This is a genomic window from Microbacterium sp. sgz311019, assembly GCF_056135325.1.
In genome coordinates, this window is sequence record NZ_JBWAXO010000004.1 from 168,034 (window position 1) to 225,704 (window position 57,671).

The 57,671-nt window shown below is 70.4% G+C and carries 22 protein-coding genes (2 of these 22 only partly in view); 16 read left to right on the plus strand and 6 right to left on the minus strand.

What is annotated here, in order from left to right:
• Window positions 1–33: the 3' end of an acyl-CoA thioesterase gene (locus AC0NZN_RS08115; RefSeq protein WP_474591782.1), read on the plus strand. It extends 528 nt beyond the left edge of the window; only the last 33 of its 561 coding nucleotides appear in the window; its start codon lies beyond the left edge, outside the window; its stop codon occupies window positions 31–33.
• A gap of 118 nt (window positions 34–151) precedes the next feature.
• Complete coding sequence (locus tag AC0NZN_RS08120; protein ID WP_474591783.1) at window positions 152–616, plus strand: hypothetical protein; 465 nt, start codon at window positions 152–154, stop codon at window positions 614–616.
• Here AC0NZN_RS08120 and AC0NZN_RS08125 read toward each other — a convergent pair whose 3' ends face one another.
• Together AC0NZN_RS08125 and AC0NZN_RS08130 are read right to left on the minus strand one after the other, a co-directional pair.
• Window positions 617–1,711, minus strand: a complete 1,095-nt coding sequence (locus AC0NZN_RS08125; protein WP_474591784.1) for a polysaccharide deacetylase family protein — start codon at window positions 1,709–1,711, stop codon at window positions 617–619. It abuts the gene before it with no gap.
• Window positions 1,712–1,753: 42 nt separating this feature from the next.
• A complete protein-coding gene (locus tag AC0NZN_RS08130) occupies window positions 1,754–2,665 on the minus strand; it encodes a LysR family transcriptional regulator (protein ID WP_474591785.1) in 912 nt (303 codons plus the stop codon).
• Between the two features lie 122 nt (window positions 2,666–2,787).
• Between AC0NZN_RS08130 and AC0NZN_RS08135 the strand changes: the two genes are divergently transcribed.
• Window positions 2,788–6,528, plus strand: a complete 3,741-nt coding sequence (locus AC0NZN_RS08135) for a proline dehydrogenase family protein (protein WP_474591786.1) — start codon at window positions 2,788–2,790, stop codon at window positions 6,526–6,528.
• Window positions 6,529–6,546: 18 nt separating this feature from the next.
• On the opposite strand, the gene AC0NZN_RS08140 is transcribed toward AC0NZN_RS08135, so the two are convergent.
• Together AC0NZN_RS08140 and AC0NZN_RS08145 are read right to left on the minus strand one after the other, a co-directional pair.
• Window positions 6,547–6,675: a hypothetical protein gene (locus AC0NZN_RS08140; protein ID WP_474591787.1), complete on the minus strand. Its 129-nt coding sequence runs from the start codon at window positions 6,673–6,675 to the stop codon at window positions 6,547–6,549.
• Between the two features lie 30 nt (window positions 6,676–6,705).
• Entirely contained in the window at window positions 6,706–7,746 is a 1,041-nt protein-coding gene (locus tag AC0NZN_RS08145) for a LacI family DNA-binding transcriptional regulator (protein WP_474591788.1), read from the minus strand.
• 314 nt (window positions 7,747–8,060) lie between these two features.
• Here AC0NZN_RS08145 and AC0NZN_RS08150 point away from each other — a divergent pair, with 314 nt between their 5' ends.
• From AC0NZN_RS08150 to AC0NZN_RS08205, 12 genes are all read left to right on the plus strand, one after another.
• On the plus strand, window positions 8,061–9,431 hold the full coding sequence (locus AC0NZN_RS08150) for an ABC transporter substrate-binding protein (protein WP_474591789.1): 1,371 nt from the start codon (window positions 8,061–8,063) through the stop codon (window positions 9,429–9,431).
• 66 nt (window positions 9,432–9,497) lie between these two features.
• Window positions 9,498–10,448, plus strand: coding sequence for a carbohydrate ABC transporter permease (locus AC0NZN_RS08155; protein WP_474591790.1), 951 nt, complete (start codon window positions 9,498–9,500; stop codon window positions 10,446–10,448).
• Entirely contained in the window at window positions 10,445–11,332 is an 888-nt protein-coding gene (locus tag AC0NZN_RS08160) for a carbohydrate ABC transporter permease (protein WP_474591791.1), read from the plus strand. The genes AC0NZN_RS08155 and AC0NZN_RS08160 overlap by 4 nt, the downstream gene beginning before the upstream one ends.
• A gap of 46 nt (window positions 11,333–11,378) precedes the next feature.
• Window positions 11,379–12,890 (plus strand): arabinosylfuranosidase ArfA, encoded by a 1,512-nt coding sequence (gene arfA / locus AC0NZN_RS08165; RefSeq protein ID WP_474591792.1) that lies wholly within the window; start codon window positions 11,379–11,381, stop codon window positions 12,888–12,890.
• Window positions 12,891–12,953: 63 nt separating this feature from the next.
• Window positions 12,954–14,201 carry an FAD-binding protein gene (locus AC0NZN_RS08170; RefSeq protein WP_474591793.1) on the plus strand — a complete coding sequence of 416 codons (1,248 nt, stop codon included), beginning with the start codon at window positions 12,954–12,956 and terminating at the stop codon, window positions 14,199–14,201.
• Between the two features lie 127 nt (window positions 14,202–14,328).
• Window positions 14,329–14,760 carry a hypothetical protein gene (locus AC0NZN_RS08175; RefSeq protein ID WP_474591794.1) on the plus strand — a complete coding sequence of 144 codons (432 nt, stop codon included), beginning with the start codon at window positions 14,329–14,331 and terminating at the stop codon, window positions 14,758–14,760.
• Complete coding sequence (locus AC0NZN_RS08180) at window positions 14,760–14,975, plus strand: helix-turn-helix transcriptional regulator (RefSeq protein ID WP_474591795.1); 216 nt, start codon at window positions 14,760–14,762, stop codon at window positions 14,973–14,975. The genes AC0NZN_RS08175 and AC0NZN_RS08180 overlap by 1 nt, the downstream gene beginning before the upstream one ends.
• A gap of 1 nt (window position 14,976) precedes the next feature.
• Window positions 14,977–15,960 (plus strand): NAD(P)-dependent alcohol dehydrogenase, encoded by a 984-nt coding sequence (locus AC0NZN_RS08185; RefSeq protein WP_474591796.1) that lies wholly within the window; start codon window positions 14,977–14,979, stop codon window positions 15,958–15,960.
• Window positions 15,961–16,113: 153 nt separating this feature from the next.
• Window positions 16,114–17,004, plus strand: a complete 891-nt coding sequence (ddaH, locus tag AC0NZN_RS08190; protein ID WP_474591797.1) for a dimethylargininase — start codon at window positions 16,114–16,116, stop codon at window positions 17,002–17,004.
• The gene (gene rocD / locus AC0NZN_RS08195) at window positions 17,001–18,221 is read left to right on the plus strand and encodes an ornithine--oxo-acid transaminase (RefSeq protein ID WP_474591798.1); all 1,221 of its coding nucleotides are present in this window, start codon (window positions 17,001–17,003) and stop codon (window positions 18,219–18,221) included. The genes ddaH and rocD overlap by 4 nt, the downstream gene beginning before the upstream one ends.
• 222 nt (window positions 18,222–18,443) lie before the next feature.
• Window positions 18,444–51,299, plus strand: coding sequence for a Calx-beta domain-containing protein (locus AC0NZN_RS08200; protein ID WP_474591799.1), 32,856 nt, complete (start codon window positions 18,444–18,446; stop codon window positions 51,297–51,299).
• On the plus strand, window positions 51,296–53,554 hold the full coding sequence (locus AC0NZN_RS08205; protein WP_474591800.1) for a LuxR C-terminal-related transcriptional regulator: 2,259 nt from the start codon (window positions 51,296–51,298) through the stop codon (window positions 53,552–53,554). The genes AC0NZN_RS08200 and AC0NZN_RS08205 overlap by 4 nt, the downstream gene beginning before the upstream one ends.
• 9 nt (window positions 53,555–53,563) lie before the next feature.
• On the opposite strand, the gene AC0NZN_RS08210 is transcribed toward AC0NZN_RS08205, so the two are convergent.
• Together AC0NZN_RS08210 and AC0NZN_RS08215 are read right to left on the minus strand one after the other, a co-directional pair.
• Window positions 53,564–54,406 (minus strand): LLM class F420-dependent oxidoreductase, encoded by an 843-nt coding sequence (locus AC0NZN_RS08210; protein ID WP_474591801.1) that lies wholly within the window; start codon window positions 54,404–54,406, stop codon window positions 53,564–53,566.
• 46 nt (window positions 54,407–54,452) lie between these two features.
• The gene (locus AC0NZN_RS08215) at window positions 54,453–56,120 is read right to left on the minus strand and encodes a molybdopterin-dependent oxidoreductase (RefSeq protein WP_474591802.1); all 1,668 of its coding nucleotides are present in this window, start codon (window positions 56,118–56,120) and stop codon (window positions 54,453–54,455) included.
• A gap of 141 nt (window positions 56,121–56,261) precedes the next feature.
• Between AC0NZN_RS08215 and AC0NZN_RS08220 the strand changes: the two genes are divergently transcribed.
• Window positions 56,262–57,671 carry the 5' portion of a circularly permuted type 2 ATP-grasp protein gene (locus AC0NZN_RS08220; RefSeq protein WP_474591803.1) on the plus strand. The gene runs 282 nt beyond the window's last position, so 1,410 of the gene's 1,692 nt are visible here — the first part of the coding sequence; it begins with the start codon at window positions 56,262–56,264; the stop codon falls past the right edge of the window.

The following is a 57,671-nucleotide window of genomic DNA, read 5'->3' on the forward strand; positions in this document are numbered from 1 at the left end:
ACACGCCGACCGGCGCCGAGCGTGTGGCATTGATCGCGGGATAGCGCACCGCTCCGTCTCGGTCAACCCCGTTTGCGATGCTCGCGTCGTGGGGTTTCGTGGACCGTCGAGCGCTGGTGTCCCGATCGGCGCACGAAGGAAGGAGTGCGCCATGGATTCGAGCACCCTCATCTGGATCGTCGTCGGCATCATCGCCGTCCTGGTGATCGTCGGCGTCGTCATCGCCCTCATGGCAGCGAGCCGTGGGCGCCGTGAGCACCGCCTGGAGGTCCGGCACGACAAGGCCGAGGAGATGCGCGACGATGCGCGGGAGACCGCGATCAGGGCGCAGCAGCACGAGGCCGAGGCGGCTCGAGCCCGCGCCGACGCCGCTGCCGCCGCTGCCGCGGCCGAGGACGCCAAGGCGCGCGCCGCGCAGGCATCGGTCGACGCCCGGCGCCGCTCAGCCGCCATCGACGACCACCGGACCGAAGCCGAGAAGCTCCGCGAGCAGGAGGCCGAGACGCGTCGCAAGGCGGATCAGACCGACCCCTATGTGAACGACGACGGATCCCCGACGACGGCTGACCCCGCGCGCGTGTCGAACACCCCGCCGCCGGATCGCCGGCCGGCCTGATCAGCCGACCGCGTCGATGAACTGCTGCTGGGTCATGCCGTAGCTGATCCGCACGCGAGGCAGTTCGAGCTTGGTCGCCCCCGCATGCACGTATCCGTGCTCCGTGGTGACGGCCATCTCGAATCCCGCCTCGCGCAGACCCTCCTCGGCGGTCGCGTCGAAGTGCCCGAACGGATACGCGAGCACCTCACGCGCGCCGCCGAGGATCTGCACGGAGGTGTCGAGGTCGGCCACGATCTGCGGCACCGTGAAGTTCACCATCTTGCCCTTGCCGTTCGCGCCGGCCGAGTGCATGTCGTTCGTGTGTGAGCGCTGGAGCACATAGACCGACGGCGAGGGCGCCTGCCGGTATCTCGTGATGACGAAGGAGGTCGTCAGCACCTTGTACTTCGTCACGATCGGAACGCCCATGCTCTCCCATGTCGGGTCGGCATCGTCGTCGGTGACGATGACCGAGTGGTGCGGCAGATACAGCTTTCCGTCGATGAAGGCGTTCAGCTCGTCCCACGTCGGAAGGTAGAACCTCTTCTGGGCGAGATAGGCGATGTTCTGCTGAAACGCGCCGATGTCGTCGTAGTTCGCCTTGAGCCGGCCGTTGTTCCCCGCAGGGTTCTGGGTGAACTGGTGGTACATCAGGATCGGCACGCCGACCTTCTGGGCGGCGACGGCAGCCGACGTCATCCATCCGCCGTAGAGGGTCTCGGAGCCGGACGGGCAGGCGACGATCTGTGCGCCGTTGACCCGCGCCAGCTGGTGGACGGATGCCGCATCCGCCGCGGTGCGGTACCACCCCGTGAAGACCTCGCCGCTGCGCTCGGGGATCGGCAGCTGGTCGTACAGGGTGCCGATGAGCTGCGACTGGGCCGCCACGTGGATGTCCGGGCCCGCGAACTCGACGGTGCACTGGTCGGGCTCGGCCGCCGCGGCGCGCGGGACATGCGCGATCGCTGCCGCGGTGACGTGCGACGGCGCGGGGGATCGGCCGCCCATCGCAGCGGTGACGCCGGTGACGATGAGGGTGCCGACGACCAGGCAGGCGGCGCCGACGATCATCCAGGCGAGTGGGCCACCCGGGCGTCGCGAAGGGGAGGGCATCGGGCATGCTCCTGGCAGGGGAGAGATTCGGGTCGAGCGATGCTACGTCGGCAGAGTGGATGAGGGCTGTGAGCGACGCGCCGTGAATGCGTCGCGCAAGGCCTCCCGCATGGCGGAGACCGCCGGCTGAGCGGCCGCCGACGTGCGCGTGGCGGTGAAGATCTCGCGGCTCGGACGACCGGGCAGCTCCACGAGCCGGACGTTCGCCCGCTGATCGGTCCAGAGGAGATCCGGTAGCAACCCGACCGCATGCCCTGTCGCAATGAGCCGCGCGTGCGCGGTGAGATCGGCGATCTCGAAGCGGACGTCGGGCTCGAAGCCCGCGGCACGGCACTGCTGCACAGCCCACTGACGGGCTGCCGTGCCTTCGGGCTCCATGACCCAGGCGCGTCCCGAGAGCTCCGCGAGAGACCGCGCGTCGTCGCCGGGCGGGGTCGCGAGACGGATGGCGTCGCCGCCGATCGTCTCGCGAGTGAGACCGCTCACCCGCTCGCGGGTGTGGCCGGGGTACTGCTCGGCGACGACGAGGTCGACTCCCCGGGCGACGAGCTCGAACAGCCCCTCCTCGGGCGGCAGCTCGGCGACCTCGACGCGCAGGCGCGGGATGCGCAGGGCGAGCAGATCGAGGGCGGCGGGAAGGATGCCGTGCGCCGCGGTCTGGAAGGCCGCCACCCGCACACGGCCCGATCCGGGCTCCAGCGCGGCGAGCTCGCCGCGCACCCGTTCCTCGAGTTCCAGCGCCCGTGAGGCATGCGCCGCGAGGGCCGCACCGTACTCCGTGAGCCGCACCCGCCGACCGTCGGGCTCGAGCAGCGGGACGCCCGCATCCTTCTCCAGCTGCGCCAGCTGCTGCGACACCGTGGACGGGCTGTACGACAGGGCCTCGGCGACCGCGGCCAAAGTGCCGCGCAACGCGAGCTCGTGCAGCAGACGGAGGCGGCGCAGCTCGAACAACGCGGGCAGCTCCCTTCAGCTTATTCGATCGGTACTCATCGTAGACGGTCGCTTTTGTCGATGGGTCAAGCGAGGCAAGCTGGATGCATCCCCTCTGCCCTCTTGCAGCGAAGCAGGTCCTCATGTCAGTCCCCACGCCTTCTCCCCGAGCCGCGGGCTCGTCGCTCGGAGCCTCCGGGCACGCGGGCTCGCCCACGACGCCCTCCCCGCGGACCAGCGGGGACCTCGCCGACCGTGCGATCGCCCTCGCCGAGCGCTGGGTGCGCGAGGCCGCGGCGGCAGACGTCGACCCCTCCGCCGAGCGGCTCGCCGGCGTGCTGCGCGACGAGAACGGGCTGCCGTTCACCATCGGGTTCGTCGACGGTGTGATGCGGCCCGAGAGCCTCTCGGCCGCAGCATCCCACCTGCATCGCGTCGCCCCGCTCGTGCCGGGATTCCTGCCGTGGTACCTCCGCGCCGCGGTCCGCACCGGCGGCGCCGTGGCCCCGCTGCTGCCCACCCCCACCGTGCCGATCGCCCGCCGCGTGCTGCGCGAGATGGTCGGACACCTGATCGTGGACGCGCGCCCCGAGAAGCTCGGCGCGGCGCTCGATAAGATCCGCGCGGGCGGCCACCGGCTGAACCTCAACCTCCTGGGCGAGGCGGTGCTGGGCGAGACCGAGGCGCTGCGTCGGCTGGACGGCATCCATGAGCTGATCCGCCGTCCGGACGTCGACTACGTGTCCGTCAAGGTCTCGGCCGTCGCGAGCCACATCTCGATGTGGGCGTTCGACGAGGTCGTCGACAAGGTGGTCGAGCGACTGACGCCGCTGTATCTGACCGCCGCTCAGGACGCGACCTTCATCAACCTCGACATGGAGGAGTACCGCGACCTCGACCTGACGATCGCGGTGTTCACCCGCATCCTCTCCGACCCGCGCCTGAAGACGCTCGAGGCGGGGATCGTGCTGCAGGCCTACCTGCCCGACGCCCTCCCGGCGCTCGACCGCCTGACCGCGTGGGCGCAGGAGCACGTCGCAGACGGCGGCGCACCGATCAAGATCCGGCTCGTGAAGGGCGCGAACCTCGCCATGGAGCGGGTGGATGCCGCCATGCACGGATGGCCGCTCGCGACCTACGGGTCGAAGCTCGACTCCGACGCGAACTACATCCGGTGCCTCGGCGTCGCGCTGCACCGCGAGCGCGTGGATGCCGTGCGCATCGGCATCGCGGGGCACAACCTCTTCGACGTCGCCTACGCCTGGCTGCTCGCCGGAGAGCGCGGGGTGCGCGACCGGGTGGAGTTCGAGATGCTGCTCGGCATGGCCCAGGGGCAGGTCGCGGCCGTGACCCGCGAGGTCGGCGAGGTGCTGCTCTATGTGCCGGTCGTGCGGCCCGACGAGTTCGACGTCGCCATCAGCTACCTCGTGCGTCGGCTCGAGGAGAACGCGTCCGACGAGAACTTCCTCTCGGCCGCGTTCCATCTCGCCGACGAGCCGACGCTCTTCGAGCGCGAGCGCGACCGATTCGTCGCGTCGCTCGAACGGTCGATCGATCCGGCGCTGCCGACAGGACCGAACCGCCGGCAGGATCGCGCGGCCGAGCCGGCGCCCGGGGTGCGATCGCGGCTGCGCGACGCGGCTCGCGGGGACGACGACGCGCTGACCGAGGCCGTGCTCGGCATCGCCCGGGGCTCACGGACCGCGGAGCCCGCCGACACGCAGCCCCTCGAGCCGAGCGCCGAATCGCAGCGGTTCGGCAAGGACGACTACGTCGAGACCGCCGTCTACGCGGCCCGCGAGTCGGGCGCGGGGGCGGCCGGTGCCCCGGGCTTCCGCAACACGCCCGACTCCGACCCCGCGCTGCCCGCGAACCGTGCGTGGGCGCGCGACATCGTGTCGCGCATCGAGACGTCCACGCTGGGGGATTCGACGCTCGCCGACGCGCGCGTCACCGACGAGGGCACCCTCGAGCAGATCGTGGCGGGCGTGCGGGAGGCCGCCGCATCCTGGGGATCCCGTCCCGCCGCCGAGCGCTCGGCCGTGCTCCTGGCCGCGGCCCGCGCCCTCGAGGCGCGACGCGGGGACCTCATCGAGGTCGCCGCGTCCGAGACCGGCAAGGTCTTCGCCGAGGGCGATGTCGAGGTGAGCGAGGCCGTCGACTTCGCGAACTACTACGCGGCGACCGTGCGGGAGCTCGACCGGGTCAGCGGTGCGGTCTTCGTGCCGGCGCGACTCACCGTCGTCACGCCCCCGTGGAACTTCCCCGTCGCGATCCCCGCCGGCGGAGTGATCGCCGCGCTCGCCGCCGGATCGGGCGTGGTGTTCAAGCCCGCGCCGCAGGCGCGCCGGTGCGCCGCCGTGATCGCCGAGGCGCTGTGGGAGGCCGGCGTCCCGCGCGACGTCCTCGCACTCGTCGACATCGAGGAGGGCGCGCTCGGCAAGCAGCTGGTCGCGCACCCGGATGTCGATCGCGTCATCCTCACCGGGTCGTACGAGACGGCGGCGCTGTTCCGCTCGTGGCGGCCCGAGCTGCCGCTCCTCGCGGAGACCAGCGGCAAGAACGCCATGATCGTCATGCCGACGGCCGACCTCGACCTCGCCGCGTCCGATCTCGTCAAGAGCGCCTTCGGACACGCCGGACAGAAGTGCTCCGCCGCCTCGCTCGCGATCCTCGTCGGGCCGGTCGGGAGGTCTCGGCGGTTCGCGCGACAGCTGGTGGATGCCGCGACCTCGCTGCGCGTCGGGGCCCCGTCCGATCCGCTCGCCGAGGTCGGACCGGTGATCGAGGTGCCGCAAGGCAAGCTCGAGTGGGCGCTCACGACCCTCGATGAGGGCGAGGATTGGCTGCTTCAGCCTCGCACGGTGGATGCGGGACCCGAGCTCGAGGGCCGGCTGTGGTCTCCCGGCATCCGCGTCGGCGTGCGCCCGGGTTCGCGATTCCACAAGGAGGAGTTCTTCGGGCCGGTGCTCGGCGTCATGCACGCACCCACCCTGAGTGCTGCGATCGAGCTGCAGAACGCGGTCGCGTACGGCCTCACCGCCGGTCTCTACACGCAGAGCCCGGACGACCTTCGCCTGTGGCTCGACAACGTGCAGGCGGGCAACCTCTACGTCAACCGCGGCATCACAGGCGCCATCGTGCAGCGCCAGCCCTTCGGCGGCTGGAAGCGCTCGTCGGTCGGTGCCGGGGCGAAGGCCGGCGGCCCCAACTACCTGGTCGGGCTCGGGTCGTGGCGGGCGTCGTCGGGCGGAGGGTCATCGACGCTGCACCTGCGCGGCCTCGACTCCCGCATCACGTCGCTCATGGAGGCCGCCCAGCCGGCGCTCGACTACCCCGCGTTCGAATGGCTGCGCCGCGCCGCCCTGTCCGATGCCGTCGCATGGGATCGGGAGTTCGGACAGGTTCGCGACGTGTCGAGGCTCGAGGTGGAGCGCAACCTGTTCCGGTACCGCCCGATCGAGGTCTCGGTGCGCGCCGTTTCCGCGGCGTCGCTGCAGGAGGTGCTGCGCGTCGCGATCGCCGGCGTGCGTGCCGGAGGCCGGTTCGCCCTCTCGCTCGCCACGGGGCTCCCGGCCGGCGTCGGCCGAGTGCTGTCCGAAGCCGGCGTCGCCGTTCACGTCGAGACCGACGACGAGTGGATCGCGCGCATCGTCGCCTCCGACGCCTCCCGTGCCCGGCTCGTCGGGTCGCGGGAGGCCGTCGCAGACCTCCACCGCCGCGTCGCCGAGGCGACCGGAGGAAGCCCCGACCTGGCGGTCTACGACAACGAGGTGACGACGGCCGGCCGTCTCGAGCTGCTGCCGTTCGTGCACGAGCAGTCGGTCACGATCACCGCCCACCGCTTCGGCAACCCGGACGACTGGAGTGAGGCCGTCATCTGACCGCCGTGATGCGCTGTGTCAGGGGTGGACTTCGACCTCGATCAGCTCTGTTCCCGGTTCGATGGTGAAGGCCGCACTTCCCACGCGGGTCGTCACGGGGAGCGACACCTCGTTGTGGAAGCGGCGCGAGCGGTCGAGATCACACATGCAACCCCGCATCCTCCAGGGTGCACGCGATCATCGCGGACCCTCCGGCTCGTCCGGGAACCCCGTCGACTCGCGACGCACGACCTGGAACGCGGGCCGTATCGTCCGCGGTGGAATGCGCTCACCTTTCTCATTGATGCGCTCGATCAACAGGTCGACGGCGAGCCGGGCGATCTCCGTCCGGCCCGGGTCGATCGTCGACATCGACGGCACCGAGAACTGTGACTCCTCGACGTTGTCGAAGCCGATCACGGCGACATCGTCGGGCACGCGCGCCCCGGACTCGCCGAGAGCGCGGAGCACACCGAGACCGAGAGTGTCATTGAGGGCGAAGACGGCGTCGAAATCGATGCCCTCGGCCAGCAGGTCGCGCGTCGCGGTGGCTCCTGCCTGCCGCGTCCATCTCTCGGCGCGACGGACCAGGATGGGATCGAACGGGATGCCGGCGCGCTCCAGAGCCCGCCGGTATCCCTGCAGCCGAAGGTTGGCCGAGCTGGCGACATCGGGATGCTCACCCGTCTCGCCCACGACGGCGATCCGACGGCGGCCGACGCCGAGCAGATGCTCGACCGCCGCCTCCGCCGCAGAGACGTTGTGCATCGCGACGTGGTCGGTCGGCCCACCGAAGATCCGCTCGCCGAGCAGCACCAGCGGCAGGTCCGAGTTCAGCAGATCGACGTCGTCCTGACCCAGCGAAACGGGGCTGAACAGCAGTCCGTCGAGGAATCGCAGGCGGCCGCCCGTCACGGCTTGGATCTCGCTCTCACGAGCCTCGTTGGTCTGCTCGACGACCACCCCGAGTCCGCGCTTCTGCGCCGCCTCGATGACGGCATCCGCGAGCTCCGCGAAGTAGTTCTCGCGCAGCTTCGGCACGGTCAAGCCGATGATGCCGGTTCTGCCGGACCTCAGGCCACGAGCCGACAGGTTCGGGCGATAGTCGAGTTCGTCGATGGCGGCCAGGACCCGGGCTTTCGTCCGGGGGCGGACGTGCGGGTAGTCGTTGATGACGTTCGAAACGGTCTTGATGGAGACGCCGGCGACCCGGGCGACATCGTGCATGGTGGTCCCCATCGACCCTCCGTTCTTCCTGACTCTTCCTCTCGAAGCAAGATACCGCAACGCATTTCTAACGTTATTCCGGTGTCGCTCGCGGGCGATGCAACATGACGGATTCGTCCTTTCCGAACGCAGTGCGCCCGAACCGAACAGCCCTTGACACCGGCGCTCGCGGTAGTCATAGTCTGTACTACAACGTTGGAAATGCAACGTTGTAGATCGCGATTCGGCATCCTCCCGAGACCGACGCGAGGCCGATGCGGGCCGCGCGTTCTCGCCGCATTGCGGTGCACCGACAATGAGGTCCAGCATCCGAAAGGAATCGATCAGTGAAGAGGAACAGAGTCATCGCCCTCATGGCGAGCGTGATGCTGGCGGGCGTGCTCGCCGGCTGCTCGGGTGGTGGCGGGGGCGCGAGCACGGGCAATGCGAACGCCAACGGCAACACATCGAACTGCACGAACAAGATCGTCAAGAAGGACGCCCCGGTCGTCACCCTCTGGGCGTGGTATCCGAACACCGAGAAGGTCGTCGACAACTTCAACAACGCCCACAGCGACGTCCAGGTCTGCTGGACGAACGCGGGCGCCGGCGGCGCGGAGTACGACAAGTTCCAGACGGCGGTCTCCGCCGGCACCGGTGCTCCTGACGTCGTCATGCTCGAGGCGGACCGCATCCCGACGTTCCAGGTCCAGAACGCGCTCGTCGATCTGAAGAACCTCGGCTACAAGGACGTGAAGGACAACTTCAGCGAGGGCGCCTGGAAGGACGTCTCCGTCGGCAGCGGCGTCTACGGCGCTCCGATCGACGGCGGCCCGATGGGGATGATCTACCGGAAGGACATCTTCGACAAGTACGGCATCACGACGCCGCCCAAGACCTGGGACGAGTACGCGGCGGATGCCCAGAAGGTGAAGGATGCCGGCGGCCCGCTGTTCGGCGACTTCCCCGCCAACCAGCCCGCCTACGTCACCGCCCTGCTGTACAACAACGGCGCGAGCCCTTTCACCTACGACACCGCCAACAAGGGCACGATCGGCATCAAGCTGAACGACGCCGCGTCCAAGCAGGTGCTCGACTACTGGGCCGGGCTCGTCTCGAAGGGACTGGTCGGCAAGCAGGACCAGTTCACCCCGGAGTACATCTCGGGTGTGATCGGCGGCAAGTACGCGACCTACCTGTCGGCCGCGTGGGCGCCGGGCTACCTCCAGGGTGCCGGTGTGGGCAAGGGTGCTGACGCGAACGTGTGGGCGACCGCACCGCTGCCGCAGTGGGACCCGAACAACCCCATCTCGGTGAACTGGGGCGGATCGGCGTTCTCGGTCACGAAGCAGGCGAAGGACCCGAAACTGGCCGCCAAGGTCGCCTTCGGGGTCTACGCCGACGATGCATCGCTCAAGGACGGGTGGCAGAACCAGATCATCTTCCCGCTCAACGTCCACGTGCTGAAGGACCCGGACTTCATCAACGCCGAGGTCAAGTTCTTCAACGGGCAGCAGGCGAACAAGGAGGTCTACGTCCCCGCGGCCAACGCCTACCACGGGATGACGTACACGCCGATCGGGCAGTACTACTACTCCGCGTTCACCAAGCAGATCGCCGCCATCAATGACGGCTCCAAGACGGGGTCTCAGGCGGCGGATGCGCTGCAGGACGACGTCGTGAAGTACGCGAAGGAGCAAGGCTTCACCGTCAACTGACCTGACGCGGAGGGTCGGCCCGCGCCGGGCCGGCCCTTCGCCATACCTTCTCGACCCGGAGGAAACATGACCACAGCAACCGCACACCGCGCCGAGGCCGGTGAAGACACCGTCAGGCCACGAGGACGTCGCCGCACCACGAGCAACCGTCGGAACGCCATCGGATGGCTCTTCGTGGGGCCGTTCGGACTGATCTTCCTCGGCCTCCTGGTGCTCCCGATCGGCTACGCGCTCTACCTCAGCCTGTTCCAGAAGTCCCTCATCGGGGGGACGAGATTCGTCGGCCTCGGCAACTACCTCAAGGCGTTCACCGATCCCTCGTTCCTCAGCGGCATCTCATTCGTGATCCGCTTCTCTCTGGTCCTCATCCCGCTGCAGATGGCCGTGTCGCTGGCCGTCGCGCTCATGCTCGACATCGTCGTCAGCCGGTTCGCGCGGTTCTCACGGCTCATGATCTTCCTGCCGTATGCGATCCCCACGGTGATCGGCGCTCTCATGTGGGGCTTTCTCTACAGCGAGAACTTCGGGCCCCTGGCGGACATCTTCGGCGCGTTGGGGAAGCCGGCGCCCGACTTCCTGAGCTCGAGCCTCATCTTCTACGGCCTGCTCAACGTCGTGACGTGGCAATGGGCGGGGTACTACATGATCATTCTGTACGCCGCGCTCCAGGGCATCGATCCGACCCTGTACGAGGCGGCGCGCATCGATGGCGCGTCGCAGTGGCAGATCGTCTTCCGCATCAAGATCCCGCTGGTCGCGCCGGCTCTGGTGTTGATCCTCGTCTTCGCGCTCATCGGCACGCTGCAGTTCTTCAATGAGCCGAAGATCCTGCAGCCTCTGGCGGCCGGCGCCATTCCGAACGACTTCACGCCGAACATGTACGCCTATCAGCAGGCGTTCTCGCTGGCGAACTACAACTACGGTTCGGCGATCTCGTTCGCGCTGGGAGCCGTCGTCTTCGTGTGCGTCTACATCTTCATGTTCGCCACCCGCAAGAGAGGGAGCATCCTGTCATGACCGCCACGAACATCGAGCGCCGACGCACTCCTCGAACACCGGGCGGCGTGCCGATGCAGATCGTGCTCGGCATCCTCGTCATCTACTTCCTGATCCCCTTCTGGTGGGTGATCGTCAACAGCTCCAAGAGCACGGCCGAGCTCTTCGGCGGCGGGCCGGCCCTGTGGTTCGGCTCGGACATCGACTACATCGGCAACTTCGTCGCGCTGTTCACCTACGGCGGCGGCATCTACGGGCGCTGGCTGTTGAACTCGGCGCTCTACGCCTTCGTCGGGGGCATCGGCGCCACCGCTCTGTCCGTGCTCGCCGGCTACGGCTTCGCGAAGTATCGCTTCGCGGGACGGCGTGCGTCCTTCGCGATCCTCCTGGGGGCTGTGATGGTGCCGATGACCGCGCTGGTCATCCCGACCTTCATGCTGTTCTCGCTGGCGGGTCTGACCAACACCATCTGGGCGGTCATCATCCCGAGCCTGCTGAACCCGTTCGGGGTGTACCTGATGGCGGTCTACGCGCGCGAGGCGGTGCCCGATGAGCTGCTGGATGCTGCCCGTGTCGACGGCGCGGGGGAGTTCCGCGCCTTCTTCCGGGTCGCTCTGCCGCTCCTGCGACCCGCGATGGTGACCGTGCTGCTGCTGTCGGTGGTCGCCTGCTGGAACAACTACTTCCTCCCGCTCGCGATGCTCTCGGACAACCGGCTCTTCCCGGTCACGGTGGGAATCGGACTCTGGCAGTCCACGGCATCCACCTACGGCGCCGCCGGAGGACAGAGCCTGTGGAGCATCATCATCCTCGGATCGCTCGTGTCGGTGATTCCGCTGATCATCGCCTTCCTGACCCTGCAGCGCTACTGGCGAGGAGGGCTTGCCATCGGCAGTCTGAAATAGCCCGAACCGCCCGCACTCCGCCTTGATCTTCACCACTTGAGGAAACGTGATTCCCGCACACCTGACTATCGACCCGCACTTCGTGGTCGGTCCCATCAACCGCCGCCTCTTCGGCTCCTTCGTCGAGCACCTCGGCCGGTGCGTCTATGACGGCATCTACGAGCCCCGCCACCCTGATGCCGACGAGCACGGGTTCCGGAACGACGTCGCCGAGCTCGTTCGAGAACTCGGCGTGACGACGGTCCGCTACCCCGGCGGGAACTTCGTCTCGAGCTACCGATGGGAGGACGGCATCGGCCCAGTGGATCAGCGTCCTCGACGACTCGATCTCGCCTGGCACTCCACCGAGACCAACGAGGTCGGCCTCGACGAGTTCGTGCGATGGCTGCGCAAGGTCGACGGCGAGCTGATGTACGCCGTGAACCTCGGGACGCGCGGGATCGAGGACGCCCTCGATGTGCTCGAATACGTCAACCACCGCGGAGGCACCGCGCTGTCCGACCAGCGGATCGCCAACGGCGCCGTCGAACCCTATGACATCCGCATGTGGTGTCTGGGCAACGAGATGGACGGCCCGTGGCAGGTCGGTCACGGCACCCCCCACGAGTACGGGCAGCTCGCCGTGAAGACCGCACGGGCGATGCGGCAGGTGGACCCGACGCTCGAGCTCGTCGTCTGCGGAAGCTCGGGCGCCGGCATGCCCCTGTTCGGCACGTGGGAGCGCATCGTGCTCGAGGAGACCTACGACGAGATCGACTTCATCTCCTGCCACGCCTACTACGAGCCCGTGGCCGGCGACTACGAGAGCTTCCTCGCGTCCGCCGTGGACATGGACCGGTTCATCGACTCGGTCGTCGCGACCGCCGACCACGTCAAGGCCGTGCGGCGCAGCGAGAAGACCGTCAACATCTCGTTCGACGAGTGGAATGTCTGGTACCAGTCCCGGTACCAGGAGGTCGATCGGATCACGGATGCGCACGAGTGGCCCGTCGCACCGCGCCTTCTCGAAGACGTGTATTCGGTGGTGGATGCCGTGGTCTTCGGCAATCTCCTCATCTCGCTCATCCGTCATGCCGACCGTGTCACCGCGGCGAGCCTCGCCCAGCTCGTCAACGTGATCGCACCGATCATGACCGAGCCCGGCGGCGCTTCGTGGCGCCAGACGACCTTCTTCCCGTTCGCGGTCACGTCCCGCCTTGCGCGCGGCTGCACACTCGAACTGAAGCTGGAGTGCCCGACCTACCGGACCGAGCGCTACGGCGAGGTGCCCGTCGTGGATGCTGTCGCGACCCACGACGCGGCCACGGGTGAGACAGCGGTCTTCCTGGTCAATCGCAGCATGTCCGAGGCGGTCGAGATCGGCATCGACACCAGCATCCTCGGCGATGTGGCGGTCCAATCGATCGTGAGCCTCCACGACGACGACATCCACGCGGCGAACACGCGGACGCAGCCGGACCGCGTCGGTCTGAAGCCCAATGACAGCGCCCGTGTGGTCGACGACGAACTGCGCATCTCGCTGCCGCCGGTCTCGTGGACGGCGGTGCAGCTGCGGTGAGCGGTGTCGTCACGTGGCGGGCCGCCGACTCCGGCGGCCCGCGGAACCCGGAATGATGGCAGCATGAGCGCGCAGACGAACTGGGCCGGGACCCACACCTACGCCGGACGCATCGAGACTCCGCGGAGCATCGAGGAGATCCGCTCGATCGTGGGCTCGGCGCAGCGCGTGCGCGCACTCGGCACCCGTCACTCGTTCAACGATATCGCCGACAGCGAGGTGCTCGTCTCGCTTCGGGACATGCCGGCCGACATCGAGGTGGACGAGGATGCGTCGACCGTCCGCGTCGCCTCCCAGCTGCCGTTCGCACTGGTCGCCGGCGCGGTGGAAGAGCGCGGCCTTGCGCTCCACAACCTCGGATCGCTGCCGCACATCTCGGTCGGCGGTGCGACGGCCACGGCCACGCACGGCTCCGGACTGCGCCTCGGCAACCTCTCGACCGCGGTCGTCGGGCTCGAGTTCGTGACGGCGGATGCCGGCATCCTGCGCATCGACCGCGCGGACGAGCGCTTCGCCGGCTCGGTGGTGCACCTCGGCGCCCTCGGAGTCGTGACGCATCTCACGCTCGGCCTCGAACCCCGCTACGACGTGCGGCAGGACGTCTACCTCGGCGTCCCGTGGGACGAGGTGCTCAGTGACCCCGTCGGCGTCTTCGGCGCGGCGTACAGCGTGAGCGTGTTCACGCACTGGTCGGGAGAGCGCACGGATCAGGTCTGGCTCAAGACGCGCCTCGACCACGGCGGCCTGCCCGTCGTCGACGTATGGCGCGGCGGCACGCGCTCGGTGGGGCCGATCGGCCCCGTGGGCCCGGTGGACGAGGACGACAACACGACCGTGCAGGGCGTGCCCGGTCCGTGGCACGCGCGTCTGCCGCACTTCCGCTTCGACAGGCAGCCGTCCGCCCAGGGGGACGAGATCCAGACCGAGTACTTCGTCGGGCTCGAGGACGCGGCATCCGCCCTCTCCGCGCTCCGGGAGCTGGCCAACCGCATCGATCCGCTGCTGCTCATCACCGAGCTGCGGACGGTCGCGGCGGATGACCTGTGGCTGAGCACCGCCTACGCGCGCAACAGCCTCGCCATCCATTTCACCTGGCGCAGCATGCCGGCCGAGGTCACCGCGATCCTGCCCGAGATCGAGGCCGCGCTCGCGCCCTTCGCGCCCCGACCGCACTGGGGCAAGTGGTTCGCAGAAGCGCACGCGAATGCCCGCTATCCGCGGTTCGACGACGCGATCGAGCTCATGATCGACCTCGATCCGACGGGCGTGTTCCGCAACGCCTACACCGAGCGGGTGCTCGGTCTCGGCTGACGACCGCGGGGGATGACGGCGCTCGTGATCCCGCGCGGGGCGCCGTCCAGGATGTAAAAGATTCTTGACACGGCAGCCGCGCGCCCGTACGCTCAGTGTAAAGAATCTTTGACATCGGGAGGCCGCCATGGTCTACGTCGAGCGCAACGTCTGGTCGAGCCTCGTCGTCACCGTCATCGGGCTGATCGTCTACATCGTGGTCGTGCTGCAGGAGGCCGCGGGCGGACCGCTGACCGCCGTCGACTGGGCGCCGATCATGTTCTGGACGATCGGCGGATGCATCGTGGCATCCATCGTGGTCAGCATCGTGTGGGGCATGCTCGCGGGGGTGCGGGAGCCCGCCGGTGTGGGCAAGAGCGACCTGCGCGACCGCGACATCGCGCGCATGGGCACGCGTGTCGAGCAGGCGTTCATCGCGGTCGCGGGCCTCGGTGTGCTGCTGCTGTGCGCCATGAAGGCCGACTGGTTCTGGATCGCCAACACGATGTTCTTCGGCTTCGCCGTCGCCGCCGTCGTGGGCGGCATCGCGCGGGTCGTGGCCTACCGGCGCGGTCTCTGATGGTCAAGCCGACCAAGGTCACGAACTCGATCCGCGCGCTGCGGGAGGCCGGCGGACTCACACAGGCCGAGCTCGCCCTCCGCGTCGGGGTCACCCGCCAGACCCTGATCGCGATCGAGGCCGGGCGATACTCCCCGACCCTCGAGCTCGCCTTCCAGCTCGCCCGCGTCTTCGGGGTCGGCCTCGACGACGTCTTCCAATATCCGGAGGAGTGACATGGAACAGATGGATGCCTGGACCCAGACGCGCTACGGCGGCGTCGAGGAGGTCCGCCTGACGCGCATCGATGTGCCGCAGCCGAAGCCCGGCGAGGTGCTCCTGCGCATCCGGGCCACGGGCCTCAACGCCGCGGACCGTCACCTGATGACCGGCGAACCGCTGCTGCTGCGCGCCGCCTTCGGATGGTCGCACCCGCGGCAGCCCGTGCGCGGGATCGACGTGGCCGGAACGGTCGTCGGCCTCGGAGCGGACGTGCAGGCGGTGGCCGTCGGGGACGAGGTCGTCGGCGAGCTGGCTTTCGGCGGTGGTCTCGCAGAGTACGCCGTCGTCTCGGCGGACCGGCTCGTGCCGCGACCGGCCGCGGTCGAGGCGACCCTCGCGGCGGCGCTGCCGATCGCCGGCGGCACCGCGTGGCAGGCGCTCGATCGTGCCGAGGTGCAATCCGGCGATCGGGTGCTCGTCGTCGGGGCATCCGGGGGCGTCGGCACGTTCGCGGTCCAGCTCGCCGCACTCCGCGGAGCGGAGGTGCACGCCCTCTGCTCGGAGCCCAACCGGGCGCTCGTCGCCTCGATCGGCGCCGGCACGACCTACGACCGAGCGGCGACGCTACTCGCCGATCTGCCGGAGGGAGCCTTCGACGCCGTCGTCGACCTCGCGGGCGACAGCCCGCTCCGCACGGTGCGGCGGCTCGTCCGCGACGGGGGATCGGCCGTGCTCATCGCCGGCGAGGGAGGCCGTGTGGTGGGGCCGATGCCGCGGATCGGCCGCGCATCCCTCCTCTCCGTGCGCTCGCGACGGCCGCTGCATCCCCTCTCGGCCAAGGCGCGGCCGGACATCCTCCGTGAGCTGCTCGCCCTCGTCGCGGGCGGCCGCCTCGCGCCGGTCATCGAGCGGACCTGGCCGCTTGCCGAGGCGGACAAGGCGCTCGCGCACCTCACCGCCGGCCATACCGTCGGGAAGCTGGTCGTCACGCTGGGGTGAAGCGATGAATCGGCGGCGATCCGCGGGGCGCATGAGACAATGGATGCGGCGTGCCCGGGTCGTTCCCTTCCCCGCTGTCGCTCGAGCGCAGCGCGTCGAAGGGCCGTCGGGCCTCTGGACAGCGTCCGCCGATCCGCCTGTCAAGGAGCGAGAATGACGCAGACCCCCACGACCGCGAAGGCCACCGCATCCGACCTGTCCGCGACCGGTCGCATCCAGCAGCACCGCCGCTATCTCATGTGCCGGCCGGAATACTTCACGGTGAGCTACGAGATCAACCCGTGGATGCACAAGGCCGAGCCGACGGACACGTCGAAGGCGGTGCAGCAGTGGCAGTCGCTCTACGACACCTACATCGAGCTCGGCCACGAGATCGAGCTGATCGACCCGATCCCGGGCCTGCCCGACATGGTCTACACCGCCAACGGCGGCTTCATCATCGACGGCACGGCGCTCGGCGTGAAGTTCAGCGTCGATGAGCGCCGCGGTGAGGAGCGGCCGTTCATGGACCGCTTCGCCGAGCTCGGCTTCGAAGTCGTCGAGCCCATCGCGGCGCAGGAGGGCGAGGGCGACATCCTCCTCGTCGGCGACACGATCCTCGCCGGTTACGGCTTCCGCTCCTCGATCGAGAGCCACCGGGAGATCTCGCAGGTCTTCGACCGCGAGGTCGTCTCCCTGAAGCTCATCGACCCGCGGTTCTACCACCTCGACACCGCGATCTCGGTGCTCGACCCCGTCGAGGGTCCGGGCGGCGTCGAGAGGGCCAACATCGCCTACCTCGAGCACGCGTTCGACGAGCCGTCGCAGCGGATCCTCGCCGAGCTGTTCCCGGACGCGATCCGCGTCGCCGACGAGGACGGCGCCGTGTTCGGCCTGAACTCCGCGAGCGACGGCCTCAACGTCATCATCTCGCCGCGCGCGAAGGGCTTCGAGGCGCAGCTGCGCGAGCGCGGCTACAACCCGGTGCTGGTCGACCTCTCCGAGCTGCTGCTCGGCGGCGGCGGCATCAAGTGCTGCACGCTCGAGCTCCGGAGTGCGCGATGACGAACGTCGGGGTGTCGGCGGACTCGGCTGCCCTGATCGCGGCCGAGGACCAGCACGTCGCACACAACTACCACCCGCTGCCGGTCGTGGTCGCGGAGGCCGAGGGATCGTGGGTGACCGACGTCGAGGGCAAGCGGTACCTCGACCTGCTCTCCGCGTATTCGGCGCTGAACTTCGGGCACCGGCATCCCGCCCTCGTCACGGCCGCGACCGAGCAGCTCGGCCGCGTGACCCTGACGAGCCGCGCGTTCCACAACGATCAGCTCGGCTCCTTCGCCGCCGCGCTCGCCGCGCTCTGCGGCAAGGACCTCGTCCTCCCGATGAACACGGGTGCGGAGGCCGTCGAGACGGGCATCAAGGTGGCCCGCGCGTGGGCCTATCGCGTCAAGGGAGTGCCGGTGGATGCCGCCACCGTCGTCGTCGCGAGCGGCAACTTCCACGGCCGCACGACGACGATCGTCGGCTTCAGCGACGACCCGTCCGCGCGCGAGGGATTCGGGCCGTTCGCGCCCGGATTCATCTCCGTGGACTACGGGGATGCCGCGGCCATCGAGGCCGCGATCACCGAGAACACGGCGGCCGTGCTCATCGAGCCGATCCAGGGCGAGGCCGGCGTCGTGATCCCGCCGTCGGGCTACCTCGCGGCTGTCCGGGACATATGCACCCGGCGGAACGTGCTGTTCATCGCCGACGAGATCCAGTCGGGCCTCGGCCGCGTCGGTGAGACCTTCGCGTGCGATCGTGAGGGCGTCGTGCCCGACGTCTACCTGCTCGGAAAGGCGCTGGGCGGGGGCATCCTCCCCGTCTCAGCCGTCGTCGCCGATCGCGACGTCCTCGGCGTGATCCAGCCCGGCGAGCACGGGTCGACCTTCGGCGGCAACCCGCTCGCCGCGGCCGTCGGCCTGCGGGTCGTCGAGCTGCTCGCCACCGGAGAGTTCCAGCAGCGTGCACGGACCCTCGGCGCGCACCTCCAGGAGCTGCTCGAGAGCCTCGTCGGGCACGGCGTCACGGCCGTGCGGATCGCCGGCCTCTGGGCCGGCATCGACATCGATCCGGCGGTCGGAACCGGACGCGAGATCGCCGAGCGGATGCTCGCGCGCGGCGTCCTCGTGAAGGACACGCACGGTCAGACGATCCGCATCGCGCCGCCGCTCGTCATCCGCGGAACCGAGCTCGACTGGGCCGTCGAGCAGCTGCGGGTCGCACTGGGGACCTAGGTCCCCAGTTGGCCTCCACACGGGCACCCCGGGCAAACGCCCGATATACATCGAGTCGACTACGCGCCTAGCATGACTCTCGACTGACCCGCGGGTGGGGATCCGCGGGCCATGTGTTGGGGACCAAGCACAGGGCGGAGGCGTCACGTGGGTGTGCGACCGCGTGATTTGCGACTTCCTCGAGCGTCTGCTCGGGGGAGTCTGCGGCGCTGGGCCGCGCGCGTGCCCAACCTGATGGTCGCGGCCGTCATGGCCGTGGCGATGGTCGGCGGCTCCATGGCGCCGGCTGAGGCGGCCACGCGGACCGCAGCCGCCCCGAGCGCACCCCGGTACACGCTGACGGGCAATCCGTTCGCTCCGCTGTTCCAGACCGTGACGCGTTCGGCCGCACCGGTCGCGCGGCCCAAGGTCGTGACCATCCAGCAACCGGTCGCGACGGTTCCCGGCGCGAGGAAGATCCGCATCACGTCGCCCGTGCCGGTGATCGTCGTTCCCCCGCCGCCCGCGCCGGCACCATCCCCGAGCGCAAGCTCCAACAACTGCAACTTCGGCGCCGGCGTGGTCATCAACGCCAAGTCGGTCTCGTGCCCCGTCACCACCACGACCGGCGGTACGACGACGACCACCACCACGAGCAACGGCTCCACCACGACCACGACCTCCGGATCGACAGGCCAGACGGTCACGATCGGCACGCCGTCCTCCGGCACCGGCACGGGGACGGGCACGGGCACGGGGACGGGGACGGGAAGCGGCTCCGGAACGGGCACGGGTTCGACCACTCCGAGCACCGGAACGACCGACCCCGGCACGGGATCCACGACTCCGAGCACCGGCACGGCGGACCCCGGCACGGGCACAACGGACCCGGGCACGGGCACGACGGTGAACCCGCTCGACGAGGCGTCCGCTCCCGCGACACCGGTCGCTCAGGGCAACGAACTGACCGCCGCGCAGCTCGCGGCGGCCCTGGCACAGGCGGAGCAGGAGTGGCGCGGCGTCGACCCGTCGGCGGACTTCTCGACCGTCTCGGCGTCGGTGGGCACGCTGGCGGCTCCGCAGATCGGCTCCGAGAGCGGAGCGACGATCGTCATCGACGCGGATGCCGGCGGCTGGGGCTGGTCGGTCGACTACCCGTCGGACAGCCCGACGCAGCACCTCGACCTCCTGACCGCCGTCCGCCACGAACTCGGACACGTGCTCGGACTCGACCACACCGCCGGCACGGTGATGTCGCCGACGCTCGCGGCCGGCCAGACCTCCCCGGTCGACGGCTCGCTCATTCCGGCTCCGGCTCCGGTACCCGCGCCCGATCCGGCACCCGCGTCCACCGCTGCGCCCACGACGGATGCGCCGGCCCCGACGCCGACGGCGGACACCGCGGCAGCCCCGGCGCCGACCACGACCACCGACCCGGCACCCGCGCCCACGGACCCGGCCACGGCTCCCGCCGCGCCGACGGCGCCCGCGACGACGGACCCGACGCCGACCGCACCGACCGCTCCGGCCCCGACAGCACCGAGCGACGCGGCATCCACCTCGACGCCGGCACCCGCCACCGCCTGGTCTGTCTCCGGCACGACCGCGACCTACACGGCATCCGGCGCCATCACGGCTACCCTCCGCTACGACGCGACCACCGCCCAGCTGCAGATCATCACCGCCGCGGGCGCCGTGGACGGCATCGCCGTCTCGGGGCTGACGGCGGCGGCGGTCGTCGGCGGCAGCGCCTCCGACTCCCTGACTCTGGACGCGTCGCTCGCCGGCTCACCCCTGGTCGTGAGCGTGCGGAGCGCGGGCGGCACCCTCGCCGGGCCGAACGGCGCCACGGCGTGGACGCTGACCGGCGCGAACAGCGGCACGGTCAACGGCGTCGCCTACACCGGCTTCGCTCACCTCGTCGGCGCGACCGGAACGAGCGAGACCTTCACGGTCCGCAAGGGCGGTACAGTGACCTCCCTGGACGGCGGCGGCCTCGGCACGTTGGTCGTCGCCGGCGGACAGACGTTCGCCGATCTCGCGGTCGACCGGCACTCGGGAACCGTCATCCTCGACGGCGTCTCGATCCGCTACGACGGGCTCGCCCCGATCACGCTGACGAGCGTCGGCTCCGTGATCAACATCACCGGCACGTCCGGCAACGACGCCATCACCGTCAGCCAGAGCGGCAGCACGGTCACCGTGAGCGCGCCGACGATGGAGTCCGTCTCGTTCGACGTCACCCCGGGGACGAAGATCGTCCTCGACGGCGGCGCCGGACTGGACACGGTGAGCTTCAGCAGCAACGTGACCGTCACCGGCATGGAATTCGACATCAAGGCCGAATCCATCACGGTCAGCGGTGTGACGGTGAACACCGGGGCCGCGGCGATCGACTTCGAGGCGGTCGCCTCCGACGACAGCACGAGCGCGACACCCACGACCTCGATCACGATCAGCGGGGCGACCCTCATCGGCGGGAACGTCACGCTGGCCGCCACCTCGACGTCATCGCCGACGTCCTCGCTCCCGGTCAACGTCGTCTCGGTGAACTCGAGCGCCGTCGTCGCCGTCAGCAACGCGACGATCACCTCGTCCGGCGATGTGACCATCACAGCCACCTCGACGGTGAACGCCAGCGCGGTGGCGGCGGGGGTCTCGGGGACGCCGGCCGTCGACGGGGCTTTCTCGAAGGTGGATGTCACCACCACCGCGAAGGCCTACCTCACGGGCACCACGTCCTTCACCGCGACGGGCGACGTGTCGATCAACGCGAGCACCGCGGGCACGAACCTGACGACCTCCGGTAACGCACTGCTCGCCGGTGTCGGCGCGGGCGTGGCTCTCGCAACCCTGAACGAGACGACGCAGGCGTACATCGACGCGCATTCGACCGGCAACACCGCGAAGAGCCTGAGCATCAACGCCGACACGGGCAACACGGTCACGACGACGGCCGCGGCGAGCGACGGCGGAGCGACCGCTGACACCGATCAGAACGGCAACCAGATCACCCCGTCGCAGTTCCTCGGCGGAGCGATCACCGCGCTGAGCCCGCTCGACGCCGCAGGCGCCCTCGCGGTCACGAAGCTCACGACGAACACCGAGGCCTACCTCTCGCCGATCGGCGGCTCGTTCGGACTCGACGTCGGCACGGGTGATGTGACCATCCACGCGGCCGGCGACACCACGGCGCCGACGACCGCGGACGCCCACTCCGTGCTCCGCACCGCCACCGGCGTCGGCGTCGCCGTCGCCATCGACATCGCGAAGGTGACGACCTCTGCACACGTGGGCGGCACGGTCGCCCTCACCGCCCGCGGGGTGAAGATCGAGGCGCCGGAGTCGACCGAGACCTTCGACACCAAGGCCGAGGCGGGCGCCGGCACGGCGGCGAACATCCTCCTCATCGGGCCGCCCTCCACGCTCGGCAGCTTCCAGGGATCGTTCGCCATGAACATCCCGACCATCGTGCACTCGGCATCCATCGACCCCTCTGCCGGCCTCACGGTCAACGGCGCCGATGTCAGCCTCGAGAGCACGCACGTCACCGAGTCGACGACCAAGGCCGTCCCCGTCGGCAACTACTTCACCGGCGCCGCGGTCGCGAACAACGCGATCACGCTCTCGCTCCCGCTGCTGCACTCCAACGGATCGCTCGGCGGCCTGCCTGCGATGACCGGCGACAAGGTCGTCTACAACAACGGAGGCGGCACCTCCATCGGCGGCCTGGTCTCGCTCGGCACCTACTACCTGTACTGCGGAGGACCGCTCGGCACGCCGTGCCTTCCCGACGCCGCCGGACACGTCACCGTGCAGCTGATCTCCGGCAGCCTGCTGCTGCCGACCTGGACGGCGGGCGAGGTGCTTCCTCTCGACGGCACCGTGGCCGCAGGCGACTGGCACTTCCTCCAGCTGCTGCAGACGCCGATCGACCCGATGGGCTTCGGTGCGGGGGTGTCGATCACCGTCATGAACGACACCGGCTCCGCCACCGTCGGCAACGGCGCCGCGCTGTCGGGTGCGGGAAGCCTCGACCTGGCGGCGAGCACCGAGAACTCGATGACCCTGGAGTCGAAGGCCGGCTCCACGGGTACGGACTTCGCGCTCACCCCGGTCGTGTCCGTGGCGATCTCGAACGTCTCGACGAACGCCACGATCGGCACCGGCGCGCTGATGACCACCGCGGGCCGCATCACCGCAACCGCGACTCAGAGCGCAGATGTCGGCAGCGGCGCGAGCGGCGACACGACGGGCAATGCGGGAATCGGCATCTCGGTGGTCGTCAACGACGTCGACCACGAGGTGCACGCGACGACCGCACGCAGCCTGACGGCCGGTGCAGATGTCGCGTTCACGGCGATCGGCACATCCGCGACGGACGCCAACACGTGGGCCGGCACCGCAGGTGCACCGGACAGCAACACCTCGCCGCTCGGATCGGTGAAGAGCGCCGGCGACAACCTGCTCGGCATGGGGTCGACGCTCGCGGGCGGCAACGGCGCCAAGGGCGGCAAGGACTCCACGACACCGGATGCCAAGGCCCCCGGTGCCGACGGCACCGCGGCCCCCGTCAACATCGCGGCCGCCGTGTCGTTCAACATGGTGACCTCTGTGAGCGACACGAGCCTGCCGACAGGCCTGACGATCACCGTCACGGGAGGCTCTCTCACTCTCGCCTCGAGCGGCAACACCGACGTCACCGCCTACGACGACGGCGAGGCCGGGCCGAAGCAGGCGACGGCCGTCATCGGCGCCGGCGTCGCGGTCAACGCGATCACGATCACGAACACGGCGGATGTCGCGGGCGGCGCCCACATCACGGCGGAGGGCCTGACCCTCTCGGCGACGATGACACCGGTCGGCGGAGAGGACTGCGAGGCGGAGGGCGTCGACTGCGTCAACACCGCCGGCGCCGAGGCGGTCTCGGCATCCTCCGGCGGATCGTCGGCCACGATCAACGGGTCCGTCGCGGTCAACATCATCGTCTCGAGCACCACGAGCGCCCGCCTGCTGGCCGGCGCCACCACGGTCGACGCGGGCACCGGCGACATCACGCTGACGGCGAAGAACGACACGGATGCCGCCACCAGCGCGGTGCCGTTCCGGGACGCCTTCGACCCTCACAGCGAGGGCGTGATCATCGCGAAGCCGGGCAGCGCCGCCGGCGCACCGCTGACCACCATCGTGCTGGCGTACGAGCTCACCGACGGGAACCTCCAGACCGGGCAGGCCGTCGTCTACCACACCGGCGGCAAGGACCCCATCGGCATCGCGCACGACCCGCTGTGCCTGAGCGGCATCTGCCCGACGACGCTCGTGGACAACCGCATCTACTACGTGATCTCGGTGAAGCCCGGCTACTACCAGCTCGCCTCGACCTGCGTCGGCGCCTTCGCGGGCAAGGCCATCGAGCTCGACCCCACCGTCGCGACGGGCGACGCCCACTACCTGGTGGCGAAGACGCTGGACCCGGGCTCGATCTGCAGCCCCGGCAGTGACGAGCCGCCGAAGATGGGCATCGGCGCATCCTTCGCCCTCACCATCGACAACGTGACCACGGCCGCCGGCATCGGCAACGGAGTCTCGGTCACGGGCGGCCACAACCTCGAGATCGTCGCCGAGAGCGGCAATGGCGCCGACACCAAGGCAGTGAGCGGCGCCGCGGGCAGCACCGCGCTCTCGCCCTCTGTCGCACTGGTGATCGTGAACCTCTCGACCACTGCATCCGTCGGCACGGGGGCCGCGCTCGAGCTCTCCGGCGCCGCGAAGCTCGAGGCCACGCAGCACGCGAAGGCCGCGAGTGAGGGCAGTGGCGACGTCGACGGCGAGAAGACCGGCATCGCGCTGGCGATCGCGATCGCCGTCATCTCGAACGACGTCGAGGCGAGCCTCTCGCGCGACCTCTCTGCCGAGGGCGCCGTCGAGGTGGTCGCGACCGGCACATCCGCGACGGAGACCGCGACGGATGCCGCCGCCCCCGGCGCCACGACGACCTCCACCGACGGCATGAACGAGATGGCCGATCACATCCTGGGCTCGGGCAACCTCATGTCGACCGCGCTGAACGGCAAGCCCGGCGCGAAGAGCGAGACGCCGAAGGCCGGCGACAGCGACGGCACGTCCATCTCGATTACCGGAGCACTCTCGATCAACATCGTGCAGACGACCTCGAAGGCGTGGCTCGCCGGCGGACTGACGATCGAGAGCACGAACGGAGAGGTCGCCGTCAAGAGCAGCGCGAACACCGACGTCACGGCCGAGGGCAACGGCCAGACCGCCGCGGCGGTCACGGACGGCATCGGCGCCGGCGTCGCCGTCAACGACGTCACGATCGTGAACATCGCCACCACAGGCGCATCGTCGATCACGTCCAAGGGACTCGACGTCGAGGCCACGATGGCCGAGGTCGAGAGCGAGACCGGGGGAGCGCCCGACACCATCCACACCGTCGAGGCGATCGCGAAGGCCGGCCAGAGCAACGCCGACAAGCTCGGCATCGCCGGCGCCCTGGCGATCAACATCGTCTCCGCCGACACCGAAGCGACCGTCCCCACCGGGGCGAGCGTGGATGCCGGCGACGGCAGCGTGCGAGTGATCGCCGAGTTCGCCCAGGACGCGACGGCCGAGGCATCGGCACGCGCCGGATTCCGGACCTGCGCGAAGTTCCTCGGTCTGCCCTGCGATCTGTCCGACCCGATCACGGGCGACAACGGTGCCGGCGCGAAGACCGGAGTGGGCGCATCCGTCGCCATCCAGGTGCTCACCCCGACCACGACCCTCGCCGAGATCGCCGACGGCGTACCGGTGACCGCCGGCGAGTCGGTCGTCGTCGAGGCGGGTTCGGAGCGCGTCATCACGACCCTCGTGGAGGCGGGGACCAAGGGCGGCAACGCCGTCAGCCCGGCGGTCGCGCTCGTCGTCGACACGGGCGACACCGCATCCGCCATCCTCGGCTCGGCGCCGAGCCGAGTCGTCGTCACGGGCGAGGTCTCGGTGAGCGTCACCCACTCGGTCGACGCCTCGGCCACGGGAGCGAACGCCAACGTCATCGCCGACAGCGTGGGCATCGGGGCCGCGGTCGCGCTGCCGATCATCATCGGCTTCACCACCACCGCGCGGCTCGCGCGCGACGTCACGGCCGACGCGGTCACGGTCAGCGCAGCATCGACGCTGGATGCGCAGGCCATCGCCGACGCCAGCGCGGTCGGGTCGAAGGCGCTCGACGAAGAGGGCAAGACGGCCGACCAGACGGCGTCCGACTCGGTCTCCAAAGACCCGAACGCCGGCGGCAAGGGCGCCGACAGCGTTCCGAAGGCCGACGACGCCGCCAAGCAGGGCAACGACAAGGCCGGCGAGAAGGCGGGCAAGTCGGGCGGCGGGGTCGGGGTCGCTGCCGCGATCGCGGTCGTGTGGCTGCAGGCGCAGACGACCGCGACGGTGGCGGACGACGTCCACATCGACGCCGAGGGCGAGGTCGCCGTCACGGCACCCGTGCTCACCACGGTCGCCGCCCGCGCCATGGGCATCGCCATCTCGACCGAGGCCAAGACGAACATCGGCGCGGCGGTCGGCTTCAACTACGCGAACGTCGTCGACACGGCGAGCCTGGGCACCGGCGTGGAGGTGCGCGCGAAGTCGGTCGACGTGTCCGCGGGGACGCCGCTCGACGACCAGGGCCAGCACGAGCAGAACACGGCGATCGCCTGGGGCTTCGCGGCCGCGGGCGGCAAGTCCGACCCGCAGGTGTCGGCATCCATCGGTCTCAACGTCATCTCGTACACGGTCACCGCGTCCGTCGGGGCGGGGAGCGCCCTCACCGCGACGAACGGAGACATCGCCGTCGTCGCCGCCGACCCGATGGGCCTGCAGAACCTCGCGCTCGCCGGCGCGCTCTCGCAGGGCGGCGTCGCCGTCGGCGCTGCGATCGCGGTGAACGTTCTGACGCCGATCACGACGGTCGCGCGCATCGACTCGACCACGGCGGACCCGACGAGCCTCGACGCCAGCGGGGCCCTCATGGTGAGCGCGACCTCCGACCTGACGCCGCTCGGCATCGATGCGTCGCTGCTCGCCTCCATGCTGCTCACGAACCTCAGCACCATCCCCGGCGTCGCGCTCGTCCCCGTGCCCGACGCCGGCACCACGGTGCTCGCGCCGAGCGTGACCTCCCTCGCGGTGTCGGGGGCGGCAGGCACCGGGGATGCGGCGATCTCCGGCTCGTTCATCGTCGACGTGTGGCTGCGCACCACCGACGCCCACATCGGCGACGGCGCCCTCATCAACCAGGGCGAGGGCGCAGCGGGCGCAGCCGGGCAGACGCTCGACGTGGCGGCGAGCGACGACATCTCGCAGACCGACATCACCGGCGGACTCGGCGCGACGAGCGGCGACGCCGGCGTGGGTGCGGCGGTTGTGGTCAGCGTCACCGACCAGACGGTGACCGCGTACCTCGGCAGGAGCGTCACCGCCAGCGCCGGCGACGCGGCGACCATCAGCGCCGGGATGACCGACCCGGTGCTCGCGGTCGCGGCCTCCGCCGGCGCGGGCAATGAGGTCGGCGCAGCGGGCTCGTTCCTCGTCTTCATCGTCAACCAGGGCGGCGGCACCGGCGCGTACGCCTCGATCGGCGACGGCAGCAGCCTCGTGAGCGGCGGAGCGCTGACGGTCCGCGCGACCGGCAACTCCGCCGTCGACCCGATCGGCCTCTACGCGGGCAGCGTGGCCGTCGGCGGCACCGCCGGTGTCGGCGTCTCGGTGGTCGTGCTCGTGCGCAACAGCACCGTGCAGGCATCCATCGGCACCGGAGCGACCGCGACCGCGACGAGCGGCTCGGTCACCGTGGACGCGCACCAGGTCGGCGACCTCAAGCTCGTCTCCTTCGGCGGGGCGGCGGGCGGCGATGCCGGCATCGCCGGTTCGGTCGTCGTGGACGTCTTCACCGACAGCACGACCGCATCGGTCGGTGCCGGTGCGACGGTGACGGGCAGCCAGGACGCGTCGATCACCGCATCAGACCACACCACGATCCTGGGCGTCGCGGGGTCGGTCGCCATCGGCGGCACCGCGGGCGTCGGCGTCGGCGTCGACACCGAGGTCATCAACAAGGACACCGAGGCGACCGTCGCCTCGACGCAGGCCAAGCCGACGAAGCTCATCGCGACGAACGGAGATGTGAAGGTCACCGCCGACTCGTCCGAGGACATCACGTCGATCTCGGCCGGCGGCTCGGTGGGCGGCGACGTCGCGATCGCCCTCAACGCCGGCGTCTCGGTCATCAGCGTGACCACCAAGGCCACGGTCGGCGCGTACGCCACCGTGACGGCCGGCAACAACATCGTGATCGCGGCGAACGACGGACTGCACCTGTTCGTCATCGCAGGCAACATCGCCGTCAGCGGAACGGCATCCATCGGCGCAGCGGTCGCGGTGCCCGTCGTCACCAAGCACGTGCAGGCCGCCGTGGGCGACCACGACACGCTCACCGCGAACTGCCTGGGAGCAGCGACGACGGTGAACAACGGCGGCTTCCTGAGCAACGCGCCCGACCTGCGCTTCGACCCGCGCCGCGGGGGGAGCCTTCCCGGCGGCAACCTGATCGTCCTGCCCGAGGCTCTCGGCTCGTCCTATCACGAGGGCGGCCGGGTGCTCTACGACAACGGCGGCGGCGCCTCGATCCCCGGCCTCACCCAGGGGCAGGCGTACTACGTCCACTTCGTGACGAGTGGATGCAGCGTCGCATCCATCTGCATCCAGCTGCTGACGGCGCCGAACCCGCCCCCGGGCACCGGAATCGTCACCCTCGGAACCCTCGACAGCACCACCGCCTACGGCGAGTCGCAGCGACTCGTCCCCACCGACCAGCCCGGCGTCCCGCAGGACTCGTCCCCCCGCTTCACCCCCGCCTCGGACGTCAACGTCGCCGGCAACGTCATCACCCTCCCGTACAAGACCACGTTCGCCACCGGCGACGCCGTGGTCTACAGCTCCGGCGGCGGAACTCCGATCGGCGGTCTCGTCGACGGCCAGGTCTACTACGTCATCCTCGTCGGCCCGGGCCCCTACACGGGAACCCAGCAGATCAAGCTGGCCCTGACGAAGACCGCCGCGACCGCCGGCACCGCGATCGACCTCACGAGCGGTGCGACCGGCGCCTCGCACAGCATCGTCCTCCAGGGCGAGCGGCCGTCCGGCCCCGCCTCGGCGCAGAACCCGGCGAGCACCTCCGCCTCCACCTCCTCCTTCCGGGGCATCGCGATCACGGCGACGAGCGTCGACGACGTCTCCGCGATCGGCGTCTCCGCCTCCGTCGCCGGCACCGTGGCCATCGGCATCACCGGCACCGCGGGCGTCCTGAGCTCCACCGTCACCGCAACCGTCGGCTCGAGCACGACGATCACGTCGGCCGCCGACCTCGGCCTCGTCGCCGGCGAGGCCTTCCACCAGCTCGGCATCGACGCGAGCGTCGCGGCGAGCGGCACCGCCGCCGTCGCCGCCGCGGTCACCCTGCGCTTCGTCACCCTCGACACCGAGGCGACCGTCGGCAGCAGCAGCAAGCTGTACGCGAACAGCGGCGACCTCACGATCGCGGCCAACACCACCGACAACGTCGTCTCGGTCGCCGCAGGCGGGGCGGGCGGAGAGGTCGGCGTCGCCGCCGTGGCGGACGTCACTGTGCTGCACGACACGACGCACGCCGGCACCGCCGACCACGTCACCCTCTACGCGTACAACAACCTGTTCGTCGCGGCATCCGACCTCACGAGCCTGATCTCGGTTGCGGCGGCGGTCTCCGGCGGTTTCTACGCCGCGGTCGGCGCATCCGTCGGCATCGCGATCATCACCAAGGACACCGAGGCCTACCTCGGCACGTCCAACACCGCCGACGCCCTCGCGAAGGGCGCGGCCGTGCCGACGCCCATCGACGACGGCACGACGACCGACTCCGGATTCGGCACCACGGGCGCGTTCCACGGCATCGTCGTGCAGTCGACCTCCACCGAGAGCGTGTTCGGCCTCGCCGCTGCGCTCGGCGGCGCGATCGCCGGCATCGCGGGCGCGGTCGGGGTGCGCCTGTTCACCACGACCACGACGGCGACGGTGGGCGCGAACTCCACCCTCAACGCCGTCACCGGCGCGAACGCGACGCAGTCCGTCACGGTCGCAGCGACCGACGACTTCGAGGCGCTGACGATCGCGGGCGCCATCGGCGGCGGCATCGTCGGCGCCGCGGGCGGCGTGGACGTCGGCGTCGCGAACGCCACGGTCACCGCAGGCATCGGCGACCACGCGACCGTGAACGCCAAGGGCGACGTCAAGGTCGTCGCACTCTCGCGCCAGCACGTGATGGTCTTCGCGATCAGCGTCGGGGCGGGCGGGGTCGGCATCGCCGTCTCGGTCGCGGTGTGGACCCTCGGGACGGCGCCGTCGGCGATGTACTCCGGTGCCTCCGGTCCCGATCGCGGGGCCTACTCGGCTGCCACCCAGTACCAGGTGGGCGACCAGGTCACCTTCAACAACCTCCGCTGGAGCCTGAAGGACAACGTCACACAGGGCACCGCACCGGGCAGCAGCGCCAACTGGGTCGTGGTCAGCGGACTCGGTGCCTACCGCGGAGCCTGGAGCGCGAGCGCGACCTACGCGCGCGGCGACATGGTCGACGTAGGCGACTACCGCTACGCCGCCATCGCGAACGTCGGCCCCTCGGCATCCGACCCCTCGACGGACACCGCCCACTGGGTCGTGCAGCAGTCGCAGGACGCGCTGCGCTCCGGCGGCGGCGACACCGCGGGGCAGACCGACAACGTCGCCTCGTCGGGCCAGTACGGCAGCGCCCTCGACGGCAGCCACATCGTCGACCGCGGCGCCTGGTCGGGCGGCACGCAGTACCACGCCAACGATCTGGTCCAGGCCTCCGACGGCACCTACTGGGTCGCGAAGAAGGACACGATCGGCGAGGACCCGACTCTCACCTGCACCGACCCGACGGCATCGACCTGCCACTGGGGCCAGGTGGATGCGAGCGCCCGCGTCCTGAACGGCTACCAGTCCACGGGCACGACCGCCGCGCAGGCGGGGCTCGCCGACGCGACCCCCGCCGACGGCTCCGTCGCCGGCACCCTCGGATCGACCGCGGTTCCCGCAGGCACCTCCGCCTACATCGGCGGCACGGTCGTCGCGGGCGGCGACATCCTCGTCGTGGCGCACGATGCGGCATCGATCACCGCGGTCGCCGGAACGCTCTCGGGCGGTCTCGGGGCGGTGGGGGCCAGCATCCTGGTCCTGAACGTCCAGTCGCCCACCGACGCCGGCGTCGGCCAGTACGCCAGCCTCTCCGCGGGCGGCAAGATCACCGTCAGCGCGGGGATGGATGCCTCGACCCTCGGCATCGGCATCGCCGCCGCCGTGGGGGCCGTGACCCTCGGTGCTCTCGTCGTCGTCATCACCGACAGCTCGAGCCAGAACGCACACGTCGACGCCGGCGCCGCGTTCGTGAAGGCGGGGGGCGGCGCATCCGTCACCGCGCACTCGGGCCGCTCGTACGAGGCGCTGCAGATCAACGTCGGCATCGCGGGCGGCGCCATCGGCGCATCGGTCGGCGTCGTGGTCGTCAGCGGCGACACCACCGCGACGGTCGGCAACCCGACGACCCTCGGAACGTGCGGCTGCGTCTCGAGCACGAGCGACGTCAGCGGGCTGACCGTCAGCGCGGACGACACCATGCCGGTCGACGTGCAGGTCTACTCGGTGCAAGGCGGCGTCGGTCTCGGCGTCGGAGCCGCCGTGGGCGTGGCCATCCTCTCCGGAAAGACGCAGGCCTCTGCGGCGGTCTCCGGATCGCTCGGCAGCGGCGGGCTGACCGTCCGCGCCACCGGAACGCACACCGCCACCGTGAGCACCGTGAACGTGGCGATCGGCGGCTTGGCCGCCGTGGGCATCACGGTCGCGTACGCCGGATCGGGCCGCAGCACGATCGCCCAGGTGACCGCCGGCGCGGTGAACACGAACGGCGCGGTCGCCGTCACCGCGACGGCCGTCAACTCGGCGGATGCCGAAGCGCCCGGAGGGACAGGCGGCACCATCGCCGTCGCCGTCATGGTGCCGATCGCCCACGTCGACGGCGCGGTCACAGCGCTCTACGACGGCTCGCTCCCCGCATCCGGAACCCACGCCTCCTCGCTGACCGTCCAGGCGACCGGTGAGAACACCGCGACCGCCAAGGCCATCGTCGTGTCCGTCTCGCTCGCCGGGGGCGCGGGCGCATCGGCCGAGGCGTACATCGGATCCGGCGCGGACATCACGGCCAGCATCGGACCGGATGCCGCGGTCACCGTCGCGGGCGCGATCACCGTGGCAGCCCAGCAGGGCACGATCGACGGCAACGGGACGTTCACCGCCGGTCACAACGACGCGACCGCCGAGGCGGACGGCGGCTCCGGCGGCGTGATCGGGTCGGTCGCCGTGATGCTCGCCTACGCCGAGAACGCCGGCGGCACCGATGCCGAGGTCAACGGAACGATCTCCGCGGGTGACAGCCTGACGGTCTCGTCGACGGGCGACAACCGGGCCGGCGCGACGACGGATGTCGTATCCATCGGCACCTTCTCCGGTGCGGGCGCCGGGGCGACCGCGAAGATCACGTCGGCCTCCGTCGTCTCCGCCGGCGCCGGATCGAACTCCTCGATCGGCGTCACCGGCGCCATCATCTTCACCGCCACCGGGCACAACGCCGCGACGGCGGACTCGAACGCCGGCAGCGGCGGCGCGGTCGGCATCGGGGTCGCACTGCCCGAGGCCGATGTCGACGGATCGGTCTCCGTGCTTCTGGCGGGCAGCGTCACCGGCGGTGCGAGCCTCACCGTCACGGCGAACGGCACGAACGCCGCCACGGCCACCACCACCCCCGTCGCAGTCGGCATCTTCGCCGGCTCGGGTGCCAAGGCCCGCGCGTACATCGGCAGCGACGCCCTCGTGACCGCGAGCGTCGGCGGGGGGACCTACACGATCGCTGCCGCGGGTGCGGTCTCGATCACGGCGAACAGCGTCAACGCAGCGACCGCCACGACGAAGGGCGGCGCCGGCGGCGGCATCTCGATCTCGATCATGTTCCCCGAGGCGATCAGCGACGGCGGGGCCACGGCCTCCTTCGACGGCAGCCTCACGCGGGCGGCGAGCCTCGGCGTCACCGCCGGCGGCTCCGACACCGCCACGGCCACCGACGTCGTCGTCAGCATCGGCTTCGCCGGTGGCGCGGGAACGAACACGCAGGCCACGGCCGCGGGCAGCTTCACCGCATACCTCGGCTCGCACACGGACATCACCGGCGCGGCCGCGGTGTCGGTGGACACCACGGCGGTCCACGTCGTGAACTCGACGGCGACGGGCGGTGCCGGCGGCCTGCTCGCAGGTGTCGGCCTCGTCGCCCATGGCACGATCGGCGGCACCACCAGCGCGTACGTCGCCGCGGGCGCGAAGATCGGCCGTTCGACGGCACGCGCCGCCTCCCTCGAGGTCAAGGCGCAGGACACCTCGACCGCCACCGTCACCTCCATCTCCGGCGCCGGCGGCGCGATCGCCGTCGGGTACACCGAGGCGGACGTCGACGTCGAGCCGTTCGTCTACGCCGACATCACCGCCGCATCCGGCAGCCCGACGCCCATCTGGCTCTCCGGCGACCTGACGGTCAAGGCCCTCTCGACCGCGGCCGAGGGCGATGCAACCGCCAAGAGCTACGGCGGCGGCGGCGTTCAGGTGGGCGTGGCGTCGGCCTCGGCCACGACGAAGCCGACGGTGAAGGCATATCTGTCGGCCGGCGTCTCGGTCAACGCCCTCGGGTCTGCGACGGTGGATGCCGAGGAGACCAGCGCCTCCTCCGGCACCCAGTTCCTCGACAGCTACTCGGCGAGCGGCTCGCACACCGTCCCTGGCCCGAACGGCACGACGGTGAACGTGGCGAACGTCTCCAGCGGCAACGACACCCTCTACTTCCCCGGCCACGGCCTGCAGACGGGCGACAGCGTGCTGTACCTCGGCACGTCGATCAACGGGCTGACGTCCGGCCGCGTGTACACGGTGATCAACGTCGACAGCGACAACATCCGGTTCGGCGACGCGTTCCTCACCGGCCAGGTCGACGCCCTCGACATGACCGGCATCTCGGGCGTCGACCCCAACCGCGCGATGATCCGCTTCGCGACGGCGCACAACTTCGTCACCGGAGACAAGGTGCGCATCCCGGGCAGCGGGTCCATCGATGGACTCGCACGCGGCACCGACTACTTCGTCCGCGTGATCGACGCCTACACGATCGAGCTCTACACGAGCTTCACCGCTGCGGTCTCGCCCACCTCCGCGACGCTCGACTTCAATGCGGGCGGCACGGTCACGGGCGGCAACACGGTGAACGTCTCGAACACGTTCACGGCAGGAGACCGCCTCACCTACCTCGCTCCCGCGCCGATGCAGTTCACGGCGTCCGCGGTGAACGTCATCACGACATGCGCCGACAAGGACCACTGCTACACGTCGGACACGTCGCAGAACGACATCGTCATCGGACAGGTCACCGGGCAGCACGCGGACGGCACCCCGATCCAGAACGACTCCCACCTGTACACGGGCGAGGCCGTCGTCTACCACCACTCGGGTGGCTCCGCCGTCGGCGGCCTCGTGGAGGGGCACACCTACTACGTCATCCGGGTCAACGCCTACGTCATCCAGCTCGCCCTCAACGAGTACGACACCGTCTCGCACACCTACAACTGCGACTCGCACGGCAACAACTGCACGACCGACCCGGTGAAGCCCATCACGCTGACCGCGCCGACCGGCGGCATCCACGAGCTCGTGCCGGCGGCGATCGGCGGCCTGACGTCGGGGTACACCTATACCGTGCTGTCGGCCAACGGCTCCGGCTTCACCATCGATGACGGCACGGGTCACGCCCGCGCGCTCAGCACAACGGCCACCTCGACGGGCGGAGCCGGCACGACCCAGGTGACCGACGTCTTCTGGCAGCACCAGTTCTTCGCCGCCGGCGTGGCGCTCACGGCCTGCGCATCCAGCTGCGGGTCGGAGGACCTCGCGATCGACTTCGGCACGACGAGCGCCGGCAACTACTCGCTGTACACGCCGGACAGCCCCGTGGGCGGCCCCTGGACCTCGCTGCGCGAGCTCGCCCCGCCGCCGGGGGACGGCACGTCCTCGGCATCGGCCGCGGGCGGTGGTGGCGGTGCGATCTCGGTGACCGTGCCCACGGCGGGTCTCACCGACACGCAGGTCGTGCGCGCATGGGTCGCCGGCAGCATCACCGCCGGCGCGGATGTCTCGATCACGAGCACGGCCGTGACCAGCGACTCGGTCGCGACCGACAACGGCTCGGGCGGCGTGATCGCCGTGGGCGTCGTGAACTCCTCCCTGACCCAGAGCGTCGACAACATGGCGATCGTGGGGACGCCCCCGGCCTCGGCGATCAGCGGCGACGACACCTCGGGCGTGCAGATCGCCGGCTCCACCGCGTCGATCACCGCAGGCGGCAACGTCCTGATCCAGGCGTCCGGCAAGACCGGGTCGAGCGATCACGCGCACAGCTCGGGCGGCGGCCTCGTCGGCGCCTACACGTCCAACGCCGACACGGAGATCACCGAGAACACGGCGGCCGGCGTCGGCGCGAGCGGCACTGTCACCGGCGGCACCGTGCGCGTGCAGGCGACCTCCTCCGGCTCTCAGCACCTCAGCTCGCACGCCACGATGGGCGCCCTCTTCGGCGGCGCGACGGCCAACGGAACCGTGCACGTGTCGAGCAACGACACCGTGCTGCTCGACGGCACCTCCTCCGACACCGCGGCCATCACGGGACGCTACGGCGTCGACCTGCGCGCGTGGCACGGCAACGAGTTCATCGACGACTCCACGGACGGGACCTGCTACTGCATCGGCCCGTCGCACTCGAACGCCGACGACCAGGTGCACCCCCACAACATGGTCGCCGGACACGAGGGCGTCACGATCTACGCCGGTGCGCGGCTGGTGCCGGGCGTCAACGAGTCGGCGAACGCCCCGGCCTCGCCACTGGTGACCAACGGCGACGGCGCGCTCGTCCTGTACGTGCAGTCCGAGGATCCCGCGACGATCAACAACAGCAACGACGAGAAGCGTGACATCTCGTGGTTCTCCGATGTGGTCGTGAACGCCGGGCCCGACCCGTATCTGCTCGTGGACAAGGACGGCTATGTCGTCCACGCGGTGAACGTCACCGTCAACGGCGTCGCCAACCCGCTCATCGGCACGCACTACACGGCTCCCTTCACCGTCGGCGACATCCGCAACGGCGCCATGGGCGACATCTACATGACCGCCGACCACGGCGCGATCTCCGGCGGCGCGTGCGTCGGCTCGACGGGACACGCGTGCGTCGGCGGCCACTGGTGGGGCACGTTCCACTACAAGCAGAACTTCAGCCAGGTGACGCTCGTGAACGAGTCGTCGCAGGCGATGACCGTCCAGGACATCGATGTCATCTCGTCGACCAGCCAGCCGCGTGTGACGCTGGCCACGGCGAACGACTCGAGCATCTCGGTGCTGTTCGCGATCACGCAGGACGTCACGCCGACCCTCGTCGTGATCGACTCGGTCGCGGACGTGACGCTCGGCGGCACGATCGCCAACCCGATCGGCGAGACCGACGTCCTCGTCAGCGGCGGCGACCTGCTGGCCGGCACCGCGCGCAACGATGCGTGCGCGGCCGGAACGCACTGCACGCTGATCGTGACCAACATCCTGAACCTGGATGTCACGGCGGGCAGCATCGCGCAGCTGCCGATCGACATGATCCAGTACGCGGGTCACAATCTCTCGTTGAAGGTCTACGCGTCGCGCGACGCATCCCTCGACCTGCTCACGTGGCTGCGCGACCCGTCGATCGCCGATCCCGCGGTCACCGGCCTGCCGTACGTGATCTCGATCGGCCATCTCGTGGCGGGCGGCGACCTGAACGTGCTGCTGCGCCCGACGCTGTACGGCGTCGGCACGGGCGCCGTGCCCGGCGTGTACGTCGAGGACCAGAAGGACACGGGCCTGTCAACGACCTACTACCAGTTCTTCCACCCGGACTACTTCTGCACCGGCACGACGTACCCGTGCAACTTCTCGGTGGGCGCCTTCGGCTCCAGCCCCCACGCGGTCGCGAGCACCTACTCCTTCACCGAGCTGGATGCCGGCTCCCTGACCGCGAACGGGAGCATCGCGGTCCGCGCCGCCGAGGACACCGCGAGCGACACCGTCATCAACGTGCTCGGCCTCGTGCAGGTGCACCAGAACGGCAACGTCAGCGTCGACACCAACGGCTTCATCACACTGACCGAGAGCGTGACCGCCGGCACCGCCGACCACCTCGTGATCGACCCCGACGTCTCGCCCGATGCCACGACGTTCCTGGCCTACACCACGAGCTCGATCGCCGCCGGACCGAACCATGACCTCCGCGTCGGGACGATCATCTCCACCAACAGCGACGTGACGCTGTTCGCGCCGTACTCGATCGTCGACGCTCCGCGCGGCACGCCGATCCCGCCGGTGAACGGCACGTCGCAGTCGACGCCGACCGCCGAGATCTCCGCGGTGAACATCACCCTCACCGCCGGCCTGAGCGGCACGGGCACGATCGGCTCCGACACGAACTTCCTCGAGATCGACTCATCGACCGCTCGCAACGGAGTGCTCGATGCACGGGCTCCCGGCGTCATCCGCGTCACGGAGACGAGCGGCGACCTGCGTGTCGGCACCGTCACGACCTGCTGGGGCACGGCCGCGATCGCCTGCGCGGACGTCACCCTCACGACAGACGTCGGATCGATCCTGAACGGCCGCTCGATCGCATACCCGGTCGTCACGCCGGTCGCGCTCACCCCGGTCCCGGTCGGCGGCACCGTCTACCTGACCAACGCGCCGAGCTGGCTCGTCACGGGCATGCAGGTCGTGTACCGCACCAGCGGAGCGGTCATCCCGGGTCTCGTGAACGGCGGCGTCTACTACGCCATCGTGACGGCGAACGGCGTGCGGCTCGCGACGTCGCTGGCGGGCACGGGCGCCGCGGGCTACTGGTGCACGACGGCTGCGTGCTTCGCCAACCCGAACCCGATCACCCTCGGCGCTTCCGGCAGCGGCACCCTCGCCCCCGCGGCGAACGTCGTCGCGGACAACATCGACCTGCTCGCCGGCGGCGGGAGCATCGGCAAGTCCGACGGAAGCGCCGACCTGCTGATCGACTCGGCCGCGGGCAGCGGATGCTCGAGCACCTTCACCTTCGGGTACCAGGACCCGGGCTACCTCGACGCCACCGCCGCGGAGCGTGCGGTCACCGCGACCTGCCACGTCGCGGCGCAGGCCAACGGCTCGATCGACCTCACCGAGGTCAGCGGCCCCATGAACGTCGTGCTCGCCCACGCCGGCGAGCAGCTGCCCGGCGGTACGCCGGGGCGGGCGGGCAGCATCCGGCTCACCACCACCGAGACGGGCGTGCAGGGCAACGACCTGCTCGTGCTGCACAGCGGCTCGACCCTCGTCCGCGAGGCCGCGGCCGGTGTGTCCACCGCGAACCTCCAGTCGGTGCCGAACGGGCTCATCCAGGCCGAGAACGGCAACGTGCTGCTCCGCTCGGCCGACGACATCGTCACCGATCCGAGCACGCAGATCCTCGCGAGCACGGCGGCGGGCGACGCGGGCACGGGCGCGACCGACCCGAACCTGCCCACGGCCCTGACGGGCAACATCGACATCCACGGCGACTGCCACGACACCGCGGGCACCGTGTGCGACCCGACGGGCCTGGCCAATGCCGCAGGCAACGGCACGGCGGAGGCAGCCGGCGACGGAGCGGTCATCATCCTCCGCGGCACGGTGACCGCCGGGTCCACCGGCATCACGCGCATCTTCGGCAACGAGGACGCCGACCTCATCGTGCTCGACCAGACATCCCTCGGCAGCATCACGCGGGTCTACGGCTCCGTGGCCCCGGCGGTCGCGAAGCAGTACTCGCCAGCGGGTGATGGCGAGGACACGATGGTCGTCTACAAGCTCCAGTCGATGCCGACGGGCACCCGTCTCGTGCTCGACGGCCAAAGCGGCACCGACCACTACATCGTCTGGACGCACGGCACGCAGGGCGCCAGCACGAGCTACGTCATCGACGTGCTCGACAGCGGAGCGCCCGGCGACGGCCAGGACACGCTCGACATCTACGGCGCCGACGGCACGCTCAACGGTGTCGACGCCTCCGGCACGCCGTACAACACCGACGACCTGTTCCTGCTGCGCGGTGCGGCGTCGCTGCCCGGCGAGAGCTCGAGCCGTCCGTCGCTGTACAACCGCGACGCATCCGTCGCGCTCCTCCACCCGGTCGTGACCGCCCACCAGGACGTCGTGCAGGCCGCGTCCACCTCGGGCTACCTCGGCCTCATGGAGCTCATCAACTACGACAACGGCCTCATCGGACGCATGGGCGTGTTCGGCCTCGGCGGCAACGACTACTTCGCCGCCGACGACAACGCGGCGATCACCACCCTCGACGGCGGTCTGGGCAACGACACGTTCCAGATCGGCCAGCTGTACGGCATGCGCCGCGACCAGACCTACAGCGGCCTCTCGCCGCCGCAGTACTTCGCGACGATCGCCACGACGCGCGGCTACCTGTCCGTGGGCAACAGCGCCCCGCTGGTCGCCGAGGGCGGGTCGGGCGACGACAGCTTCGCCGTCTACTCCAACCACGCCCCCGTGCGCCTGGAGGGCGACGACGGCAACGACATCTTCCTCGTGCAGGCTTTCGCGCTGGCCAAGACGACCGCCGACGGCACGATCATCATGGGCCCGCTGTTCACCGGTGCGGTGCAGGTCACGGCCCCCGGAACCATCACCCGCATCGACGGCGGCAGCTTCCTGAGCGACGGCTTCGCGGTCGGCCAGACGCTCGTCCTCAAGGGCACCGGCACCGCCGACGACAACCGGGCGGCCACGGCGTACGTGATCGCCGGGGTGACGGCATCCACCCTCACACTCGACCTGAAGCAGACGACCACCGCTCCTCTCGCGGTCGGCGGCACCTTCACCGTCTCGCTCTCGTCCGGACCGCTGACCCGCGCAAGCCTCACGGTCAGCGGCAACACGATCACCCGCACCGACGGCGGCAGCTTCCTCACCGACGGCTTCCTCGTCGGCAACACCATCGCCCTCGCCGGCACCGCCACGTGCGACGACAACCTCACGACCCCGGTCGCCTGCAGCCTCGCTCTGCAGCCCGGCATCCCGTACGTGATCACCGCCGTGACGGCATCCACGATCACGGTCTCGGTCGCCCTGCCCGTGAGCGGCACCTTCGCGGGCGCGACGGTCAGCGGCGTCCTGCCGAGCCCGGTGCTCGTCTCGGGAGTCTCCACCGCAGCGCAGACCGATGTGCGCACCGGCGGCGGCAACAACCAGGTGATGTACAACATCAACGCGCCGGTGTCGGTCGACGGCGGCAGCGGCTTCAACAAGCTCGTCGTCCTCGGCACGGAGTTCGCCGACCACATCGTCATCACGACCGGCGGCATCTACGGGGCCGGCATCCAGGTCACGTACCGCAACATCCAGGTCATCGAGGTGGATGCCCTGCAGGGCGACGACACGATCGACGTGCTCTCCACGCCGCCGAACGTCGCGGTCCGGGTCCTCGGCGGCCTCGGCAGCGACATCGTCAACGTGGCGAGCGACGTCGTGGGCGACGTCTACGCGAAGGACATCGAGGGCACGAGCTCGACGATCAACCACCTCGTCTCGTCGGCTGACCCGAACTACCAGAACGTGGTGGCGCCCGGTGTCCCGGTCTCGGTCTCGCGGCCGTCGCAGGGCGCCGTCATCATCGCCGAGTCCGGCGGGTTCAGCGCGGTCAGCCGCAGCGACATCTCGACGAGCCTCATCGGCACCCTCGACAGCTACACCGTCGTCCTGAACACCAAGCCGACGAGCGACGTGTGGATCACGGTCAGCGCGTCGATGGCGCCGCAGGATCAGCGACCGGATGCCGCGGGCCTGAGCGCCGACACGGTGTACCTGTGCAGCGGCACGGCGGCCCAGTGCGGCTCCGCATCCGCGTTCTACCGCTCGCTGATGCTCGACGGCCAGGGTGCGTCGCTCGCGAACCGCTCGCTCGTGCTCCACTTCACGCCGGACGACTACGACACCCCGCAGACCGTGTGGATCGCGGCCGCGAACGACACCGAGCCGCAGGGCGACATCGTCGTCGCGGTCAGCCACAGTGTCGTCAGCGCCGACCCGACGTACGACTTCGCCGTCGTGCGCAACGTCGAGGTCACCGTCCACGACAACCTGACCCCGGGCCTCGACATCACGCAGCTCGACGGCAGCGGCGGCACCGACACGACGACGACCGTCATCAAGGGCTCGCCGACGACGCAGCTGACCGACAGCTTCTCGCTCACGCTGCCGAGCCGGCCCGCGGGTGACGTGACGTTCTCGATCACCCCGACCGACGCGCGCCTCATCCTGTCGTCGCTCGACTCACGGTTCAAGATCGGCCCCATCGTGGGCGGCGTCCAGACCTACACCGTGAAGTTCACGAACAGCCTCACCGATTGGAGCACGCCGCTCCTGATCACGGTGGCCGCCGTGAACGACTACCACCCCGAGGACCCGAGCTACACGACGCTGAACTTCGCGGTCGCATCCACGACCGACCCGAAGTACACCGGCCTGACGTCGGCGCTCGACGTGCTCGTCTACGACGACAACACCCCGGGCGTGTACGTGCACCAGTCCGGCGGGTCGACGCTCGTCCCGATCGGCGGCGGCACCGACACCTACACGGTCCGGCTGACGCAGGCGCCGACGGCACCGGTGAAGATCGCGATCGTCGGCGACGGCCAGGTGAGCATCGCGCTCTCCGACTGCTCCGGTGGAACGCTCGGCAAGGTGTGCCTGCTGCCGGTCGTCGGCGGCGCGAAGACCTTCACCGGCCCGGTGTCGCTCGCGGGTGGCGTGATCACCCGCACCGACGGCAAGAGCTGGCTGGATGACGGCTTCCTCGAGGGTCAGCTCGTCATGGTCGGCGGCAGCCTCTACAAGATCCAGGCGATCACCGGACCGACGCTCTCGCGCATGAGCTTCACGACGGCACCGTCGTTCTCGGCGGGCTCCATCACGATGACCGAGTACGCGCCGACGATCACGTTCGACGCGACGAACTGGTGGATGCCGGTCACCGTGACGGTGAGCGCCGACCCGGCCTTCACGATCCCGGCGGGCCGCGAGAACATCATCACGTTCCCGAAGCAGCCGCACGATCTCGGCCTCGCCATTCGCGGACCGCTCCAGGTCGAGGGCGGAACCAGCGGAGAGCACCACGAGCTCACCGGAGCGGTGCTCTACCCCGCCGAGTTCAACACGCCGCCGTTCGGCATCGCGCAGCAGCCGTCCGAGGCCCGTCAGATCGACGTCCTCAACATCTACGACGACGGCGCGCACGCCGACCAGACCGGCACGATGACCTCCACCGCCCTCACCGGGTTCGGGATGACGGGCGACCTGCACTTCGCCGGTGCGACGGCCTTCGGCGAGCCCGCCTCGTTCCCCGGCGGCATCAGCTACGGCACGATTGTCGTCGACCCGCAGACCGGGGCCTACAGCACGGATGCCTCCAAGAGCACGATCGAGGTGCTGAACGTCATGCTCGGCCAGGGCAACGACACCCTGACCGTCGCGAGCACGCTCATCGCGGGCCCCGATCAGCCGATCGACGACAAGCTGACGACCGGCATCCCGTCTCTCGCGGGCGTCCTCACCGTCGTACAGGGCGGCGGTGACCGCCTGCTGCAGGTGGTCGGCACCTTCACACTCACGGCCAACACCATCACCCGCAACGACGGGCGCACGTGGGCGGAGGAGGGCTTCGCCGTCGGCCAGCAGATCAACGTCCCGGGCTTCACGGCCGGACAGTTCACGATCACGGCGATCAGCGGCGCGACGCTCACAGTCTCGGGCGGCACGCTCGCAGCGGGCCAACTCGGCACCGACGACCACCGCGTGGCCGTGTCGATCTACGACACGCTGCAGGCGAACACCGGCTACGCCCGCATCGGCGGCGACCACATCACGGTGCTGAACGGCGGCGGCCAGGGCGCCGGATCGCCCGGACCGTCCTCACCGCTCGTCGTCTACGGCGACACGAGCCAGGACGGCATCTGGTACTCCGGTGGCCTCAGCACGCAGTCCGGCCACGACTTCGGCCCGAAGCCGACGATCGAGCCGGTCGGCAACGCGCCCGACTTCGTCTTCCCGGTGGCCCAGTCGTTCACGTATGCCGGCAACGACGTCATCGACGCGAGCGCCCTGGATGCCGGTCTCCCGAGCTCGAACCTCCCGACCATCGGCATCGTCGCCTACGGCGGCGCGGGCAACGACACGATCATCGGCAGCCAGACCGGCGACATCCTCGCGGGCGGCTCCGGCAACGACACGATCCTCGGCGAGCGCGGCCAGGACCTCATCTACGGCGACTCCGGCGTCAACGTCGACGTGCTGACTCGGGTCCTCACGGTTCCGACGGCGAACACCAGCACGACGCCGGATGCGGACAGCCTCCTGGCCGGACACGACACGATCTGGGGCGAGGGCGCGGGCTCTGCACCGAGCACCGCCGTGGCCAATGCCGACAACCAGGACGTCATCTTCGGCGACCACGGCGTCGTCACGCAGGATGTGCAGGACGCGCGTCAGTGGCTGCTCGATCAGTCCACGCAGACCTACATCGAGCAGAACCTGCGGCTGCAGCGCATCCAGACCACCGGTCAGCTCATGCACCTCGCCACCGTGGAGCAGGCCAACGGCGTCGGCGACACCATCAACGGCAACCTCGGCAACGACATCGTGCTCGGCGGCGGCGGTGGCGACACCATCGCGGGCAACGAGGGCAACGACCTCGTGTTCGGCGACTTCGGCCGTGTCGACTGCACGCAGCCGTCCGCGCACGCGGCTCCCGGCGACCCGGCTCTCGACAACCCGTACTGCCGCATCGACGCGTCCCGGCTGCCGTTCAACGTCGCACTCAACGACCACACGTTCAGCTGGACCTCGATCGACACGCAGAGCACCGCCAACTGGGGCAACGACCTCATCAGCGGCGGCACCGGCGACGACATCCTTATCGGCGGCGCCGGCTCCGACCGCATCTCGGGCGACAGCGGCGACGACGACATCGTCGGCGGCAACACCGGTGCCCCGATCCTCGGTGTCGCGAACTCGGGCGGCGCGGGCGGCTACAACGGCGGCGTCGATTTCAGCTCGGGCCACGTGGCGTACGGCGACGTGTTCGACGGCACCGGCGGCTATGACGGCGGCCACAGCGCCTGCGTCACCTCGAGCTCGTGCGTCTACGGCGATTACCTCGACGGCGGCGCCGGCAATGACGTGATCGCCGGCGACAACGCGACGATCCTGCGGACCGGCAGCACGTACAGCCCGCGGTTCCGTGTGCTCACGGGCACCGACATCTTCAACACGACGACGGGCGCGGCGAACATCCTCGGGTCGAACCTCAGTGGCTCGTCGATGCCGTGCCAGTGGATCGACGCGAACGGCTTCACGGCGGCGGGATGCACCGACTACGGCTACCAGGCCGACCCGAACGGCGTATACGTCCGCTCGATCAGCCTGTACGACCAGAGCTTCACTCCGCCGGCCGGCACGTCGTCGGACTCCGACATCGCGGGCGGCGCCGGCAACGACGTGATCTTCGGCCAGGGCGGCAACGACTGGGTGCAGGGCGACGGATCGGTGATCGACGACTCCGGCCGCATCACGATCGACGTGCAGACGCGCGACACCGTCATCGACCCGCGCCGGTCCGTCGAGGACTACGCCGGCCCGGGCACCGACGGCCGCGATTACATCGAGGGCAACGCCGGCAATGACGTGCTGTACGGCGGTCTCGGCCAGGACGACCTCGTCGGGGGAAGCTCGTCGATGTTCGGGCTCACGGCCCGCGACCAGCGTCCGGACGGCAGCGACACGATCTACGGCGGTGCCGGAACCCGCACGGGCATCAACGACCCCGGCGATCTGTCGGCACAGGGACACGCCCACGACGCCGACGTGATCATGGCCGACAACGGCAACATCTACCAGCTCGTCGGTGCGAAGGGCTCGGCGACGACCGACGCCAACGGCAAGCCCAAGACGCAGCTGTCGTTCCTGACCTTCAACTACGACACGTACTCGACGCTCGAGACGATCATCCCGCGCGCCTACACCTATCTCGACTACACGATCGGCATTCAGGGCGCGTCCGACATCGGCGCCGCAGACCTGGTGCACGGCGAAGCCGGGGACGACGTGATCCTCGGTGAGACCGGCAGCGACGTGCTCGCCGGCGACGGCCAGGACGACACGATCATCGGCGGCACCGGCAACGACCGCATCTACGGCGGCACCGGGGATGACCGCATCCTGGGCGACGACGGCTACTTCAACGTCAGCCGCAACGGGCTCACCGAGCCGCTGTGGGACCTCACCGCGCCGAACGCCACGAACGTGCTGCAGTCGATCCCCGGCCCGTACACCCAGGCGCTGACGTTCCAGACGGGCGACCTGTTCAACGAGGCGCGACTGCTCGGGTACAACGCGTCCGACCCGACAGCCTCGGGCTATGCCGACATCGTCTACGGCGGGCTCGGCAACGACTGGATCCACGGCGAGGGCGGCGACGACGCCATCTCTGGCGCCGAGGCGCTGCCGTTCTACTACTCCGACATCCCGCAGGCGCAGATCCTCAGCGCATGGGGCATCGACCCGACGAACCCGCTTCTGTACAACCCGGCCACCACGAAGTTCGCCGACTACAACGCCGATGACCCGTGGTCCAAGATCTACGACTGCACGAGCGGTGTCAAGGAGGTCGGCGTGGACGGCACGTGCGCCTCGGGCCAGAAGGTCGACTTCTTCCTCAACTTCACGCCGTATGTCCTGGACGCCAACGGCGCTCCGATGCTGGACGCCGCCGGCCACCCGATCAAGAGCAACGACGGCTGCGACATCATCTACGGCGACAACGGCAACGACTGGCTCGTCGGCGGCACCGACACCAACTGGCTGTTCGGCGGCTTCGGCGACGACCTGCTGCAGTCCTCGCAGAACCTCGAGACGGATGGCGAGCACAACCGCGTGCCCGAGGACGCGCTGTGGTCCGACCCGACGTTCGCCTACGGCGGCGCGGGGCGCGACGTGCTCATCGCCGACACGGGCCGGGCCCGCATGTACGACTGGACCGGCGAGTTCAACAGCTTCATCGTTCCGTTCAGCCCGTTCGGCGCCCCGGTCGTCAACCGCAGCTTCAGCCCGTGGATCCGCGACTTCCTCCGCGCGCTCGCGGTCGCCGGCGGCGAGGACATGACCTTCGTGCCGAACTCGCCGCTCGACGAGCTCGCGCTGTCGACCCCGCAGGACTCGTACTGGAACGCGCAGCACGGCGGGCCGCGCGACCCGCAGCCCGGCAACGTCCCCGGCGTGCAGATCGACTACCGCGGTCTCGTCGACCTCGGCGTCGGCTGCCCGTGCAACCCGGGTGTCGTCATCGCGGTCACGAAGGCGATCGACGCGGTCGACCCGCTGCACCCGACGCAGGTCGAGCAGGCGCAGGTGGCGCCGGGCGTCATCCTCACCGTCGGCGGCCGGCTGGTGTTCACCTACCTCGTGACCGCCCCGGGCACCAGGGCCCTGCGGATCGTGTCGATCACGGACGACAACGGCACCCCGAACGATCCGACGGACGACTTCCATCCCGTCTACGTCTCAGGAGACGCCAACGGCAACGGCCTGGTCGACCCGGGTGAGACGTGGCTGTTCACGTCGGCCGGGGTGGCCGGCGCGCCGACGGCAGCTCTCGCGGGCACCCACGAGAACACCGTGACGGTCACCGCGCTCGAGCCCGTGACGAGCGTGCTCGTCGGCGCCGCCGCGCAGTCCAACTACACGGCATCGCCGACGCTGCTGCAGCTCGGCAAGGACATCAACGCCGTCAACCCGCTGACCCCGACCCTCATCGAGCGGGCGGACACCCAGGCCACGGCGCCGCGAGTCGCAGTCGGCGCCCCCATCGTCTTCACCTACCGCATCACGACCGTGTCGGCCACCGGCCTGACGATCGTCTCGATCACCGACGACAACGGCACCAACGCCGACACCAGTGATGACTGGACGCCGCTGGCGATGCTCGTCAGCTACCTCGGCCACCAGTACAACGTCGGCGATGTGAACTACAACGGCCTGCTGGATGCCGGCGAGACCTGGCTGTACACCTCGCGCGGCGCCGTCGGCGCACCCACCACCGCGGCAGCGGGCTGGAACGAGAACACCGCCACCGCCGTGGCGACCGACGGCACGGGCACCTTCTACGCCTTCGACGCGGCATGGTACTTCGGCACCACCGGGCTCACGCTCATCAAGGCCGTCAACGCCGTCGACCCGACGCATCCCACGGTCCCCGAGGACGCCAATGCAGCACCTGGGCCGACCGTCGCCCAGGGGTCGACCCTCAGCTTCACCTACCTGGTCGTCAACTCCAGCGCGGCGCCGATGCTGATCCAGAGCATCGTCGACGACAACGGGACGCCGGGGAACACGGCGGATGACGTCTCCCTCGCAAGCGGCGGCATCGTCCCGGTGACGAAGTCCTGCAACGGCGGGACGTACAACGTCGGCGATGTCAACTGCAACGGCTCGTTCGACGCGGGCGAGCAGTGGCTGTACCGCTACACGACGACCGCTCTTCTCGGCACGCACACGAACACCGCGATCGTGACGACGCTGACGGCCGCGGGTCGCATCCTCACCGCCACCGACACCGCGAGCTACACCGGCGCCGGCGCGCACGTCACCCTCCACACCGCCGTGAACGCCCTGCACCCGCAGACCCCGACGGTCTCCGAGGACGCGAACGCCGCACCCGGCCCGTACCTGACCATCGGCAGCGCCGTCGTCTACACGTACCTCGTTGTCAACGACGGATTCCTGTCGCTCACCAACGTCGTGGTGACCGACGTCACCAACGGGTTCAGCCCCAAGGCGGTTCTCGGCGCCGACGGCGTGCACAACATCGGCGACAAGAACAACGACGGCATCCTCGACCCGGGTGAGACCTGGCTCTACACCTCGTCGGGCGTCAAGCTGCTGACCGCGCTGTCCGGCCCCCAGCTCGACAACTCGAGCGTCACGGCCACGCCGACCCTCGCCGGCGCTCCCGGCGTGTCGTCGACCGACCCGACCTACTACACGGGCACTAAGGCGGGCATCGTCATCCACAAGGCGGTCAACGCGGCCAAGCCGACCGCGCCGACGGCGGCCGAGGATGCCAACGACCCGGCCAACCCGCTGTACGTGCGCGCCGGAGCGTCGGTGGTCTTCACCTACCTCGTCTCCACGGTGAACAACGCGACCTTCACGATGGCGTCGCTCACGATCACCGACGACAACGGCACCCCGGGCAACCCGGCCGACGACTTCCACCCCGTCTACGTGTCGGGCGACAACAACGGCAACGGCATCCTGGACAAGAACGAGGTGTGGCTGTTCACCTCGTCGACCGGCACCGCGCAGGCCGGGCTGAACTGCAACACCGTCACCATCTCGGCGGTATCGGGCGGCACCCCCTACGCGTCGCAGGACCTCGCGTGCTATGACGGCACCGTGGTCTCCCTGGTCGTCAAGAAGGCGACGAATGCGGCCGACCCGCTGAACCCGACCGCTGCCGAAGAGGCCGACACGACGAACCCGGAGCAGTACCTGCCGGTCGGCACCGCGCTCACCTGGACGTACCGCGTCACGAACCGCGGCAACACGCCGCTCAAGGTCGGGACGATCACCGACGACAACGCAACACCCGGCAACCCGGCAGACGACTTCACCCCGCGCTACGTCTCGGGCGACGCGAACGGCAACGGCCTGCTCGACCCGGGCGAGGTCTGGCTGTACACCTCCGCCGGAGTCGTCAGCCGCAGCGTCGTCGCGGGGCAGTTCGGCAACACCGTCACGGTGACCGCGACCGAGCCGCACCTCGGCACGACCACCACCGCGACCGACCAGAGCCACTGGTTCGGGGCCATCGACAAGATCGCCATCACCAAGGCGGTCAACGCGAAGGACCCGCTGCACCCGACCGCGTACGAGGACGCGAACTACGCCCCGGGCGTCATCCTGCAGGTGGGCAGCACCGTGACGTGGACCTACCTCGTGACGAACCTGGGCAGCACGCCGCTCGACGTGTGGGAGGTCTCCGACGACAACGGCGGCGGCGTTCCGTTCGACGCCTCCCCGGTGATGTCCCCGGACGGCTTCGTGGTCGGCGACGCCAACCAGAACGGTGTGCTCGACCCGGGTGAGACGTGGCTGTACTCCGCGTCCGGCATCGTCGCGCGCGGCCCCTACACGAACACCGCGACGGTCTTCGCCTCGGTGCTGGGCGAGCCGCACCCGTCATCGACCTGCACCTCGAACCCCGCCGCGAACCTCTGCGCGAGCGACGTGGCCAATCTCTACGGCACGGATGCCGGCATCCAGGTCGTGAAGCTCCTCAACGGCCGGCCGTCGCGCGATCCGGGCACGCCGGTTCTCATCGCCCGCGGCGCGACCGGGACGTACACCTATCAGGTCAGCACGACCACGGCCACGCCGCTCACGAACATCACGATCATCGATGACAACGGCACGCCGGGGAACACGGCCGACGACTTCGCGCCGACCCCGGTCCTCTCGGGCGGCTTCAACGTCGGCGACGCCAACCACGACAACGTGCTCGACCCGGGCGAGGTCTGGATCTACACGGCCTCGCAAACGGCGGCGTACGGCCCGTTCGTCAACGTGGTCCGCGTGAGCGGCACCTCGTCCGGCGGGACCGTGTGGGACGACGACCTGAACTACTCGCTCGGGGTCGTGCCCGCCGTGAAGATCATCAAGGCGGTCGACGCGCTCGACCCGTGGCACCCGACCTCCATCGAGGATGCGAACACCCAGCCGGCCCGCGCGCTGCTGGTGGGGACCACGGCGGTGTGGACGTACCTCGTGACCAACACCGGCAACGCCCCGGTGCACATCGACAGCGTGACCGACGACAACGGCACGCCGGGCAACACGGCGGACGACTTCATCGCCCAGCCGGTGACGGATGCCGCGCACCCGTGCGACGTCGGCGACACGAACGGCAACTGCCTGCTCGACATCGGCGAGACGTGGCTGTTCCGTGCGACGACGACGGTGCAGGCGGGCCCGTACCTCAACACGGGCACGGTGCGCGCGACGCAGCCGACCACCGGGCAGACCGCATCCGGCACCGACGTCGCCGGCTACTACGGCCTCACGGGAGCGGGTCAGGGCCTCACCCCCGGCTACTGGAAGAACCACCCGACCCTGTGGCCGACCGACAGCAGCGGCCGACCGATCTTCACCAACGACCAGCTCGTGTCGTCGATCTTCGGACCGATGCCCGCGGCGGAGGCGAACGAGACGCTCCTCGAGGCGCTCGGCAACGGCGGCGGCGGGGTCGACGCCCTGATGCGTGCCGCGGTCGCCGCGCTCCTGAACACCACGAGCGCCCTGATCGACTACCCGTGGACCGCGAGCACTCTCGTCGCGGCCGTGGACGCCGCGCTCGCGAGCGGGGACGCCACCACGATCAACAACCTGCAGATCGCCCTGAACGCCTGGAACAACCTCGGCGCCACTCTCACGTCGCCCGGCACCGTCGCTCCGGCGGCGAGCATCGGCAACGCGACCGTCACGCGGCCGACCTCCGGCCAGACGGCGGTGACGCTCACAGTCACTCTGTCCGGACCGGTCGCCGACGGCTCGACGATCGCCTGGTCCACGGTGGCGGGGACCGCGACACCAGGCCTCGACTACGAGGTCGGCTCCGGCGTGCTGACCTTCAGCGCCGGCCAGACCACCGCGACCCTGACCGTGTACGTCGACGGTCGCACCGGGGTCTCGGGGAACCTGACCTTCAGCGTCGTGCTGTCGAGCCCAGTCGGCATGTCGATCGGAACGGGCACGGGCGTCGTCACCATCGCGGCCCCCGTCGCACCGACCGTCACGATCACGGCCGCCGGCGGCTCGATCGCCGTGCCGACGAAGAAGAACGGCGCGGTGACCGTCACGGTGAAGCTGGCGGCCGTGTCGGCGACCCCGGTGACCGTGACCCTCACGACCGTCGACGGCACCGCCCAGGCGGGCACCGATTACCAGAAGCTGACGACGACTCTCACCTTCGCTCCGGGGACGACGAGCCAGTCGGTCAGCATCACGATCCTCGCCCACGCCGCAGGATCGCTCAGCAAGTACTTCACCCTCCAGCTCTCGAACCCGACTCCGTCCGGCGCCACCCTCGTCAACGGAACGGTGACGATCTCCGGCACGAGCCTGCTGGCCGTGTCAGTGGCCGCGTCGCCGACGACCCGGACCTTGGACGCGGGTGCCGCCGCTGTCGTGCTCCGCGAGGCGCGGGCGGCCTGGGTCGCCGCGGGCGCCGCCGGCGAGACCCTGGCGCGGGTGCGGCTGGTGGTGACCGATCTTCCGGGTGCGGAGCTCGCGGACACCGTGGGCGACACGATCTACGTGGATGCGACGGCAGCCGGATGGGGCTGGTCCATAGGCGCCGCGGTCCAGGCTGGGCGCATGGACCTCCTCAGCGTCCTCCAGCATGAGCTCGGCCACGTGCTCGGCCTCGAGCACGGTGCATCCGCCCGCTACGGCGACGTGATGCTGCCGACGCTCGCGCCGGGCGTCCGCCGTGTGCTGCCTCTGGTGGTCGCCGGCGCGGCACCGGCGTCGGCTCACTCGAGTGTCGCCGCCGCCGTCGCCGTCGTCCCGAGGTCGGCGGCCGTGGTGCTGCCGCTTCACGCCGCTGATGTCGCTCTCCCGCAGATGAGCAACCTCGGTGCATCCGCGCCCGCCGCGAACGTGGGCGCGCCGGTCGGAGGGCCCCTCGCGGTCGCGGCCGGCGCCTGCGCGCTGCTGCTCCTCGCGTCCGCACGGCGTCGCCGTGCGCGCCTGGAGATGCCTTCGTGAGTTCCCTGATCGGCCGTGACGGCGACGTCGCGCGCGTGGAGCACCTGCTCTTCGGGCCGTCGCCGGTGCCGATCCTGACGATCATCGGACCGTCCGGCATCGGCAAGACCCGGTTCGTCCGGGAGGTCGTGGACCGGGCCGCCATCGCTCGGGAGCACATCGCGGTGCGCGACGCCGGCGATGACCGGGCGCCCGAGGGGGCGCTCCTCGTCGTGGATGAGCCCGATCTCAGCGTGTCGCGCGCGCGGCAGCTGACCAGCTGCACGCTGCAGCGCCGGCCGGGAGCCCAGGTCATCGTGACGTCGCTGGCGCCGCTGCGCATGCCGGGCGAGCGGGCTTACCGCTTGGAGCGCCTCGCACCCGAGCCTGACTCCGTCGCGCTGTTCATGGAGGCGGTCGCAGCCCGACGACGCAGCGAGCTCGACCCTGCCCAGGTCGCGGCGCTGTGCGTGGAGCTCAGCGGACTCCCTCTGGCCGTCCAGGCGGCGGCCGCGCTGTCGGAGGCTGTGCCGCCGGAGCATCTGCTGCGCCGGCTGGGCGAGGCCCGACTGCTCGACGTGCTCGGCGACGTGGTGCTGCCCGATGACCGCACGCTGCGGGGGGCGATCACGCGCACGTATGACGAGCTGCCGGACACGGATCAGGTCCTGCTGGCGAGCCTGTCGGCGCTGCCCGCGGATTTCACGGTGTCTGCCGCCGTCGCCGTGCTCGGCCGCAGCGAAGGGGCCGTGCTGACGGGGCTCGCGCACCTGATGACCGCGGGTGTGCTGGTCCGCTCGACGCCCGGGGCGGGCGATCCGCGCTTCGCGGTGCCGCGTGCCCTGCGCGAGATCTCGCGTGAGGCGACGACCACACCCCGCGCCGCGCGCATGGCCGTCGTCCGGCATTACCGGTCGGTGGCGATCGACGCCGCCCGCCTCTCCGTGGCGGGCGAGGACGAGCGGGCCCTGGCCCGTCTCTCCGGTGATGCGGAGGCGCTGCGCGACTCCGCGGAACAGTTGGCTGCGGTCGGCGACGAGGTCGGAGCCCTCGAGCTCGAGACGGGCATCGCTGTCGCGGCGTTGTCGCTGCAGTGGGATGGGACTGCCGCCGCGCGACTGGACCGGCGCCGCGACGCGGCAGGCACCGCGGCCTCGCCTGCGCTGCGGTTGCAGGCGCAGCTGCGCGCGGCGCGCCTGTCCACCGAGCACGCGGTCGATCTTCCGACGTCACACGGTCCGCTCATCGGCCGTGCACTGGCGGGCGTCGCCGAGGCGCATGCCCAAAGCGATCCGGCCCTCACCGCCTTGGCTGTGGGATACGCCGTCGAGGGACTCGTGGATGCCGGCGAGCCCGCCGCGGCGGAGCGTCTCATCGTTCCGGCACTGACGCTCGAGGCGGATCCCTCGGTGCGCGCGCCCCTGCACGCGTGGGAGGCGGTGCTGCAGGCCCGGCGCGGGCGCACCGATGCCGCTCTCGAGACCATGGAGCAGGCTCGCGAGCTGCTGCGCAGCCCCGGCTCGTCGCGCGGAGTGCTCGCGGCCGAGGTGCGCCTGGCGGCCCAGGTCGCCGATGCATCCGGTCCCCTCGGCCTGCCCCGCCTGCTCGCCGATGCGCGCCGGCTCGGCGACCGGCACCTCGAAGCGCGGATCCTCACGCAGCTCGCCGCCTCGCGCCTCGACCGCGGAGAGACCGCGGAAGCCCTGCGCGCGGCTGCGGAGGTCCTGCGCCTCGTCGAGTCCCGCGGCGGCTCGGAGGCCGCCGCGGCGACGGTCGGCGCCCTCGCGGTGATCGCCGCCGGGGCCGCCGCGGGCGATGAGGTCTTCGCGGCTGTTCGGCTCCAGGAGGCCCTGCGCGGGACCTCCCCGCGGGCGGCCGCGATCGCGCTCGGAGCCGCGGGCGACCGCATCGACCGCGGGCGTGAGGCGCTGACCGCGCGTGACGTGGAGCGAGCCGTTCAGGAGGCGTCCGCGTGGACGCTCGGCGATGCCGTCATGGCCGGCCGTGCGTTGGCCGAGGAGCTCTCTCGCACGGTCGACGTGGTCCGTGACGGCGCCCCTCCGACGGGGAGCAGCACGCTGACGCCCCGCGAGCGGGACGTCCTCGTCGAGCTGGCGCGCGGTGCCAGCAACAAGGCGATCGGCGACGCCCTCGGGCTGACACCGAAGACCGTGATGCACCACTCGCAGGCGATCTACCGCAAGCTCGGCGTGCACACCCGTGCCGAGGCCGCCGTCGTCGCCGTGCGGCAGGGTCTCGTCGGCACCCACGACTGACCGGACGGGTCAGGCGAGGCGGAGCTCCGCGGCGATCGCGCGCAGGGCGGGCAGGGCGTCGTCGCGGGCGGGGACGACCTGCACCGATACGTGGTCTGCACCCGCATCCAGGTGCTGACGGATGCGGGCGGCGAGGGCCGCCGCATCCCCCTGCGACACGATCTCGTCCACGAGCCGGTCGCTGCCCGGCGACGCGACGTCCTGATCGGTGAATCCACCGCGGCGCATGGTGTTCGCGTAGTTGGACATGCCGAGGTAGCGCATGAGGAAGGTGCGCGCGGACTGGCGGGCCCTCTCCCGGTCGGTGTCGAGAACCACGGTCTGCTCGGGGGCGACGAGCACGCCGTCACCGAGGGCCGCGCGCTGCTCGCCGCTCTGCGCCGGGATGGTGAGGTAGGGATGGGTCCCGGCGCTGCGCTGGGCGGCGAGCTGCAGCATCCGCGGACCGAGCGCCGAGATCACCCGCCGCTGCGCGGGCACGTCATGCGCGTCGAGCACGTCGAGGTAGCGGTTCATCGCGTCCAGCGGGCGCACCCGCTCCGGCGTCGCCTCGCGGTGTCCCGACCCGATGCCGAGGAGGAACCGCCCGGGATGCTTCGCCTCGATGCGGTGGAAGGATGCGGCGACCTCCGCCGCATCCGCCTTCCAGATGTTCACGACGCCCGTCGCGAGGTGCAGCCGCTCGGTGGCGTCGAGCATCCGCTCCACGGCCTCGAGATCGGCGCCGGGCGAGTAGCCGAGCCACAGCGCGCCGTAGCCGAGGCTCTCGATCTCGGAGGCGAAGGCCGCATCCACCTGTGTGAATCCGCGCCACACGCCCACGGTCCCGACGGTGTCGCTCCAAGCCGTCATCGCATTCCTTCCGTCGTCGTCGGGGAGAAGCGCGGTGGGGGCGCGATCACACCACCGTCACCGCGACCTGATGCCATCCTGACGCACCGTCGGGAGCCGGGGGCGCCTGTGTGCTGGTCTGCTGCTCACCGGCCGCGCTCGTCGCCCGGCAGCGGACGGTGTGCGAGCCGGACGTCGCCGTCCACGGCAGCCGCCACTGCACCCACGTGTCGTCGGAGATCGCGGTGGCGAGCTCGGCCTTCTGCCACGGGCCGTCGTCGATCTGGACCTCGACGCCGCTGACACCCACGTGCTGCTGCCACGCGACGCCCGCGAGCATCACGTTCCCCGCGGTGACCGACGCGCCGTTGCGCGGCACGTCGATGCGGGACTCGAGCTTGATCGGCCCGCGCTCCGACCAGCCGCGCTGCGTCCAGTAGGCGGACGCATCCGCGAAGCGCGTGACCTCGAGGTCGGTCACCCACTTCGTCGCCGACACGTAGCCGTAGAGACCGGGCACGACCATCCGCACCGGGAAGCCGTGCTCGGCGGGCAGCGGCTGGCCGTTCATCCCGACGGCGAGGATCGCGTCGCGCCCGTCGGTGAGCGCTTCGAGCGGAGTGGATGCCGTGAACCCGTCGATCGACGTCGACAGCACCATGTCGGCGCTCGACTTCACGCCGGCACGGCTCAGCAGCTCGCGGATCGGGTAGCCCAGCCACACCGCATTCGAGATGAGGCTGCCGCCGACGTCGTTCGACACGCACGTGAGTGTCGTCGTGCTCTCCTGCAGCGGCAGAGCGATCAGCTCATCCCACGTGAGCGTGATCTCCTTGTCGACGAGACCGTGGATGCGCAGCTTCCAGGTCGCCGGGTCGACCTGCGGGACGATCAGCGCCGTGTCGATGCGGTAGAAGTCGGCGTTCGGCGTGATGACGGGGGCGAGACCGGGGATGCGGAAGTCCGCGCTCGCCGGGATCGGCGCCGCCGTCTTCGCCGGTGCGGGCAGCTTCAGGGCGTTGCGGACGGCGGCGACGGAGCGCGACCCGCCGCGCAGGACCGTGCCGCCGACGGCGGCGAGGATGCCGAGTGCGGCCGCGCCGCCGGTCCAGATGAGGAACGTGCGACGGGAGGTGCCGTCGTCGGGCGGTGTCGGCGCACTCGGACGCGTGGCCGAGGGCGGGGCCGTCGGCGGTGGAGTGGTCGGGAGGGATGCCGAGTCGACCGAGGCGTGCGCGCCGATGGGTTGGGCGACGGTGCGGGTCGGCTCGCCCGACGACCGGCCGGCCAGGGGGATGCGCCGCAGACGCACCATCAGCATGCCCAGCGCGCCGGCGGCGACCACGCCCGCGACGGCCGAGGGGAGCCACGCCAGGAGACCGGCATCCGCCCGGGTCATCGCCGCGACGACGCCGGCGAGCCCGAAGGCGAAGACGACCACGCGGCCCCACGGAGGCACGCGCGCCTCCAGGACGCCCGCGAGCGCGGCGAGCCCCAGCATGACGATCGCGATGCCGGTGAGGAGGGCGGCCTTGTCGTTCGTCCCGAACAGCGAGATCGCGACATCCTTCGCCCACGGCGGCGCGAAATCGATCAGCGCCGAGCCGATCGCGGCGAAGGGGCTGGAGGTCGGGTCGATGACCGCCGCGACGAGCTCTCCGACGCCGGCGCCCAGCACGACGGACGCCACGCCGGCCCCAGCCGCGAGCGGATACGACGGGTGCGAGTCGTCCACGCAGTCAGCGTATGTCCCATGGCTGTGGCTGGGCCGCGAGATTCGGTGACAGACCGGTGACAGGCAGGGTGGAGTCGATGACCGTGCAGGCGACGGATGCGAAACACCGCCGTCACACGCGCGCCATTAGGCTCGTTCTCCATGGGTGACCTGTTCGACGGCTACGGCTCCACGCTGGCGCCCCGCAAGACTCCGCAGGGGCTGCCCGCGTTCGACGAGATGTTCGGCGAGACCGCAGGAGCGGCCCCCGCGCGCGACGCGTACGAGGAGCTCTATCAGGCCCTCGCGCAGATGACCCAGGAGGAGCTGCGCGGCCGCACGGAGTCGCTCGCCAGCTCGTACCTCGCCCAGGGCGTGACGTTCGACTTCGCGGGCGAGGAGCGCCCCTTCCCGCTCGACGCGGTGCCGCGCATCATCGAGTACGACGAGTGGTCGCACGTCGAGGCCGGCGTCAAGCAGCGGGTGCGCGCGCTCGAGGCGTTCCTCGACGACGCGTACGGCCGCCAGAACTGCGTGCGCGACGGGGTCGTGCCCGCCCAGCTGATCGCGTCGAGCCAGCACTACTACCGTCAGGCCGCCGGCATCCATTCCGCCAACAACGTGCGCATCCAGGTCTCGGGCATCGATCTCATCCGCGACGAGAAGGGCGTCATGCGCGTCCTCGAGGACAACGTGCGCGTGCCGAGCGGCGTGAGCTACGTCATCTCCAACCGTCGGGTCATGGCGCAGACGCTGCCCGAGCTGTTCGTGTCGATGCAGGTGCGGCCGGTCGGCGACTACCCGAACAAGCTCCTCGCCGCGCTCAAGGCGTCGGCTCCCGCCGGCATCGAGGACCCGACCGTCGTGGTGCTCACCCCGGGCGTCTACAACTCCGCGTACTTCGAGCACACGCTGCTCGCCCGCCTCATGGGCGTCGAACTCGTCGAGGGCCGTGACCTGCTGTGCGTCGGCGGCAAAGTCTTCATGCGCACGACGCGCGGCCCGGTGCGCGTCGACGTCATCTACCGCCGCGTCGACGACGACTTCCTCGACCCGCTGCAGTTCCGCGCGGACTCGATGCTCGGCGCCCCGGGACTCATGCTCGCCGCCCGGCTCGGCAACGTCACGATCGCGAACGCGGTCGGCAACGGCGTCGCCGACGACAAGCTGCTGTACACCTACACGCCCGAGCTCATCCGCTACTACCTGTCCGAGGAGCCGCTGCTGCCGATCGTCGACACGTGGCGCCTGGAGGACCCGGCCGCGCTCGAGGAGGTGCTCGACCGCCTCGACGAGCTCGTCGTGAAGCCGGTCGACGGCTCGGGCGGCAAGGGGCTGGTCGTGGGACCGGATGCGTCGCGCGCCGAGCTCGACGCGCTGCGCACGAGGCTGCTGGCCGACCCGCGTGGCTGGATCGCGCAGCCCGTCGTCATGCTCTCGACGATCCCGACGCTCGTGGAGGACGGGATGCGTCCGCGCCACGCCGACCTCCGCCCCTTCGCCGTGAACGACGGCGACGACATCTGGGTGCTGCCCGGCGGCCTCACGCGCGTCGCGCTGCCCGAGGGTCAG

Bases quoted from the DNA above. Each gene is read 5' to 3' on its own strand.
- AC0NZN_RS08120 (WP_474591783.1), top strand. From the start codon at position 152: ATGGATTCGAGCACCCTCATCTGGATCGTCGTCGGCATCATCGCCGTC.
- AC0NZN_RS08125 (WP_474591784.1), bottom strand. From the start codon at position 1,711: ATGCCCTCCCCTTCGCGACGCCCGGGTGGCCCACTCGCCTGGATGATC.
- AC0NZN_RS08135 (WP_474591786.1), top strand. From the start codon at position 2,788: ATGTCAGTCCCCACGCCTTCTCCCCGAGCCGCGGGCTCGTCGCTCGGA.
- AC0NZN_RS08140 (WP_474591787.1), bottom strand. From the start codon at position 6,675: ATGTGTGATCTCGACCGCTCGCGCCGCTTCCACAACGAGGTGTCGCTC.
- AC0NZN_RS08145 (WP_474591788.1), bottom strand. From the start codon at position 7,746: ATGGGGACCACCATGCACGATGTCGCCCGGGTCGCCGGCGTCTCCATC.
- AC0NZN_RS08155 (WP_474591790.1), top strand. From the start codon at position 9,498: ATGACCACAGCAACCGCACACCGCGCCGAGGCCGGTGAAGACACCGTC.
- AC0NZN_RS08160 (WP_474591791.1), top strand. From the start codon at position 10,445: ATGACCGCCACGAACATCGAGCGCCGACGCACTCCTCGAACACCGGGC.
- AC0NZN_RS08170 (WP_474591793.1), top strand. From the start codon at position 12,954: ATGAGCGCGCAGACGAACTGGGCCGGGACCCACACCTACGCCGGACGC.
- AC0NZN_RS08175 (WP_474591794.1), top strand. From the start codon at position 14,329: ATGGTCTACGTCGAGCGCAACGTCTGGTCGAGCCTCGTCGTCACCGTC.
- AC0NZN_RS08180 (WP_474591795.1), top strand. From the start codon at position 14,760: ATGGTCAAGCCGACCAAGGTCACGAACTCGATCCGCGCGCTGCGGGAG.
- AC0NZN_RS08185 (WP_474591796.1), top strand. From the start codon at position 14,977: ATGGAACAGATGGATGCCTGGACCCAGACGCGCTACGGCGGCGTCGAG.
- ddaH (WP_474591797.1), top strand. From the start codon at position 16,114: ATGACGCAGACCCCCACGACCGCGAAGGCCACCGCATCCGACCTGTCC.
- rocD (WP_474591798.1), top strand. From the start codon at position 17,001: ATGACGAACGTCGGGGTGTCGGCGGACTCGGCTGCCCTGATCGCGGCC.
- AC0NZN_RS08210 (WP_474591801.1), bottom strand. From the start codon at position 54,406: ATGACGGCTTGGAGCGACACCGTCGGGACCGTGGGCGTGTGGCGCGGA.